General features: G+C 66.5%; 62 protein-coding genes (2 of these 62 only partly in view). 29 read left to right on the forward strand and 33 right to left on the reverse strand.

What is annotated here, in order from left to right:
- On the forward strand, positions 1 to 774 hold the 3' portion of the coding sequence (trpE, locus tag ASE70_RS14500; protein ID WP_056506205.1) for an anthranilate synthase component I. 723 nt of this gene lie to the left of the window's left edge; the window shows 774 of its 1,497 coding nt (coding positions 724-1,497); its start codon lies beyond the left edge, outside the window; the stop codon is at positions 772 to 774.
- 160 nt (positions 775 to 934) lie between these two features.
- Complete coding sequence (locus tag ASE70_RS14505; protein WP_056506208.1) at positions 935 to 1,372, forward strand: GNAT family N-acetyltransferase; 438 nt, start codon at positions 935 to 937, stop codon at positions 1,370 to 1,372.
- Positions 1,373 to 1,442: 70 nt separating this feature from the next.
- Here the strand turns inward: ASE70_RS14505 and ASE70_RS14510 are convergent, their stop codons facing one another.
- On the reverse strand, positions 1,443 to 1,778 hold the full coding sequence (locus tag ASE70_RS14510; protein WP_056506212.1) for a DUF423 domain-containing protein: 336 nt from the start codon (positions 1,776 to 1,778) through the stop codon (positions 1,443 to 1,445).
- A gap of 232 nt (positions 1,779 to 2,010) precedes the next feature.
- Complete coding sequence (locus ASE70_RS14515) at positions 2,011 to 3,153, reverse strand: glycosyltransferase family 4 protein (RefSeq protein ID WP_056506215.1); 1,143 nt, start codon at positions 3,151 to 3,153, stop codon at positions 2,011 to 2,013.
- 90 nt (positions 3,154 to 3,243) lie between these two features.
- Between ASE70_RS14515 and ASE70_RS14520 the strand changes: the two genes are divergently transcribed.
- Together ASE70_RS14520 and radA are read left to right on the forward strand one after the other, a co-directional pair.
- Positions 3,244 to 3,456: a DUF2945 domain-containing protein gene (locus ASE70_RS14520; RefSeq protein ID WP_056000044.1), complete on the forward strand. Its 213-nt coding sequence runs from the start codon at positions 3,244 to 3,246 to the stop codon at positions 3,454 to 3,456.
- Between the two features lie 102 nt (positions 3,457 to 3,558).
- On the forward strand, positions 3,559 to 4,929 hold the full coding sequence (gene radA / locus ASE70_RS14525; protein WP_056506218.1) for a DNA repair protein RadA: 1,371 nt from the start codon (positions 3,559 to 3,561) through the stop codon (positions 4,927 to 4,929).
- A 109-nt stretch (positions 4,930 to 5,038) separates the two neighbouring features.
- On the opposite strand, the gene ASE70_RS14530 is transcribed toward radA, so the two are convergent.
- Complete coding sequence (locus tag ASE70_RS14530; protein WP_056506221.1) at positions 5,039 to 6,343, reverse strand: tetratricopeptide repeat protein; 1,305 nt, start codon at positions 6,341 to 6,343, stop codon at positions 5,039 to 5,041.
- A gap of 189 nt (positions 6,344 to 6,532) precedes the next feature.
- Here ASE70_RS14530 and yaaA point away from each other — a divergent pair, with 189 nt between their 5' ends.
- Entirely contained in the window at positions 6,533 to 7,288 is a 756-nt protein-coding gene (yaaA, locus tag ASE70_RS14535) for a peroxide stress protein YaaA (RefSeq protein WP_056506224.1), read from the forward strand.
- Here yaaA and ASE70_RS14540 read toward each other — a convergent pair.
- The 3 genes from ASE70_RS14540 to ASE70_RS14545 all read right to left on the reverse strand — a co-directional run bounded on the left by ASE70_RS14540 (position 7,285) and on the right by ASE70_RS14545 (position 9,448).
- A complete protein-coding gene (locus ASE70_RS14540) occupies positions 7,285 to 7,473 on the reverse strand; it encodes a hypothetical protein (RefSeq protein WP_056401339.1) in 189 nt (62 codons plus the stop codon). The genes yaaA and ASE70_RS14540 overlap by 4 nt on opposite strands.
- A 12-nt stretch (positions 7,474 to 7,485) precedes the next feature.
- Complete coding sequence (locus tag ASE70_RS19980) at positions 7,486 to 7,647, reverse strand: hypothetical protein (protein ID WP_156347465.1); 162 nt, start codon at positions 7,645 to 7,647, stop codon at positions 7,486 to 7,488.
- Between the two features lie 193 nt (positions 7,648 to 7,840).
- Positions 7,841 to 9,448, reverse strand: coding sequence for a phosphoenolpyruvate carboxykinase (locus tag ASE70_RS14545; protein WP_056506225.1), 1,608 nt, complete (start codon positions 9,446 to 9,448; stop codon positions 7,841 to 7,843).
- A gap of 263 nt (positions 9,449 to 9,711) precedes the next feature.
- On the opposite strand from ASE70_RS14545, the gene ASE70_RS14550 reads away from it, so the two are divergent.
- The 7 genes from ASE70_RS14550 (at position 9,712) to ASE70_RS14580 (ending at position 15,025) form a co-directional block, all read left to right on the forward strand.
- On the forward strand, positions 9,712 to 10,419 hold the full coding sequence (locus ASE70_RS14550) for a response regulator transcription factor (RefSeq protein WP_056506228.1): 708 nt from the start codon (positions 9,712 to 9,714) through the stop codon (positions 10,417 to 10,419).
- 152 nt (positions 10,420 to 10,571) lie between these two features.
- Entirely contained in the window at positions 10,572 to 12,146 is a 1,575-nt protein-coding gene (locus tag ASE70_RS14555; protein WP_056506231.1) for a sensor histidine kinase, read from the forward strand.
- A complete protein-coding gene (locus ASE70_RS14560) occupies positions 12,143 to 12,556 on the forward strand; it encodes an HPr kinase/phosphorylase (protein ID WP_056506234.1) in 414 nt (137 codons plus the stop codon). Before ASE70_RS14555 ends, ASE70_RS14560 begins: the two co-directional genes overlap by 4 nt.
- Positions 12,553 to 13,446: an RNase adapter RapZ gene (gene rapZ, locus ASE70_RS14565; protein WP_443024555.1), complete on the forward strand. Its 894-nt coding sequence runs from the start codon at positions 12,553 to 12,555 to the stop codon at positions 13,444 to 13,446. Before ASE70_RS14560 ends, rapZ begins: the two co-directional genes overlap by 4 nt.
- Before the next feature lie 23 nt (positions 13,447 to 13,469).
- A complete protein-coding gene (locus tag ASE70_RS14570; protein ID WP_056000233.1) occupies positions 13,470 to 13,877 on the forward strand; it encodes a PTS sugar transporter subunit IIA in 408 nt (135 codons plus the stop codon).
- Positions 13,874 to 14,143, forward strand: coding sequence for an HPr family phosphocarrier protein (locus ASE70_RS14575; RefSeq protein WP_056000078.1), 270 nt, complete (start codon positions 13,874 to 13,876; stop codon positions 14,141 to 14,143). The genes ASE70_RS14570 and ASE70_RS14575 overlap by 4 nt, the downstream gene beginning before the upstream one ends.
- Before the next feature lie 126 nt (positions 14,144 to 14,269).
- Positions 14,270 to 15,025 carry a helix-turn-helix domain-containing protein gene (locus ASE70_RS14580; protein WP_056506237.1) on the forward strand — a complete coding sequence of 252 codons (756 nt, stop codon included), beginning with the start codon at positions 14,270 to 14,272 and terminating at the stop codon, positions 15,023 to 15,025.
- Between the two features lie 72 nt (positions 15,026 to 15,097).
- Here ASE70_RS14580 and ASE70_RS14585 read toward each other — a convergent pair whose 3' ends face one another.
- Entirely contained in the window at positions 15,098 to 16,321 is a 1,224-nt protein-coding gene (locus ASE70_RS14585) for an SAM-dependent methyltransferase (RefSeq protein WP_056506240.1), read from the reverse strand.
- A 228-nt stretch (positions 16,322 to 16,549) separates the two neighbouring features.
- Here ASE70_RS14585 and ASE70_RS14590 point away from each other — a divergent pair, with 228 nt between their 5' ends.
- Positions 16,550 to 17,782 (forward strand): phospholipid carrier-dependent glycosyltransferase, encoded by a 1,233-nt coding sequence (locus ASE70_RS14590; protein WP_056506245.1) that lies wholly within the window; start codon positions 16,550 to 16,552, stop codon positions 17,780 to 17,782.
- A 221-nt stretch (positions 17,783 to 18,003) separates the two neighbouring features.
- Here the strand turns inward: ASE70_RS14590 and ASE70_RS14595 are convergent, their stop codons facing one another.
- The 20 genes from ASE70_RS14595 to ASE70_RS14685 all read right to left on the reverse strand — a co-directional run bounded on the left by ASE70_RS14595 (position 18,004) and on the right by ASE70_RS14685 (position 36,483).
- Complete coding sequence (locus tag ASE70_RS14595) at positions 18,004 to 19,113, reverse strand: glycosyltransferase family 2 protein (RefSeq protein WP_056506248.1); 1,110 nt, start codon at positions 19,111 to 19,113, stop codon at positions 18,004 to 18,006.
- 105 nt (positions 19,114 to 19,218) lie between these two features.
- Positions 19,219 to 20,262, reverse strand: a complete 1,044-nt coding sequence (leuB, locus tag ASE70_RS14600) for a 3-isopropylmalate dehydrogenase (RefSeq protein WP_056506252.1) — start codon at positions 20,260 to 20,262, stop codon at positions 19,219 to 19,221.
- Positions 20,263 to 20,335: 73 nt separating this feature from the next.
- Positions 20,336 to 21,067, reverse strand: coding sequence for a DNA repair protein RecO (gene recO, locus ASE70_RS14605; protein WP_056506256.1), 732 nt, complete (start codon positions 21,065 to 21,067; stop codon positions 20,336 to 20,338).
- Between the two features lie 44 nt (positions 21,068 to 21,111).
- Positions 21,112 to 21,450, reverse strand: a complete 339-nt coding sequence (locus ASE70_RS19985; protein WP_156356286.1) for a hypothetical protein — start codon at positions 21,448 to 21,450, stop codon at positions 21,112 to 21,114.
- A gap of 370 nt (positions 21,451 to 21,820) precedes the next feature.
- Complete coding sequence (locus tag ASE70_RS14610; protein ID WP_156356287.1) at positions 21,821 to 22,732, reverse strand: GNAT family N-acetyltransferase; 912 nt, start codon at positions 22,730 to 22,732, stop codon at positions 21,821 to 21,823.
- The gene (locus tag ASE70_RS14615; protein ID WP_056506262.1) at positions 22,729 to 23,682 is read right to left on the reverse strand and encodes a polysaccharide deacetylase family protein; all 954 of its coding nucleotides are present in this window, start codon (positions 23,680 to 23,682) and stop codon (positions 22,729 to 22,731) included. Before ASE70_RS14615 ends, ASE70_RS14610 begins: the two co-directional genes overlap by 4 nt.
- Before the next feature lie 75 nt (positions 23,683 to 23,757).
- The gene (locus ASE70_RS14620) at positions 23,758 to 23,964 is read right to left on the reverse strand and encodes a type II toxin-antitoxin system CcdA family antitoxin (protein WP_056506265.1); all 207 of its coding nucleotides are present in this window, start codon (positions 23,962 to 23,964) and stop codon (positions 23,758 to 23,760) included.
- Positions 23,942 to 25,873 carry an excinuclease ABC subunit UvrC gene (gene uvrC, locus ASE70_RS14625; protein WP_056506268.1) on the reverse strand — a complete coding sequence of 644 codons (1,932 nt, stop codon included), beginning with the start codon at positions 25,871 to 25,873 and terminating at the stop codon, positions 23,942 to 23,944. Before uvrC ends, ASE70_RS14620 begins: the two co-directional genes overlap by 23 nt.
- Positions 25,874 to 26,007: 134 nt before the next feature.
- Positions 26,008 to 26,997 carry an oxidoreductase gene (locus ASE70_RS14630; protein WP_056506273.1) on the reverse strand — a complete coding sequence of 330 codons (990 nt, stop codon included), beginning with the start codon at positions 26,995 to 26,997 and terminating at the stop codon, positions 26,008 to 26,010.
- A 1-nt stretch (position 26,998) separates the two neighbouring features.
- Positions 26,999 to 27,310, reverse strand: coding sequence for a hypothetical protein (locus ASE70_RS14635; RefSeq protein ID WP_056506275.1), 312 nt, complete (start codon positions 27,308 to 27,310; stop codon positions 26,999 to 27,001).
- A 477-nt stretch (positions 27,311 to 27,787) separates the two neighbouring features.
- Positions 27,788 to 28,723 (reverse strand): alpha/beta hydrolase, encoded by a 936-nt coding sequence (locus ASE70_RS14640; RefSeq protein ID WP_235519991.1) that lies wholly within the window; start codon positions 28,721 to 28,723, stop codon positions 27,788 to 27,790.
- Positions 28,724 to 29,183: 460 nt separating this feature from the next.
- Positions 29,184 to 29,504: a DMT family transporter gene (locus ASE70_RS14645; protein ID WP_056506278.1), complete on the reverse strand. Its 321-nt coding sequence runs from the start codon at positions 29,502 to 29,504 to the stop codon at positions 29,184 to 29,186.
- Between the two features lie 128 nt (positions 29,505 to 29,632).
- Entirely contained in the window at positions 29,633 to 30,265 is a 633-nt protein-coding gene (locus ASE70_RS14650) for a F0F1 ATP synthase subunit B family protein (RefSeq protein WP_056506281.1), read from the reverse strand.
- The gene (locus ASE70_RS14655) at positions 30,258 to 30,749 is read right to left on the reverse strand and encodes a F0F1 ATP synthase subunit B family protein (protein ID WP_056395251.1); all 492 of its coding nucleotides are present in this window, start codon (positions 30,747 to 30,749) and stop codon (positions 30,258 to 30,260) included. The genes ASE70_RS14650 and ASE70_RS14655 overlap by 8 nt, the downstream gene beginning before the upstream one ends.
- Before the next feature lie 105 nt (positions 30,750 to 30,854).
- Positions 30,855 to 31,082 carry a F0F1 ATP synthase subunit C gene (locus ASE70_RS14660; protein ID WP_055998526.1) on the reverse strand — a complete coding sequence of 76 codons (228 nt, stop codon included), beginning with the start codon at positions 31,080 to 31,082 and terminating at the stop codon, positions 30,855 to 30,857.
- Positions 31,083 to 31,122: 40 nt separating this feature from the next.
- Positions 31,123 to 31,908, reverse strand: coding sequence for a F0F1 ATP synthase subunit A (locus ASE70_RS14665; RefSeq protein WP_056506284.1), 786 nt, complete (start codon positions 31,906 to 31,908; stop codon positions 31,123 to 31,125).
- Positions 31,909 to 31,945: 37 nt separating this feature from the next.
- Positions 31,946 to 32,266, reverse strand: coding sequence for an AtpZ/AtpI family protein (locus tag ASE70_RS14670; protein WP_056506286.1), 321 nt, complete (start codon positions 32,264 to 32,266; stop codon positions 31,946 to 31,948).
- Positions 32,267 to 32,735: 469 nt separating this feature from the next.
- Positions 32,736 to 33,119: a YdbL family protein gene (locus ASE70_RS14675; RefSeq protein ID WP_056395244.1), complete on the reverse strand. Its 384-nt coding sequence runs from the start codon at positions 33,117 to 33,119 to the stop codon at positions 32,736 to 32,738.
- 2 nt (positions 33,120 to 33,121) lie between these two features.
- On the reverse strand, positions 33,122 to 33,316 hold the full coding sequence (locus ASE70_RS14680) for a YnbE family lipoprotein (RefSeq protein ID WP_056395242.1): 195 nt from the start codon (positions 33,314 to 33,316) through the stop codon (positions 33,122 to 33,124).
- Positions 33,313 to 36,483 carry a YdbH domain-containing protein gene (locus tag ASE70_RS14685; protein ID WP_235519974.1) on the reverse strand — a complete coding sequence of 1,057 codons (3,171 nt, stop codon included), beginning with the start codon at positions 36,481 to 36,483 and terminating at the stop codon, positions 33,313 to 33,315. The genes ASE70_RS14680 and ASE70_RS14685 overlap by 4 nt, the downstream gene beginning before the upstream one ends.
- A 180-nt stretch (positions 36,484 to 36,663) precedes the next feature.
- Here ASE70_RS14685 and ASE70_RS14690 point away from each other — a divergent pair, with 180 nt between their 5' ends.
- The 4 genes from ASE70_RS14690 (at position 36,664) to ASE70_RS14705 (ending at position 39,025) form a co-directional block, all read left to right on the forward strand.
- Positions 36,664 to 36,870 (forward strand): ParD-like family protein, encoded by a 207-nt coding sequence (locus ASE70_RS14690; protein WP_056506289.1) that lies wholly within the window; start codon positions 36,664 to 36,666, stop codon positions 36,868 to 36,870.
- Position 36,871: 1 nt separating this feature from the next.
- Positions 36,872 to 37,636, forward strand: a complete 765-nt coding sequence (gene map, locus ASE70_RS14695; RefSeq protein ID WP_056506293.1) for a type I methionyl aminopeptidase — start codon at positions 36,872 to 36,874, stop codon at positions 37,634 to 37,636.
- Between the two features lie 157 nt (positions 37,637 to 37,793).
- Positions 37,794 to 38,480 carry a RadC family protein gene (gene radC, locus ASE70_RS14700; RefSeq protein ID WP_056395236.1) on the forward strand — a complete coding sequence of 229 codons (687 nt, stop codon included), beginning with the start codon at positions 37,794 to 37,796 and terminating at the stop codon, positions 38,478 to 38,480.
- Complete coding sequence (locus ASE70_RS14705; RefSeq protein WP_056506297.1) at positions 38,477 to 39,025, forward strand: sugar O-acetyltransferase; 549 nt, start codon at positions 38,477 to 38,479, stop codon at positions 39,023 to 39,025. The genes radC and ASE70_RS14705 overlap by 4 nt, the downstream gene beginning before the upstream one ends.
- A 344-nt stretch (positions 39,026 to 39,369) precedes the next feature.
- On the opposite strand, the gene ASE70_RS14710 is transcribed toward ASE70_RS14705, so the two are convergent.
- Positions 39,370 to 39,837 carry an EF-hand domain-containing protein gene (locus ASE70_RS14710; protein WP_235519975.1) on the reverse strand — a complete coding sequence of 156 codons (468 nt, stop codon included), beginning with the start codon at positions 39,835 to 39,837 and terminating at the stop codon, positions 39,370 to 39,372.
- A gap of 211 nt (positions 39,838 to 40,048) precedes the next feature.
- Here ASE70_RS14710 and purB point away from each other — a divergent pair, with 211 nt between their 5' ends.
- Positions 40,049 to 41,359, forward strand: coding sequence for an adenylosuccinate lyase (purB, locus tag ASE70_RS14715; protein ID WP_056506303.1), 1,311 nt, complete (start codon positions 40,049 to 40,051; stop codon positions 41,357 to 41,359).
- A gap of 100 nt (positions 41,360 to 41,459) precedes the next feature.
- On the opposite strand, the gene ASE70_RS14720 is transcribed toward purB, so the two are convergent.
- The 3 genes from ASE70_RS14720 to dnaK form a co-directional block, all read right to left on the reverse strand.
- Entirely contained in the window at positions 41,460 to 42,008 is a 549-nt protein-coding gene (locus tag ASE70_RS14720; RefSeq protein ID WP_056506306.1) for a GNAT family N-acetyltransferase, read from the reverse strand.
- A 159-nt stretch (positions 42,009 to 42,167) separates the two neighbouring features.
- Positions 42,168 to 43,292 (reverse strand): molecular chaperone DnaJ, encoded by a 1,125-nt coding sequence (gene dnaJ, locus ASE70_RS14725; RefSeq protein WP_056506310.1) that lies wholly within the window; start codon positions 43,290 to 43,292, stop codon positions 42,168 to 42,170.
- Positions 43,293 to 43,405: 113 nt separating this feature from the next.
- On the reverse strand, positions 43,406 to 45,316 hold the full coding sequence (gene dnaK, locus ASE70_RS14730) for a molecular chaperone DnaK (RefSeq protein ID WP_056004574.1): 1,911 nt from the start codon (positions 45,314 to 45,316) through the stop codon (positions 43,406 to 43,408).
- 154 nt (positions 45,317 to 45,470) lie between these two features.
- Here dnaK and ASE70_RS14735 point away from each other — a divergent pair, with 154 nt between their 5' ends.
- On the forward strand, positions 45,471 to 45,899 hold the full coding sequence (locus tag ASE70_RS14735; RefSeq protein WP_156356288.1) for a copper chaperone PCu(A)C: 429 nt from the start codon (positions 45,471 to 45,473) through the stop codon (positions 45,897 to 45,899).
- Positions 45,896 to 46,357, forward strand: a complete 462-nt coding sequence (locus ASE70_RS14740) for a vgr related protein (protein WP_156356289.1) — start codon at positions 45,896 to 45,898, stop codon at positions 46,355 to 46,357. Before ASE70_RS14735 ends, ASE70_RS14740 begins: the two co-directional genes overlap by 4 nt.
- A gap of 3 nt (positions 46,358 to 46,360) precedes the next feature.
- Here ASE70_RS14740 and ASE70_RS20775 read toward each other — a convergent pair whose 3' ends face one another.
- The gene (locus ASE70_RS20775) at positions 46,361 to 47,173 is read right to left on the reverse strand and encodes an energy transducer TonB (protein WP_235519976.1); all 813 of its coding nucleotides are present in this window, start codon (positions 47,171 to 47,173) and stop codon (positions 46,361 to 46,363) included.
- A gap of 128 nt (positions 47,174 to 47,301) precedes the next feature.
- Between ASE70_RS20775 and ASE70_RS14750 the strand changes: the two genes are divergently transcribed.
- The 9 genes from ASE70_RS14750 to ASE70_RS14790 all read left to right on the forward strand — a co-directional run bounded on the left by ASE70_RS14750 (position 47,302) and on the right by ASE70_RS14790 (position 53,713).
- Positions 47,302 to 48,108 carry a DUF1206 domain-containing protein gene (locus ASE70_RS14750; RefSeq protein ID WP_056506320.1) on the forward strand — a complete coding sequence of 269 codons (807 nt, stop codon included), beginning with the start codon at positions 47,302 to 47,304 and terminating at the stop codon, positions 48,106 to 48,108.
- Positions 48,105 to 48,473, forward strand: a complete 369-nt coding sequence (locus ASE70_RS14755) for a GCN5-related N-acetyltransferase (RefSeq protein WP_200925653.1) — start codon at positions 48,105 to 48,107, stop codon at positions 48,471 to 48,473. Before ASE70_RS14750 ends, ASE70_RS14755 begins: the two co-directional genes overlap by 4 nt.
- A complete protein-coding gene (uvrA, locus tag ASE70_RS14760; protein WP_056506325.1) occupies positions 48,470 to 51,433 on the forward strand; it encodes an excinuclease ABC subunit UvrA in 2,964 nt (987 codons plus the stop codon). Before ASE70_RS14755 ends, uvrA begins: the two co-directional genes overlap by 4 nt.
- A 227-nt stretch (positions 51,434 to 51,660) precedes the next feature.
- Entirely contained in the window at positions 51,661 to 51,975 is a 315-nt protein-coding gene (locus tag ASE70_RS21020; protein ID WP_327196838.1) for a hypothetical protein, read from the forward strand.
- On the forward strand, positions 51,959 to 52,153 hold the full coding sequence (locus tag ASE70_RS14770) for a hypothetical protein (RefSeq protein ID WP_443024896.1): 195 nt from the start codon (positions 51,959 to 51,961) through the stop codon (positions 52,151 to 52,153). The genes ASE70_RS21020 and ASE70_RS14770 overlap by 17 nt, the downstream gene beginning before the upstream one ends.
- A gap of 86 nt (positions 52,154 to 52,239) precedes the next feature.
- Positions 52,240 to 52,656: a glycine zipper 2TM domain-containing protein gene (locus tag ASE70_RS14775; RefSeq protein WP_056395205.1), complete on the forward strand. Its 417-nt coding sequence runs from the start codon at positions 52,240 to 52,242 to the stop codon at positions 52,654 to 52,656.
- Positions 52,657 to 52,841: 185 nt separating this feature from the next.
- Positions 52,842 to 53,054 carry a cold-shock protein gene (locus ASE70_RS14780; RefSeq protein WP_056395204.1) on the forward strand — a complete coding sequence of 71 codons (213 nt, stop codon included), beginning with the start codon at positions 52,842 to 52,844 and terminating at the stop codon, positions 53,052 to 53,054.
- A gap of 67 nt (positions 53,055 to 53,121) precedes the next feature.
- On the forward strand, positions 53,122 to 53,331 hold the full coding sequence (locus ASE70_RS14785) for a hypothetical protein (RefSeq protein WP_056004559.1): 210 nt from the start codon (positions 53,122 to 53,124) through the stop codon (positions 53,329 to 53,331).
- Positions 53,332 to 53,383: 52 nt separating this feature from the next.
- Complete coding sequence (locus ASE70_RS14790) at positions 53,384 to 53,713, forward strand: hypothetical protein (RefSeq protein ID WP_056395202.1); 330 nt, start codon at positions 53,384 to 53,386, stop codon at positions 53,711 to 53,713.
- 20 nt (positions 53,714 to 53,733) lie between these two features.
- Here the strand turns inward: ASE70_RS14790 and ASE70_RS14795 are convergent, their stop codons facing one another.
- Positions 53,734 to 54,119, reverse strand: partial view of a TonB-dependent receptor gene (locus tag ASE70_RS14795; protein ID WP_056506331.1) — the 3' end only. 1,645 nt of this gene lie beyond the right edge of the window; 386 of the gene's 2,031 nt are visible here — the last part of the coding sequence; its start codon lies beyond the right edge, outside the window — the gene reads right to left on this strand; it ends in the stop codon at positions 53,734 to 53,736.

Here is a 54,119-nt window from a genome sequence, read left to right on the forward strand (position 1 = left end):
ATCTTTCAGGTCGTGCTGGCGCAACGCTTCACCAGCCCGTTTCCGCTCGAGCCGTTCGAATTGTATCGGGCGCTCCGGCGGATCAACCCGTCGCCGTTCCTCTACCATCTCGACCTGCCGGGCTTCGCGCTGACCGGATCGAGCCCCGAAATCCTCGTCCGGCTGCGCGATGGCGAGGTTACGATCCGGCCGATCGCCGGCACGCGACCGCGCGGTGCGACGGCGGCGGAGGACGAAGCGAACCGGACCAGCCTGCTCGCCGATCCCAAGGAGCGGGCCGAACATCTGATGCTGCTCGACCTTGGCCGCAACGATGTCGGGCGGGTCGCATCGACCGGCAGCGTGCGGGTTACCGACAGCTATACCGTCGAATTCTACAGCCATGTCATGCACATCGTGTCGAACGTCGTGGGCAAGCTGCGCCACGACGCCGATGCGCTCGACGCGCTGTTCGCGGGCTTCCCGGCCGGCACGGTATCGGGCGCGCCCAAGGTGCGGGCGTGCCAGATCATCGCCGAGCTGGAACGTGAACGTCGCGGTGCCTATGCCGGCGGGGTCGGTTATTTCAGTCCCGACGGATCGATGGATTCGTGCATCGTGCTGCGGACCGCCGTGGTCAAGGACGGGGTCATGCACGTTCAGTCGGGCGCGGGCATCGTCGCCGACAGCGTGCCCGAATATGAACAGCGCGAGTGCGAGGCAAAGGCCGGCGCGCTGCTGGCGGCGGCGCGCGAGGCGGTGGCACAGGCCGCGAAGGCACGTTTCGGACAATAGGCACGAAACGGGCGGAGTTTGCGCTACGTTAAGGTTGCGCGACGTAGTCGTGCGACCGCAGGCGTCGTACAAGCCATTGGTATCGATCGATTCCCTGCACGAAATGTGATTCGGCGTATGCGCGGAAGTCGACACCGACGCGCGGTCAGCGAGGGAAGCCATGGGTACGATCCGCCGTGCGACGTTGCAGGATATCGATCGCATCGTCCCGTTGTTCGATGCGTATCGGCAGTTTTACGAGCAGGACAGCGACCCCGACGGCGCGCGTGCTTTCCTGATCGAACGGATCGAACGGGCGCAGTCGGTCCTTCTGCTTGCCGACGACGATGCCGGCTTCGCGCAACTATATCCGAGTTTCTCGTCGGTGCGGCTGCGGCCGACCATGATCCTGAACGACCTGTTCGTGCGGCCCGAGCTGCGCAGCCACGGGGTCGGCGCGGCGCTGCTGCATGCGGCATGTGACGTCGCGCGCGACTCCGGCGCGGCGCGGATGTCGCTGGCGACTGCGGTCGATAACAGCGCAGCACACGCGCTGTATGTGCGCGCCGGATGGACGCGCGACGCGCAGTTCCATACCTACGCGATCGCGACCGGCTGAGCGTCCGGTCGACAGAGCGGAGGCCGGGTCTGTCGGACACCCGCCTCGATGTTGCTCCCGCCGCGGCCCGTTACCGCCGCAAAGCGATCCAGCCGAGCCACAGCCAGCCGACGATCATCGCCAGCCCGCCCAGCGGCGTGATCGGTCCCAGCACCCCACGCGGTCCGCCCAGCGCCATCGCGTAGAGCGAACCACCGAACAGCAGCCCGCCCGCAACGAACAGCCAGCCCGGCCCGCGCGCGCCGAGGTTCAGCGCGACCAGTGCGGCGATGGCATGGGCGAGTTGATACTGGCCACCGGTCTTGAACCAGTCGACCGCCGGTCCCGACGCACCATGGGCACCGAACGCGCCGGCGGCGACCGCCATCGCACCCGACAGGGCGGCGGCAAGGAGGAGAAGGTTCATGGGCGGCTCCGGCGATGATCGTTGGCTTGTTTCGGTCGAGTGTAGCGGAAAAGCCATCGGGGGGCGGGCGTAGTTCCCTCGATCGGACAATTGCTCGCAACGCGCCGATCCGTGCGCGGGCGGCACCCCGGAACCGGTGGCGTGCGACGAAGCAGTTCACCGAATCTTCGCCGCCGCAACGGCTCCGGCTTGCTGTTACGGTGAAAGGGTCGGCGCGCGGCCGAACGCGCCCTTACCCGCGCACGATCCGCAGATAGGCATCCAGCACCGCCTGATTGGCGCGGCCCCATTCATATTCCTTGGCGTCCTCATGGCCCGCCAGTCCCATGCGCCAGCGCATATTGGCATCCTCGCACAGCCGGGCGATGGCATCGGCATAGGCCGGCACGTCGCGCGGCGGCACGAGAAAGCCGGTGCGCCGGTCGTCGACCAGCCCGACCGCACCCGACGCACGCGCGGCAACGACGGGGACCCCCGCCGCCATCGCCTCCAGCGTGACGTTGCCGAACGTCTCGGTGATCGACGGGTTGAAGAACACGTCCATCGACGCGACCGCCCGGCCGAGATCGTCGCCTGCCTGAAACCCCGCGAAGACCGCATGCGGCACGCGTTCGGCGAACCAGTCGCGTGCCGGCCCTTCGCCGATCACGAGGATGCGGTGCTTGACGCCGCGCCGCTGCAATTCGGTGGCGACGTCCGAGAAGACGTCGAGCCCCTTTTCCAGAACCAGCCGCCCGAGAAAGCTGACCGCGACCTCGTCGTCGCCGATGCCGATCGACCGCCGCCAGTCGAAATCGCGCATCGCCGGGTTGAAACGGTGATGATCCACCCCGCGCGACCAGATGCCGACCGGGCTGGTCACGCCCCATTCGTGCAGCAGTTCGGCCATGCCCCGACCGGGCACCATCACCTGATCGGCACGGTCGTAGAAGCGTTTCGACACGCCGCGCGCAACGGGTTCGAGGAAACCGATGCCGTAATATTGCGGGTAGGTTTCGAAGCGGGTGTGAAGCGACGCGAGCGTCGCGACCCCTTGTTTCCGGGACCAGCTGAGCGCGCGGTGACCAAGAATGTCGGGGGCGGAAACATGGACGATATTCGGCCGGAACCCTTCGAGGTCGGCGCGGGTCTTCATCGTCAGCCCACGCGCCAGCTTATATTCGCCGCGTCCGCCGGGCATGCCATAGGCCGGCACGCTGACCAGATCGCCGGTCGGCGGAAATGCCGGATTGGCGACGGTCGGCGAATAGACGCGAAGCGTGACGTCGCGGTCGAGCAGATGCCGGGCGAGCCGGTTGAGCGCCTGGTTCGCGCCGTCGCGGACATAATTATAGTTTCCGCTGAACATCGCCACGCGGAGTTGGGAAGCCTTCATCCGTGGCCCATAGCGCGCACGCGCGCATCACGCCACCGGAACGCATTGCGGCTGCGGACGGTTGACCGTGCCGACGACAGGAGTGGGCAGATGAGCGACAGCTACAAGACGGGTGCCAAGGTATCATGGTCGTGGGGCAACGGCACCGCCGAGGGCAAGGTCGAGGAACGGTTCGAACGGCGGGTGCAACGGACGATCAAGGGCACGAAGATCACGAAGAACGGGACGAAGGAAAACCCCGCCTATCTGATCGAGCAGGAAGACGGGGCCAAGGTGCTCAAACGCGGCAGCGAACTGGATTGAATGTTCCCCCCGGCGGGCGCGATGCGCGGCGTTCGCCCTGCCGGTGACGGGGATGATCGTTGCGATATTCCCCTTTCGTTCCGCTTCTGTTAGGGCGCTGTCATGGCAAAACCCCAGAAGCGCTATGTCTGTCAGCAATGCGGATCGGTCTCGTCCAAATGGGCGGGGCAATGTGCCGATTGCGGCGATTGGAACACGCTGGTCGAGGATGCCGGGGCGGTCGTCACTCCGTTTTCGGCGCGGCATAACCTGCAAAGCGGCGGCCGACCGATCCTGTTATCCGGCCTCGATACCGACATCGCGCTACCCGATCGGCTGACGACCGGGATCGCCGAACTCGATCGCGCGTTGGGCGGCGGCTTCGTCGAGGGGTCGGCGACGTTGATCGGCGGCGATCCCGGCATCGGCAAGTCGACCCTGTTGTTGCAGGCCGCGGCAAAGCTGGCGCTGGCGGGCAAGGGCGTCGCCTATGTCTCGGGCGAGGAAGCGGCCGATCAGGTGCGGTTGCGGGCGCGCCGCCTCGGCCTTGGCAACGCGCCGGTGCAACTGGCGGCGGCGACGTCGGTCCGCGATATCCTGACGACGTTCGGCGGGGCGGCGGCACCCGATCTGCTCATCATCGATTCGATCCAGACGATGCACAGCGACCTGATCGAAGGCGCGCCGGGCACCGTCAGCCAGGTGCGGGCATCGTCGGGCGAACTGATCCGGTTCGCCAAGGAACGCGGCACGGCGGTGGTGCTGGTCGGCCATGTGACCAAGGACGGATCGATCGCCGGCCCGCGCGTGCTCGAACATATGGTCGACACGGTGCTGGCGTTCGAAGGCGAACGCAGCCACCAGTATCGCATCCTGCGCGCGGTCAAGAACCGCTTCGGCGGTACCGACGAAATCGGCGTCTTCGCGATGGAAAGCGAAGGATTGTCCGAAATCTCGAACCCTTCGTCGCTGTTCCTGACCAGCCGTGACGAGAATGTCACCGGCACGGTGGTGTTCCCGGCGCTGGAGGGCACGCGGCCGGTACTGGTCGAGGTGCAGGCGCTGACCGTCCGACTGGCGTCCGGGGCCACGCCGCGCCGCGCGGTGGTCGGTTGGGATTCGGGTCGGCTGGCGATGATCCTCGCCGTGCTGGAGGCGCGGTGCGGCTTGGCGTTCGCGACCGCCGAAGTCTATCTGAACATCGCCGGCGGGTATCGGGTGACCGATCCCGCGGCTGATCTGGCGGTGGCGGCGGCGCTGGTCTCGGCCCTGTCCGAACGACCGGTGCCATCGGATGCGATCGTGTTCGGCGAAATCGCGCTGTCGGGCGAGGTACGGCCGGTGGCGCATGGCGCGCTGCGGTTGAAGGAGGCCGGAAAGCTCGGTTTCGGCCGGGCGCTGGTGCCGTCCTCGCAAAGCGCCGAAGGCGGCGCGGTGAAGCTGTCGGGCTTCAAGGATCTGCCGCGTTTCGTGGATCACATGCTGGGACGATAAACGGGCTTTCGCGCGGACGACGCACGCAGGCGTAGTTTGACCCGACCCCAATGAAAACGGCCCGGACAGTCGCCTGTCCGGGCCGAATTGTGCAACGCGTACGATGCGATCAGTTGTTGCCGACGACCGGGGTCGAGGCGACGATGCGCGGCTGATCGACGAACAGCGTCCAGAAGGTCGCGATTTCGCCGCGTGGGCCGGCGGTCACCTTGGCGAACGACGCCTTGGCTTCGGCGGCATTGCCCGAACGGGCCTGCGCGATGCCGATGCGGGTGTTCACTTCGTCGGCATCGACCCCGCCCTTTTGCAGCGCCAGCTGATACAGCTCGATCGCCTTGGCGTTGTTGCCGGTCGCCAGATAGACGTTGCCGGCCGCAGCCGCCGCGCGGCCATTGGCACCCGCCTTGGCACGGGTTTCGAGCACGGTGACCGAACCGTCGGCCTTGATCTGGGTCTGGGCGGTCGTCTTGATGCCGTTGAACACCGCTGCCGATGCCGGAATCTTGCCCAACGCGCGACCTTCGTCGATCAGCGCGACGGTTTCATAGGGCAGGCCGATGTCCTGCGTAACCTGCGTATATTCGCGATAGTCGTTCTGGTCGGCCAGCGACTTGGTATCGCGCATCAGGCGAAGCACGTCGACACGCGCCTGATTGCCGAGCGTCGCACCGTTATTGTCGGCGCGGTCGCGGAACAGGATCAGCACCTTGCGCCAATTCGCCTGCGTCGGATATTCGGTCAGCTGACGACGCGCCCACTGGCCGGCCTCGGCCGAACGCTTCGACTTGTACAGCTGCGAGATCATATAGTCGTACCACTGCGACGGCACCGGCTGACCGGCGGCCTTCTTCGCGGCGATGACCTTTTCCATGTTCTGGACGCCGGCATCGATATTGCCGCCCTGAATCTCGATCTGGGCAAGGCGCAGGTCGAGATCGGGGTCCTTGTAGCCGGCCTGCTGCGCGCGCTGGAAGAACTGCTTGGCAGCGTCACCCTGCTTGGCGTCGAGCGCGAGGACGCCGCGGTTATAATACAGGCCACCGCGCTCTTCGGGCTTCAGCTTGGGGCTGGCGAGCAGTTCGTCGATAGCCGCGGCGAGGGCCGGGCGGTCGTTCTTCGCCTGTGCGGCCTGCACCTTGATCTGCGCCAGGAAATAGGCCTCGTCCTGATTGCCGGCGGTCGCTGCGGCCTGTGCGGCGGCGATCTGGGTATCGGCGGTCGCGAAGTCCTTCGCCTTGATCGCGGCGTCGGCGGCGAGCGCGGCGGTGCGGAACGCTTCGCTGACCTGGATCTGCGGCGCGGCGGCGGCCGCCTCGTCCTTCTTGCGCTTCTGCGCGTCGGCCGGCGGGGCGACGACCAGGGTTGCACCCAGGCCGAGCATGGCGGCGAGGGCAGCCTTGGAAACGAACGTCATGCCGTGATCTCTCCCGAAAACTGGTACCGGAACAACGCCCGGCAGGCGCCGCCCCTGTATGTCCTATGACGCATCCGCACAAGCGGGCGCGCGCGTCGTCCGATGCCGGACACCGCGTGAACGCGCGTTGAACGGTTCGGCTCCCTTCCGCCCTTTGACGGCGGCTTTGCAGGCGGATAGGCGGCGGCGATGATCGCGATCCTTTCCCCCGCCAAGACGCTCGATTACGACAGTCCCCTGCCCGCCTTGCCGCAGCACAGCATGCCGCGCCTGCCTGATCAGACCGGACAGATCGCGCGCGGCGCGGCGCGGCTGGGGGCCGCGAAGCTGGCGAAGCTGATGAAGATTTCGCCGAAACTGGCCGAACTGAACGCCGGCCGCTATCGCGCCTTCGCCGATGCGCCCGAACGGCCGGCGATGCTGGCCTTTGCCGGCGACGTCTATACCGGCTTCGATGCGAAGTCGCTGGAGGAACCGGGCTTTGCGTTCGCGCAGGATCATGTGCGGATCCTGTCGGGGTTGTACGGGCTGTTGCGGCCGCTCGACGCCATTCGGCCGTATCGGCTGGAAATGGGCACCCGCTGGGCGCCGGGACGGTCGAGCGATCTCTACGGATTCTGGGGCACGCGGATCGCGGCGCTGCTGGCCGACGACGTCGCGGCAAGCGGCGATGCGGTGGTGCTGAACCTCGCCAGCCAGGAATATTGGCATGCGGTCGCAGGCAAGCTGCCCGACGGGATTCGCGTGATCGACGTCGACTTCCGCGAGGAAGGTCCGGACGGACCACGATTCGTCAGCTTCCATGCCAAAAAGGCGCGGGGAATGATGGCGCGGTGGATGTGCGAACACCGCGTGACCGACGTCGATGCGATGCAGGGATTCGACAGCGACGGCTATCGCTTTGTGGGTGCCGAGGGCAATCGCTGGACCTTCGTGCGCGGTTAGGTGAATAGCGACAGGATCGCGAGGACGACCGACGATCCGGCGAGCGGGCCGATGAACATTACCAGCAGGAAAACGGCGATCGTGCCGATCATCACCCGTTCCTGCGGCGGGCTGAGCCGTGCGGGGGGGCGGGGCGGTTCGTAACCGTCGGGCGGTGGTGGCCATGCGTTGGAGTCGTAGAACATCGCCCCTCCCCCTCAACGGCGCGCCGCGACGACGATCGCGGCACTCGACAACAGGATCGCCGAAACCAGCGCCCCGATCGACAACAGACCGATCGGCGTGACCGACACTTCCACCTTCAACCGCAGCTTGCGGCCGGCGCGCAGCGTCAGAGCGGCGTGATTCGGATCGGTCATCCGCCTCACAACGCCGAAGTCGCGATTGTTATCCCGGGGCATGGCGAGCGTTGGGGAGAAACCGGGTGTCCTTCCCGCGCATTCGGGGAAGACGTGCGGCAGCTGCGCCTGCCGGTCCCGGCCGGTGCGGGGACGACGTCACGAACGGAAAGGCGCCCCCGCTACGTGGCGGGGGCGCTCCCTCTCCTACCGCTTACGCCAGTTCGCGTGCCTTCGGTGCGGCATCGCGGACGCCGGCGTCGACCGCGTCGGCGAATTGCGCGAAATTGTGGTTGAACAGATCGACCAGCTTGGCAGCCGTGCGGTCATAGGCATCGCCATCCGCCCAGGTCGAGCGCGGGTCGAGGATCGCGGCGTCGACGCCCGGCACCGAAACCGGCACGTCGAACCCGAAATTCGGATCGGTGCGGAACTCGCCATCGGCCAGCGACCCGTCGAGCGCGGCGTTGAGCAGCGCACGCGTCGCCTTGATCGGCATGCGGCGGCCTTCGCCATATTGGCCGCCGGTCCAGCCGGTGTTGACCAGCCAGCACGCGACATTGCCCTTGGCGATGCGCTCCTTCAGCAGATTGCCATAGACCGACGGGTGGCGCGGCATGAACGGCGCCCCGAAGCAGGTAGAGAAGACCGGTTCCGGCTCGGTCACGCCGATTTCGGTGCCGGCGACCTTCGACGTATAGCCCGACAGGAAGTGATACATCGCCTGATCGGGGGTCAGTCGTGCGATCGGCGGCAGGATGCCGAAGGCGTCGGCGGTCAGCATCACCACGTTGCGCGGCGTCGGCCCCATATTGTCGGCCGACGCATTGGGAATGCAGTCGATCGGATAGGCCGCGCGCGAGTTTTCGGCGATGCTCGGATCGTCGAGGTCGAGCGTGCGGGTGTCGGCGTCCATGACCACGTTTTCGAGCACGGTGCCGAACCGCTTGGTCGTCGCGAAGATTTCCGGTTCGGCATCGGCCGACAGGCGGATCATCTTGGCATAGCAGCCGCCTTCGAAATTGAAGACCGCCGTGTCCGACCAGCCATGTTCGTCGTCGCCGATCAGCGTGCGGCTGGCATCGGCCGACAAGGTCGTCTTGCCGGTGCCCGACAGGCCGAAGAACACCGCGGTGTCGCCGTTCGGGCCGATATTGGCCGAACAGTGCATCGGCATCGTGCCGGTTTCGGGCAGCAGGAAGTTGAGCAGGCCGAACACCGACTTCTTCATCTCGCCGGCATATTGCGTGCCGCCGATCAGGATCAGCTTTTCGGTCATGCTGACCGCGATCACCGTCTCGCTGCGGCAACCGTGCCGTTCGGGATCGGCGCGGAAGGTCGGCAGGTCGATGATCGTGAAGTCGGGCACGAACCCGGCAAGGTCGGCGACGTCGGGACGCACCAGCATCGTGCGGATAAACAGGTTATGCCACGCCAGCGTGTTGATGACGCGAACCTTCACCCGGTGTTCGGGCTGCGATCCGCCGTACAGGTCCTGCACGAACAGCGTCGGTTCGGTGGTCAACTGTTCGAGGAAGTCCGCCTTCAGTGCCGCGAAATGTTCGGGCTGCATCGCACGGTTGGTCTTGCCCCACCACACCGTTTCCTCGGTGATGGCGTCGCGGACCATGAACTTGTCCTGCGGGCTGCGGCCGGTATGCCGACCGGTGGTGACGACCAGCGGGCCGTCCTTGGCCAGCCGCCCCTCGCCACGGGCCACCGCCTGTTCGACGAGCTGCGGCGTCTGCAGGTTCCAGTGCACATCGGCCCCGGTCTCGATTTCCATCGCAGCCAGTCCGTATTCCGGCGTCACGATCGCCATGCTGCCATTCTCCCTGTCGAATCACCGGCGGCGAACGCCCTGTACGTCGCCTCGCTATGTGTTCGCTATGCTTCCCCTATGCTTGCCGACGCCGCGCGTCAAACGCGTTAAACATCATTTTCGACGGTGCGTTGATTACCGGCGATCAAATCGGGACGCCCGCTGTTCTTTCCCAATTATATGACGATTTGAAAGCGCCGGGGGCATTGAGCCGAACGCCCCTTTCCCGTAACCCTGCCGATGATGCAGACGGACCCGAGGCAATGACCGCGACGATCGCCCTGGTCGATGACGACCGCAACATCCTGACCTCCGTTTCGATCGCGTTGCAGACCGAGGGATTCGTCACGCGCGTCTATTCGGATGGCGAGGTGGCGTTGAAGGCGTTCGCCGAGAACCCGCCCGACCTCGCGGTGCTCGACATCAAGATGCCGCGGATGGACGGCCTCGAACTGCTCCGCCGGTTGCGCGAGCGCAGCCGGTTGCCGGTCATCTTCCTGACCAGCAAGGACGACGAGCTGGACGAGGCGCTGGGCCTCGCCATGGGTGCCGACGATTACATCGCCAAGCCGTTTTCGCAGCGGCTGCTGATCGCGCGCATCCGTGCGATCCTGCGCCGTGCCGAACCGGCCCAGCCGGGCGAAGCCGGCAGCACCGAGGGCGCGCAACCGGTGCTTGAGCGCGGGCGGCTGGCGATGGACCCGGCGCGGCACAAGGTGACGTGGAACGGCGAGAACGTGACGTTGACCGTCACCGAATTCCTGATCCTCGAAACGCTCGCCAGCCGTCCGGGTATCGTCAAGACCCGCAACCAGTTGATGGACGCCGCCTATCAGGACGACATCTATGTCGACGACCGCACCATCGACAGCCACATCAAGCGGTTGCGCCGCAAGTTTCGGCAGGTGGACAAGGAATTCGACGCGATCGAGACGTTATATGGCGCAGGATACCGGTTCGCCGACGATTAGGACGGGGAGCACAGGCGCGCCGCGCCTGCCCAGCCACTCCGCCGCACCCCCGCGCAGGCGGGGGTCCAGAGCCAGGCGGAACAACGGTCGGCGGGTGGAACGCTGGACCCCCGCCTGCGCGGGGGTACGGCTGCGGCATGTAGGAATGCCGAATGCCCGACGCTGACCCCATCGACCGTCCGCCCAACGAAGGTGCCCTGTCGCTGCGCTGGTCGGGGCGGGTGTCGCTCACCCCGCGCATCCTGTTCGTCAACATCTTCGCGCTCGCGCTGCTGGCGGGCGGGTTCTTCTATCTCGACAGCTATCGTGCGCGCATCGTCGACGGCCGGGTGGCGCAGGCCGAACGCGAAGTGCGGCTGATCGCCGAGGCGCTGACATTGTTGTCGCCCGACGAGCGCACCGACGAAATGGTCAATTTCGCGCGCAAATCAGGGCTGCGGCTGCGCATTTACGACCGGCGGGGGCGGCTGGTCGCCGACAGCCGGCAACTGGGCGTGCGCAATTTCCAGCTGCGCGATCCCGACAAGGATGGCTGGCAGCAGGATGCGGCGCGCGCGCTCGACGCGGTGATCGATACCGTGGTCCGCAACGATCGCGACCCGCTCTACCGCGAACGCGCGCCGGGTCGCGGCCTGCGCTGGCCCGATGTGGTGACGGTCCGCACCACCGGCGGCACCGCCGCGACGGTGTGGCGCGCGCCCGACCGGACGCCGGTCGTCACCGCCGCCGCGCCCCTGCCCGAGGACCGGGTACTGATGGCGACGGTCAATGCCCGCGACATCACCCAGACGGTGCGGACCGAACGCGCGCGGCTGAGCATGGTTCTCGCGGTCGCGGTGCTGCTGTCGGTGCTGCTGTCGCTGTTCCTCGCGCGCACCATCGTCCGCCCGATGCGGATGCTGGCGCGCGCCGCGATCCGGGTGCGGCTGGGCCGCGACCGGGAGGTCGTGGTGCCGCGCCTGCCCAGCCGCCGCGACGAGATCGGCATGCTCGCCCGCTCGCTGTCCGACATGACCGCCGCGTTGCGCAGCCGGATCGATGCGACCGAAGCCTTTGCCGCCGACGTCACCCATGAGCTCAAGAATCCGCTCGCCTCGCTGCGGTCGGCGGTCGACGGGCTGGCGACGGTCAGGGATCCCGATCTGCGCGACCAGTTGCTGGCGATCGTGCAGGACGACGTCCACCGGCTCGACCGCCTCATCACCGATATCTCCGATGCCTCGCGGCTCGATGGGCAATTGGCGCGGGCGAAGTTCGAGGATGTCGATCTGGCGGCGCTGATCGCGGCGCTGGTCGCGTACCGTGTCGATCGCGGGATCGACCGCGACGTGACGCTCCACTTCGATCGTGGCGACGTCGGTCCGCTGGTCGTGCACGGCGAGGGTGCCCGGCTGGAACGGGTGTTCGCCAATCTGATCGACAACGCCATTTCCTTCTCCCCGCCCGGCGGCGCGGTGCGGATCGGCGGCGGAAACGACGGCGATCTGGTCGAGATCGAGATCGTCGACGACGGTCCCGGCGTGCCGCCCGAACAGCGCGAGGCGGTGTTCCGCCGGTTCCATTCGGTCCGCCCCGGCGGCGAGGCGTTCGGCCAGCATTCCGGCCTCGGCCTTGCCATCGCACGGACCATCGTCGAAGGGCATGGCGGTATGATCGCCGCCGAATCACGCCGGGACAGCCGCGACGGCGCGCGCTTCGTCGTACATCTGCCGATCGCCGGCGAATGACCGAACCGCCGATCCACGCCGGCTGCGTCGCGATCCGCGGCGTCGGCGTGCTGATCGCCGGCCCGTCGGGATCGGGCAAATCGGACCTCGCGCTCCGGCTGATCGAGCGCGGCGGGGTACTGGTCAGCGACGATTACACCCTGCTCCATGTCGAAGCCGGCACGCTCCACGCGACCGCGCCCGCCACCATCGCCGGCCGTATCGAGGTGCGTGGGCTGGGCATCGTCGATCGCCCGACCATCGCCAGCATCCCCGTCGCGCTGTTCGTCGAGGCCGGCACCCCCGATCGCCTGCCCGATCCCATGACGCGGACACTCGCCGGCATCGCCATCCCCGCCTACAGACTGGCGTTGCTCGAAGCCTCGGCACCCGCCAAGATCGACCTCATGCTCGACAGGATTCTCCGATGATGCGTCATGCCGATATCCTGCTCGTCACCGGCATGTCGGGTGCGGGCAAATCGACGGTGCTCAAGACGCTGGAGGACAGCGGCTGGGATATCGTCGACAATCTGCCGTTGCGCCTGCTCGGCAACCTGATCGCTGCCAGCCCCGCCGATGCCGAACGGCCGCTGGCGATCGGCATCGGCACCCGGACGCGGGGCTTCGACGCACAACAGATCGTCGACCGCATTCGCGACCGCCCCAATCTCGGCGTCAGCGTGTTGTTCCTCGACAGCAGCCAGGCCGAGCTGGAGCGCCGCTACAACGAAACGCGCCGCCGCCATCCCCTTGCCACCGATCGCACCGCCGCCGACGGGATCGAGTCCGAGCGCGCGGTGCTCGAACCGCTGCGCGCCTTTGCGAACCGGCTGCTCGACACCACCCATTTCTCGCGCAACGCGCTGGCGGAATGGGTGCGCGAGACGTTCGCCGCGCCGGGCAGCGCCGATCCGGTGTTGTCAGTATATTCGTTCGGCTTCGCGCGCGGTGCGCCACGCAACGCCGATATCGTGCTCGACATGCGCTTCCTGCGCAACCCGCACTGGGACCCGGTGCTGCGGCCCGGCACCGGCCTCGACGCCGATGTTGCCGCCTATGTGCAGGCCGATCCCGCCTATGACGCCGCCATCGCTTCGTTCGAAACGATGCTGGCGACGCTGCTGCCGCGCTACAAGGCGGAGGGCAAATCCTATGTCACCATCGCTTTCGGCTGTACCGGCGGGAGACACCGGTCGGTCCATGTCGCCGAACGCATGGGGGCATGGTTGCGCGAGCAGGGTTTTTCGCCCACGATAGAACATCGCGATCTCGGCACCGCGCCGCAGGACTCGCTGGAAGGCGCACGGCGCGCGCCATGACGGATGTAGGAACGACGACGAACATGATCGGGTTGGTTTTGGTGACGCATGGTCGTCTTGCCCAGGAGTTCGTCGTTGCGATGGAGCATGTCGTCGGCCCGCAGGAGCGGATCGAGACGGTGTGTATCGGTCCCGACGACGATATGGAGGAACGCCGCGCCGACATCGCGACCGCGATCGCCGCGGTCGATGCCGGGCAGGGCGTGATCGTGCTGACCGACCTGTTCGGTGGTACGCCCAGCAACCTTGCGATCTCGCTGATGGAAACCGGCCGGATCGAGGTGATCGCCGGCATCAACCTGCCGATGCTGATCCGGCTGGGTGGCGCGCGCAAGGCGATGAAGGTCGCCGAAGCGGTCGCCGCCGCGCGCGAAGCCGGCCGCAAATATATATCGGTCGCCAGCGAGGTTCTGGGGGAAGCAGCGGCATGACAACCTCGCGCACCGTGCAGATCACCAACCGTCGCGGCCTCCACGCCCGCGCCTCCGCCAAATTCGTGACGATGGCCGCCGCGCAACCGATCGAGGTCAGCGTCGAAAAGGACGGATCGAGCGTCACCGGCACCTCGATCATGGGCCTGATGATGCTGGGCGCCGCCAAGGGCGACCATATCACGATCAGCGCGAGCGGCGACGGTGCCGAGGCGGTGGTCGGACAACTCGCGCAACTGGTCGAGGATCGCTTCGGCGAGGATTGAGCCGCCGCTTTCCCTTCGTCGTTACCCCGGACTTGATCCGCGGCGACGACGTATTTGGGACCACCGTCCTGCTTCCCAAATTTTTAGGGGTGGTCCCACCCCAGCCCCGGCCATAGGTCCCGCCGCATGACAATGCCGGACCATCCGGGCCTCACCGCCCTGACCGACAAGGAAAAGCAGACGCTGCGCCTGATCGTGCGCGGCCATGATGCGAAATCGGTCGCGGTGACGCTCGGCCTGTCGGTCCACACCATCAACGAGCGGCTGCGCGACGCCCGGCGCAAGCTGGCGGTGTCGAGCAGTCGCGAGGCGGCGCGGATGCTGTTCGAGGCCGAGGGCGCGACCCCCGAAAATCTGGGGGACATGAGAAACGGGGACGACGCGAGCCGCCGCACCACCGATGTGGCTTCCACGCCGGACGACGGCGCGGGGCCGGCACGTCGCCTGCCCCGGTTTCTGATCGGAGCGATCGTCATGACCCTTGCCCTCGGCCTGCTGGCCTTCACCCTGTTGCCGACCACGATGCAGGCACCGCCACCTGCGACCACCGCCCCCGCGACCGCAGCACCCGATGCCGCGCGCGCCTTTCTCGAACTGGTCGATCAGGGGCGGTGGAGCGACAGCTATCGCCGGTTCGGCGTCGCGTTCCGCAAGCTCAACACCGAACAGGTCTGGACCGATGTGTCGAAAAAAGTGCGCGTGCCGCTCGGCGCGGTCGTGTCGCGGACGTTCATCGGGCAGGAGAACGTTCCCGCCCCGCCATCGGGTTATGAAATGCTCAAGTTCCGCACCCGCTTCGCCAATGGCGGCGAACTGGTCGAGACGGTGACGCTCGATCAGGAAGCGGCGGAGTGGAAGGTGGTCGGCATTACCGTCGGCTGATCCGTCTCCGGTGATCGGCCCGGAACCTGCGAAACGGCGTCGCCCCGGATTCGATCCGGGGCGGCGTCACCCTCACGCCCGCAGCCGCCGCTCGTCCTCCACCATATAATCCCGCGTCAGCGGCAATGCCCAGCGGTCGCGGGTCAGCTGCACCTGGTAGTTAACCATGCCGCCATGGCGGAACGCTGCCGCCGCGCCGGCGAGGTAGAAGGTCCACATGCGGTAGAACTTCTCGTCGTACAGCGCGACGATCTGATCCTTCGCCGCGACCGTGCGCGCATACCAGTGATCGATGGTCAGCGCATAATGGACCCGCAGCACCTCGATATCGCTCGCGATCAGCTTGGTGCCTTCATAGCCGCGCACGATCTCCGACAGCGCGGGGTTATAGCCGCCGGGGAAGACATATTTGGTCGTGAAGGTGTCGGTGACGCCCGGCACGCCCATCCGGCCGATGGTATGGACCAGCATGACGCCGTCATCGGTCAGCAATTCGCGGCATTTGCGGAAGAAGGTGCCATATTGCGGCGGGCCGACATGCTCGAACATGCCGACCGATACGATCCGGTCGAACCGGCCGGTGACGTCGCGATAATCGATCAGCTCGAACTTCACCTTGTCGGCGACGCCGGCAGCTTCGGCGCGACGGCGGGCGACCTTGATCTGCTCTTCGGACAGGGTCACGCCCAGTACTTCGGCCCCGGTCTTCTCGTGCAGATACAGCGCCATCCCGCCCCAGCCGCAGCCGATGTCGAGCACGCGCATCCCCGGCCGGATCGCCAGTTTCGCGGCGATATGCGCCTTCTTGTCGGCCTGCGCCTGTTCGAGGCCATTGTCGGCATCGGTGAAATAGGCACAGCTATATTGCAGGTCGGTGTCGAGGAAGAGCGCGTAGAGCCGGTCGGACAGGTCGTAATGGTGCGCGACGTTGCGTTTCGACCGGCGCGCCATGTTGACCCGGTCGATGCGGTGGCGGACGGCATCGAACAGACGGATCGGCAGCGATGGCCGCAACCCGCCGCCCCGGCCCCATGGCGTGTTGCCGGTCAGCAATTCGACCAGATCGCGAATATCGCCGCGATCGATGACCAGTTCGCCGTCCATGAACGCCTCCGCCGCACCCAATGCCGGATGGCGGACGATGCGGCCGGCGACGCCCGGCTTGGTGAAGCGGATCGCGACATCGGGAAAGGCCGGATCGGGTGTACCGAATTGGACGGTACGGCCATCGGCGTGGGTCAGGGAAAGCGTACCGCGACGAACCGTGCGGGCGAGAAACGTATCGATCAATGCCATGAACGGCCCGTTAGGGGCCGAATGTGGCAAGTCATGGGCGACATATCTGAATCTTGACTGCCTTGTTCGCATCCTCCCCGGCACGGGGAGGGGGACCATGCGCAGCATGGTGGAGGGGGATGTCGGCAACCGAAACCGTTGCGCCGCGCGGACACCCCCCTCCACCGTCCTACGGACGGTCCCCCTCCCCACATTGTGGGGAGGATTGGCTTGGGCTACACGCCCGCCATGCTCTCCCGCCTGCGCGATCGCCCATGGACCACCGCGCTGCTGATCGGCGTGGCGGCGCAATTGCTGTTCGCCTGGGCGCTGGGCCGGCCGGGCAAGCTGTCGTTCGACGAAGTCCATTACGTCCCCGCCGCGCGGACGCTGCTGACGCTTGCCTATCCCGCCAATCCCGAACATCCGCTGGTCGCCAAGGAACTGATCGCGGCCGGCATCCTGCTGCTCGGCGACAATCCGTGGGGCTGGCGGATCATGGGGACGCTGGCGGGCACCGCGACGGTGCTCGGCGTCTTCGCCATCCTGCAACTGCTGTTCCGGCGGACGCATGTCTCCGCGTTCGGCGCGGCGCTGGCGATGCTGAACCAGACGCTGCTGGTCGAGGCGCGGACGGCGATGCTGGAGGTGTATCTCGGCGCGTTCGTGACGCTCGCCATCGCCGCGCTGCTGTGGTCGATGCGCGGTCGGCCGGCGCTGCGGCTGACGCTGGCCGCCTTGCTGTTCGGGCTGGCGGTCGGGGTGAAATGGGCGGCGGTGCCCTATGTCGCGGGCGCGGGACTGCTGCTGATCTGGGGCAAGACCGGCAAGCGCGATTACTGGTCGGGCCTGCCGCTGATCGCGGCGCTGGCGATCCTCGGCGTGGTCAGCATCGCCACCTATTACGCGACCTTTGCCCCGGCCTTCTTCTACGCGTCCGAGCCGCTGACCCTCGCCCGGCTGCTGCCGTTCCAATGGGATATGTACGAACGCCAGACGCAGGTGCTGGCGGCGCATCCCTATCAATCGAGCTGGTGGACCTGGCCGCTGCTTGCCCGGCCGATCTGGTATTTTTACGAACCCGACGCGGGTGTGCAGCGCGGCGTGCTGCTGCTCGGCAATCCCGCGATCATGTGGGGCGGATTGCTGGCCGTCGCGGTGTGCCTGCGGACCGGGTGGAAGCGGCGGGCACCGGCGTTATTCGGCGTCGGGCTGCTGTGGGTCGGGTCGCTGGCGGTATGGGCGGTGATCCCCAAATCGCTCGGCTTCTATTATTACTATCACCTGTCGAGCATCTGGCTCTGCCTCGCGCTCGCCGCCGCCTTCCACGCCCATGCCAAAGGTCGCCTCGCCCGCGCCGACGAATGGTTCGCGCTGCCGGCGATCCTGCTGTTCGTCTATTTCTACCCGATCCTCTCCGCCGCCCCGCTGTCGGGACCGCAGGCGTTCAATCGCTGGATGTGGTTCGACAGCTGGCGTTAGGTTAGTTCACGCGAAGGCGCGGAGGCGCGAAGAAGAGTAAATTATTCGCGCAAAGGCGCAAAGGGCGCAGAGAGGTTGCGATCGGGAGACGTCACCTTCCTCCCCGAAAATGGAAAGCCGCTGCCGCGGCAACCACAACCGCTCTGCGCCCTCTGCGCCCTCTGCGCCCTCTGCGCCTTTGCGCGAAAACAACTCTTCTCCGCTCCTCCGCGTGAACCCGATCAGCTCAACCGCCGCCCATACCGCCCCCACGTAAAGCGCGACGACAGCGCGAAATTCCACACCGCCCCGACCGCGATCCCCGCCAGCGCCGGCAGCGCCCACGCGCCGCCGCGCACGTCGTACAGGAACGCCGCCAGCCCGACATTGGCCACCGCCCCCACCGAACACACCGCACAGAACGACACCCAGCCATCGACCAGCGCCCGCACCCCGCGCAGCCGCCGGTCGCGATAGGTCAGGTGGTTGTTCAGGAAGAAGTTGAACGTCATCGCGACCATCGTCGCAACGATCGTCGCCGTCACGAACCCGCCACCCAGTTCGAGCAGCAATCCCAGCGCCGCCAGATGCACGATCGCCCCCGCCGCGCCGATCGCGGAGAACATGACGAACCGCACCGGCACCACCCGCCCGAACATCCGGTCGTACAGCGCGATCAGATATTCGAGCGCGACGACATGGTCGAGCTTGCTTTCCCCCACCGCCCGCGTGCGGAACACATAGGGCAATTCGACGAAGCGCAGCGGCACCGGCGCGGCGGTCAATATGTCGAGCAGGATCTTGAACCCGATCCCCGACAGGCGCGGCGCGACGCCCCGCACCACATCGCTGCGGATCATGAAGAACCCGCTCATCGGATCGGACAGATCGGCCTTCAGCACCCGCCGCGACAGCCGGGTGGCCAGCGCCGATTTGGCGACGCGATCGGCATCCCACGCCCCCGTCCCGCCGCCGTCGACGAAACGCGATCCGATCACCAGATCGAGCGCCCGATCCCCCGCCAGCGCCGCCGCCATGCGCGGTAACAACGCCTCGTCATGCTGCAGGTCGCCATCGATCACCGCGACCAGCGGCGCGGCGGTGGCGCACATCCCCTCGATACAGGCGGTCGACAGTCCGCGCCGGCCGATCCGTTGCAACACGCGGATGCGCGGATCACGGCGGGCGATCGCCCGCACGACATCGGCGGTGCCGTCGGGGCTGTCGTCATCGACGAAGATCGCCTCCCACGCATACCCCGCCAGTGCCGTGTCGAGCGCCGCGACCAGCAACGGCACGTTGCCGCGTTCGTTGAAGACCGGCACGACGATGGCGAGGTCGAGCGGGGTCATATCCCCCTTACCGTACCCCCGCGCAGGCGGGGGTCCAGAGCCACCGGCGATGCCGCTCGTTACCCTGGATCCCCGCCTGCGCGGGGATACGATAGCCAGCATAATTCACAACGCCGCCAACACCACGTCCGTCATCTCCCTGGTCGTGGCACGCCCCCCCAGATCGGGGGTACGGTGCCCCGCGACCAGCGCCGCCGTCACCGCCGCCTCGATCCGGTCGGCGGCATCGGCCATATCTAGCGAATGGCGCAGCATCATCGCCGCCGACAGGATCGTCGCCAGCGGGTTCGCCTTGCCCTGCCCGGCGATATCGGGCGCGGAGCCGTGGATCGGTTCGTACAGCCCCTTGCTGTCCTGATTGATCGCCGCCGAGGGCAACATGCCAATCGACCCGGCGCACATGCTCGCCTGATCCGACAGGATATCGCCGAACAGGTTGCCGGTGACGATCACGTCGAACTGCCCCGGATTGCGCACCAGCTGCATCGCGGCATTGTCGACATACATATGGGTCAGCGCGACATCGGGATAGTCGGCCGACACCTCGATCACCACGTCGCGCCACAATTGCGAGGTTTCGAGGACGTTCGCCTTGTCGACCGAACACAGCCGGTGGTTGCGGGTCCGTGCGGTGTCGAAGGCGACGCGGGCGATGCGCGCGACTTCGGCTTCGTCATAGCGCATCAGGTCATGGCCTTCGCGCAGGCCCTCGGCGGTCGTGCCGCGCCCCTTCTGCCCAAAATAGACGTCGCCGGTCAGTTCGCGCACGATCACCATGTCGATCGCGGCGGCGACTTCGGGGCGGAGCGCAGAGGCATCCTCCAGCCCCGCAAACAGCTTGGCCGGACGCAGATTGGCGAACAACCCCAATGCCTTGCGCAGGCCGAGGATAGCCTGTTCGGGGCGATGCTCGCGCGCGACATTGTCGAATTCGGGATCGCCGACCGCCCCGAACAGCACCGCATCGGCACGCTTGGCCAGATCGAGCGTCGCGGGCGGCAGCGGATGGCCGAGCGCGCGATAGGCGGCACCGCCGACCGGTGCCTCCTCGAACGTCAGCCCCAGATCGAGCGCGTCGAGCACCCGCCGCGCCGCCGCCACCACTTCCGGTCCGATCCCGTCGCCGGGCAGTATCGCGATCAAGGCCATTGCGTCATTCCCGTTTCGCGCACGAACATTGCGCGGCTCCATCGGCAAAAGCCCCTGCCCCAAGCCGGGCGGGTCACGCAACCGTCCTTTTCAGTCGTTCGACCATCCGTTCCCGCGCGGCGAGGATGTCCTGCCCCCTGCCCCCCAGCAGGTCGCGGGTCAGGAAATGGCCCGACAGCGCCAGCCCCTCGAACGCCGCGTCCCAGTCCGCCGGCCCGCCCTCGGCCAGAAACGCGGGCAGTGCCAGCAACCGGTGCTCCAGCCCGACCGCCGCCCCGCGCGACACCGCCCCGCCGCTCCTCGGGCTGACATGGGTCAGGTCGTCGCGCGCGCCGGTCGCGACACATTCGTCGAGCGCCAGCCCGAACCCCAGTTCGGATAGGATCAGCAACTCGGTCCGCACCAGCGCGCCGATCCACGCCCGCGCCGCGGGTGCCGCCGCGATCGCCGCGAACAGGCCGTCGAGCGCGGCATGGATACGCGGATAGGCCTGCGCCTCGGGCAGGGCATAGGCGGTCAGCGCACACATCCAGTCGATCGCCGCCGCTGGCACCGGTTCGGCGAACAGCAGCGCGCGGCTCTCGACCAGTTCGACGGTCAGCGCCGCCAACTGCGTATCGGTCCGCGCCCGCCAGTCGCCGCGGATCAGATTGCCCGGCTGCAACACCGGCCGAATCCCCCGGCTCCGCCCGCCGCGCACATAGCCGGGCTGGACCCCCGCCTCGGCGGTCAGGGCACGAACGACCGCGCCATGCTCGCCATGCGGGCGCGACGAGAGCAGGATGGCGGTGGTGTTCAGGTGCATGGCGTTGGTTTAGCGGGAATTGGCAAATACACCGAGCCGCGCCCTCAATTTCCGTTCGTTGGTTCCAGCAGCGCATCCGCGCTATCGACCGGCGGCAGATTCTCGACGGTACGATCCCGCCGAACGCGAAATCGGCCGCTGCCATAGCCTGAACCACTGCCCGTAGTTTCTACTGTGTAAGTCATTCCGACGCGAAGCGGCTTCGCCGCCACTCCGGGCGGAAGAAACGGCTTTCCTGTCAGCGTCTGGCCATACAGGATCGGGAACTGGTTCCAGCACTCACCAACATCCGTATTTTTCGACCAAACGACACCATTTTCAACGAGTTGAAGATCATCCTCTTGGTTAGGAATGGCCGCCGGTCCGGTTTCGGCTGAAACCATGATACTCCTTATACAATCAGCGTTTCGCTGGGACGCCGGGTCGACGACGAACGCGAGCCTTCCGGCGATCACTACGGCTTGGAGATGATATGCGTAGGAACATCCCGTAAGCGATAGGAGCAGGGCAGAACAAACGCTCCACTGTCCATGACGGGTCAAAGCGGTCCGCTCCCCGCAGATTTGAACGAGGCACTCAATTCAAAACATTCCGTACAGCGTACACATCGCTCAGAGACTTTCCTACCGGGTCTGAAGCAGGATATCGTGCGCTGGTTCTTTTATATTGTCGATCCACACGCAGCGTTTGGCTCCGAAAGCCTGCACAACCAGCGAGTTGCGCGAGTGTGACTTTTGTGACCTTTGACCCGCGCTACCCCCGCCGAACCCTCGACAACATCGGCCCGACCAACGGCCAGTCCCGCGCCCGCTTCACCCGCGCAACCGCGCCATCGAACGCCTGCAACGCCCGCACCGTCGCGCGATTGGCCCGGCTGTCCCGCAACAACAACAAGTCCACGCACGCCATCCCGCCGGTCGCGAATTGCCGCTTATGCTGCCCTTCCCCCTCGGTAAAATCGAACCGCAGCGCCGCCGGCTCCGCAAACAACGTCCGGAACGCCTCCAGATGCAACACGCTGCCCGGCGACCATTCGCCCCACGACGGATCATGCCCGACATAGTCGTACCGCACGTCGCCGCCGGTCATCGGGCAATAGAGGTAGGCGATCGGCGTGCCGCCCACGAACAACAGCCAGCCGAACGCCTCGCCCCGCGCGCCCTTGCCCTGCATCACCGCACGAAACGGAATGTCACCGGGCAGCCCCGCGCCGAGCAGCTTTTCCTGATAGGTCCGCGCCGCGACCGTCCGCGCCAGCCCGTGAAACTCGGCCAGTTCCTGCGCGGTGCGATAGGTCCGCACGTCGAGCGTGCCTTCATTCGCCTCGGCCAGCTTCTTGCGCTTGCGCTTCAAACTCGACCGCGCATTGCCCGACAGCCCCGCGAACCATGCATCGAACCCGATCGTCAGGTCGGTGTGATAGCGGGTATAGTGCTGCCGGACGAACACGATCCCGGCATTCGGGACGACCGCCGGCATCAACGGTTCGGGCAGGGAGGTCACCGACCAGCCGTCCGCCCCCTTGGGCAGCGGCGGCAGCACCGGCACCGCCCCCGCCAGCACGTCGCGCAACTCCAGCGGCACCCGCACCAGCCGCCGCCGCACCCAAAACAGCGTTCGCGCCCCGATCTGGAACCTGATCGGCCAGGGCTGGACCTGCGTCACGCCGCACGTTCCTCGATCAGGTTCGACCATAGCTGTTCGACCTGCCGCCACCGCGTCCTGAACGCACTGGCCGGGAGCGGCCGGTCGTCCTGCCCCAGCCGCAGCGGTGGACGGTCGCGGAAATGGGTCGTCGGCAGGCGATCGGCATCGGCGGCCAGCGTGCGGCACAGCGCCTCGAACCGGCGGACATGGACGCGATTGGCACGCGTGCCCGCCCGATTGGCCAGTTCGAAGCCATGGCTGACGATCGTCACCGCCGCATGGCGCTCCGCGGCGGCATGGAGCAGCGCGGCGCGCATCTCCGCCGCCGACAGCGCGCAGATCTGGAAATGCCGCCGCCCGCCGCCGGGCACCCCGATCGTCGTCACCGGCACCTCGATCAGCCCGCGATGCTCGACCGGTGCGATTCGATCGGGCGACAGCGCGATCATGCTCGGCCACGGATGATGCGCGCCATTATGGCTGCTGTCATAGGTCAAGCCGAGCGCCGCCAGCGCATCCAGCGTCACGTCGTTGGCGCTATAGCTCCCGGCGCGGAACGCGACCGGATCGGGCGCACCGGCGGCCCGCAACAGGTCGCGCGCCTCGCCCAGCAAGTCCTCCTGCGCCTGTCGCGACAGATCGACCAGTTCGAACACATGCGCGCAGCGCCGGTCCGCCAGCGCCGCCCGCGCCCAATTGGGATGCAAATGCAGCTGCACTTCCTGCCCCGCCGACAGGATCGCCTCGACGGTCGGCGCGATCGCCGCCATGCCATACAGCCGCGCGGGCAGCGGATCGACGAAGAAGCACGCCTTCAACCCATGCACCCGCAGCCGTTCGAGCTGCCACGTCACCCCGACCCCGGCGGGTTCGAGCGAGCGCTGCACCACGGTGTCGGCCGGCAGATCGGCAGCATGGTGCCGCCACATCAATTCGGTATCGATCGTCAGGAAGACGGGGGTCGTCATGGTCCTGTCCTGCCCGCTGCGCGTAAACAACCGGTGAAACACCGGCCGCGTTCGACAAGGTCGGGACGTATCATACTAACCGGTCGGCGGCGAACCGGCCCAGTCGTTCCACTCGGCGATCGCCGCAGCACTTTCCGCCCGTTGCGCCGCCAGAGCCGCTTCTTCGATCGCGCGGACCAGCGCCCCGTGACAGGTGGCCGTCACATCGACCCCCGCCGCCCGCGCACAGGCCAGCAACGCCGCGTCGATCGCGATCGGTTCAGCGGGCGTGGAAATAGTCATAGACCCCCTGCGCCATTGCCTTGCTGACGCCGGGCGCCTTTTGCAGATCGGCGAGGCTGGCGTTGCGTACCGCCCGCGCCGTGCCAAAATGCATCAACAGTGCCTTTTTCCGCGCCGGTCCGATGCCCGGCACCTCGTCCAGTGGACTGGCCCCGATCGCCTTCGACCGCTTGTCGCGATGCGCGCCGATGACGAAGCGGTGGACCTCGTCGCGCAACCGCTGAAGATAGAACAGCACCGGCGAATTGACCGGCAGCGTCAGTTCGCGCCCGTCCATCAGGTGGAACACCTCACGCCCGTCGCGGCCATGATGCGGCCCCTTCGCCACGCCGACCATGCACACATCCTCGATGCCCAGATCCTCCAGCACCGCCTTCGCCGCACTCAACTGCCCCTTGCCGCCGTCGATCAGCACCAGATCGGGCCAGCCATTGCCGTCACGATCGGTCTCCCGGTCGGGATTCTCCTCCTGCGCGCGGGCGAAGCGGCGGGTCAGCACCTCCTTCATCATCGCGAAGTCGTCGTTGGTCTGCGCCTGCTTGATGTTGAACTTGCGATACTGGCCCTTGCGGAACCCCTCCGGCCCGGCGACGACCATTGCGCCCAGCGCATTCGTCCCCTGGATATGGCTGTTGTCATAGACCTCGATCCGGTCGGGCGGCCCTTCCAGTTCGAACAGTTCGGCGACCTCGCGCAGCAGCCGCGCCTGCGTCGTCGACTCCGCATTGCGCCGCTGCAACGCTTCGTCGGCATTGCGCTTCGCCTGATCGAGCAGCCGCCGCCGCACGCCGCGCTGCGGCACCGACAGCGCGACCTTGAACCCGGCACGCTCGGCCATCGCCTCGGCCAGCACCTCGCCCTCCGCCAGTTCGCGGTCGACGAACACGTTGCGCGGCGGGGGCACCTCTTCATAAAACTGCATCAGGAACGCCGACAGCACCTCGTCCTCGGGCACCTCGTTGGTATGCGCCGGGAAGAAGCTGCGATGGCCCCAATTCTGCCCGCCCCGGATAAAGAACGCCTGAATGCCGATCACCCCCTCCAGACACGCCATCGCGAACACATCGGCATCGCCGACGCCGTCCGCATTGATCGCCTGCGACCCCTGAATGAACGTCAGTGCCTTCAACCGGTCGCGCAGCACCGCGGCCAGCTCGAAATCCATCGCCTCCGCCGCCGCCTGCATCTGCACGCCCAGCTTCGCCTGCACCTTGGTCGACTTGCCGCCGAGAAAGTCCTTCGCATCGCCGATCAGTTCGGCATAGGCCGTCTGATCGATCCGCCCGACGCACGGGGCCGAACAACGCTTGATCTGGTACAGCAGGCACGGCCGGTCGCGCGTCTTGAAGAAACCGTCGGTACACGACCTGAGCAGGAACAGCTTCTGCAGCGCGTTCAGCGTCTGCGTCACCGAACCGGCGCTGGCAAAGGGGCCGTAATAATCGCCCTTCGCCCGCCGCGCTCCACGATGCTTGCTGATGCGCGGAAAGTCGTGATCGGCGCGCAACAGGATGAACGGGAACGACTTGTCGTCGCGCAGCAGCACATTGTACGGCGGACGATAGCGTTTGATGAGCTGCGCTTCGAGCAGCAGCGCCTCCGCCTCGTTGTTGGTCGTCACGATCGTCATCGACCGCGTCTGCGCGACCATCCGCTGCAACCGCTTTGTCAGCCGCGACACCTGCGTATAATTGGCGACGCGGTTCTTCAGCGCCCGCGCCTTGCCGACATACAGCACCTCACCGCGCGCATCCTGCATCCGGTACACGCCCGGCCGCACCGGCAGCGTCGCCAGCACGTTGCGGATCGCGGCGACGCCGGCATCGATATCCGGCGCGTCCGACCCGCGCACGGTGAAGCTGGCCTTGTCCTCGTTGAAGCGATTGGGGGCATTGGGCGTTTCCGACATCGTCCCCGATTTAGGGGGTGCGTGGCGGTTGCGCCAGACGGCGGCGAGCCGAACCGCTCCATTCGTCGTCGCCGCCGCGGGGGAAGGACGCAGGAGAACAAGGGCGCAAAAGTCCGTTGGGCCGGCGCTACGTCCTACCCCACCCACGCCGCCGCGATGATCCGCAATCCGCGCACCGCATCGGCCGGATCGACCGGCACCTCGCCCCCGCCGCGCACCGCATCGCGCATCCCCCGGTAAAAGCCGCGCCAGTCGCCCGCTTCCGACCGGACCGGCCGCGATAGGCCCTCACCATCGGTCAGCACGCCCCATTGCGCATCGGGTTCGATGCCATAGCCGCTGTCGGTCGGCATCCCGCCCGCGCGCAGCACCGCCTCCTGCGGATCGATGCCGTATTTGACGAAGCTGCCTCTGGTCCCGTGCAGCGCGAAGCGGGGGCGTGGTGCCGCGACCAGCGACGCCGACCCGATCGTCACCCGCCGCGCGCCATAGCGCAGGACGATCTCGAAATAATCGTCGACGCCGGCCTGCGCCCGCTGCGCCGTCACGTCGCCCGCCACCGCATCGGGCATGCCGAACAGGTGGATCGCGTGATCGATCATGTGCGGCCCCAGATCGTTGAGCAGCCCGCTGCCCGGCCCGCCTTCCTCGCGCCAACCCGGCTTGATCGCCGGGCGGAACCGGTCCCAGCGGAACTCGGCCAGCATCACCTCGCCCAGCGCATCCTCGCGCAGCAACCGCGCGACCGTCAGGAAATCGCTGTCCCAACGGCGATTGTGGAACACGCTCAGCAACCGCCCCGCCCCGCGCGCCAGCTGCGCCAGCGCCACCGCATCGGCATCGTCGGTGGCCAGCGGCTTGTCGACCACGACATGCCGCCCCGCCGCCAGCGCCGCCTGTGCCAGCGGCGCATGGCTGTCGTTCGGCGTGGCGATCACCACCAGGTCGAGGCTGTCATCCTCGATCAGCGCCTGCGGATCGTCATGGCGCGTCGCCGCAGGAAACCGGTCGGTCGGCCGCGAGGTGGAGATGGCGGCCAGTTCCATGCCCTCGACGGTCGAGATCAGCGGCGCATGGAACGACGCCCCGGCAAGGCCGAACCCGATCAGGCCGACGCGCACCATCTCAGCCCAGCTTCGTCAGATCGGCGGCGACCTTCGCCACCTGCGCATCGGTGATCGCGCCATTGGCATAGGGCTGGACCTGCTTCAGGCTCATGCCCTTGAACGACGCATAGGCTTCGTGCGCCAGCATCCCCGGAAAGGTCGCCTCGAGGATCGCCTTGCCCTTCGGATCGGCGGCGATCGTTTCGATGCTGCTGTCGATGGTCAGTTTGGCGGCGGCCGGCGCGGCAGGGCCGGGTGCAGCGGCCGGTACGGTCTGGGCGGTGGCGGCGATCGGCATCGCCAGCAATGCGGCGGTAAGGAGCAGTTTCATCGGCAATCTCTCCACGGGCCTGTTCGCCCGGACCGGAACGTAGCGCCCCACCCGCCCCGCGCCAAGCGGGATAGGTCGATGGATCCCGAGCCATGCCAAGGCGAGAGCCACGCCCATCGCCCACAACCCCTGACACCCCCTTACAACCCTGACACCCGGCACCCTGTCACCCCGTCACCCCGGGCTTGACCCGGGGTCCCGCTTCTTCTCCTTCGCCAGCAAAAAGACGGCATCCCCCGGATTGAGCAAAAAAACCCGCCCACCAGCCCAAACCATACCCCGGCGGAGGCCGGGACCCAGTTGGGGGGACGTAAACCGGTCCGCCGCAGCGCCTCCCCAACTGGACCCCGGCCTCCGCTGGGATACCGCCAGGCATCGGCCAGGTTCGAAACGCTCTCGACCCGCAGCCGCTGGTCAAAGTCCCGCTCGTCAAACCAACAGAACCGAGACCCCGCCCTCTACACCGCGGCAACAACCTCACCCCGCCCGCTTCATCCAGCCATGCATTTCCATCCACTTGGCGAACGCCTCGAACCAGCCGGTGCTGGTCGTCGCCTTCGGATACATGCCGAAACCGTGACCACCCTGTTCGTACAGGTGGAACTCGACCGGCCGCTTCGCCGCCTTCCACGAATCGATCAGCCCGAACCCGGCATTGGCGAAGAACGGATCGTCGGCGGCGAGCGCCACGAACAGCGGCGGGGCGTCGGCGGGCACGGTCGCGGCGGACAACGGGCCATAGATGTCGCCGATAAAGGCCGGCTTCGCCGCGTTCGACGACAGCGTCGTCGCCATCGTCAGCATCGCGCCGGCCGAAAAGCCGATCATCCCGATCCGGTTGGGATCGACCTTCCATTCGCCGGCGCGCGAACGGACCAGCGCGAACGCCGCATTGGCATCGGCGATCTGCGGTGCCAGCGCGTTCGCGGCGCTGGCCGGGTTCGGTCGGGGCGGACGCTGTGCGGTGGCGGAGAACATGGCGGTCATCGACTGTTCGAACCCGGCCATATCGGCCGGCGTCTGGTTCAGCCGGTATTTCAGCACGAACGCCGCCACGCCGCGCGCCGCCAGCGCCCTGGCGACGTCCCAGCCTTCGTTCTGCATCGACAGCGTGCGGAACCCGCCGCCCGGCGCGACGATCACTGCCGTGCCATTCGCCTTGGCCGGATCGGGCAGGAACGGCGTCAGCGTCGCGTCGGTGACGTTCCGCGCGAACACGCTGCCATATTGCTGGTGCCACGCCTCGCGCGCCTTCGCGTCGGGCAGCGTGCCGGTCTTCAGCGGGATCGCATCCGGTTGCGCCGGGATCGCGATCGGCTCCATCTTGTCGCTCTGCGCCAGCGCCGGTGCTGCCACCGTGATCAGCGCCCCGCCAATCGTCCACGCCAGCGCGCGCAGACGCGCGTGTTTCATACCTGTCATGACCATCCTCTCCCTTTATTATCAGGCGAGTATCGGCAGCCGCGCACCCATTGTCCAATGATTCTGTTAGCGTTAACGGCGATCTCGGAAGTAGGCGTGCCGGTCCGCCAAGGCAGCGGTGTTTTCGTCCCGCACCGGACCGTTGCCGGGGCGATCGAACCGTTCCGGAGCGCCCGGCGAACCGCTCGGATCACTGCGAAGAACCGCCAGTGTCCACTTCCACACCTAGGCGGCACGATCCGGCATTGCCCCACAGCCTCTCACGGCACCCCACCCCGCCGGCCACCAAAAACGGAATTGAGGCTATCGCATTGTTAAACGGCAACAGTTTTCACCGCTTTCCTACACGGAGTCGGCAAACTACACTCGATCCGTTCTTTGAAATGACCGTCCAGACCACCCCGCCAAAGGTCGCAACCGTGTAACCTTCGCAACCTTCCGCGGACGAGAATCACCCATGGGCGAACAGCTTGGTTCCCGCTACACCGACCACGATCAGGACCATGAACCCGGCCTGCAACGGGGCGATCCGTTCGCCGAACAGCAGCGCCCCACCGATGATGACGCCGATCGCGCCCAGCCCGGTCCACACCGCATAGGCGGTCCCCGCCGGAATGCCGCGCATCGCCAGCGCCAGCAGTGCCATGTTCACGAACGACAGGCCGATCGGCACCGACGACGCCAGCAGCGTCCCCTGCCCCGCCGCCCATTTCAGGCTGAGCGCCCAGATGACCTCACACACGATCGCAACCGCCAAGATGGCCCATGCCATGGCGTTTCTCCTTCAGCGGGCTCGGTAATGGGAGGGCGCGCCGGAAACCCGAAAGAGGCGCCACCCCAAAACGCGAAACGCCGCCCGGCCGGATCGGCAGGGCGGCGCACACGCGTCGGTACAGTCGATCAGTTCAGTCGATTGCCACCCAGGCCGGCGATGGTCCGGTCGATCAGCGCGCGATCGGCATCGCCCGACAGATGCGTCGAGATCAGCGCGGTCGCGGCCTTGGCGGCAGCATCGGCGGCGGTCGCGCGGACCTCGGCGATGGCGGCGCGCTCGGCGGCGGCGATCTTGTCGGTCGCCATTTTGGCCCGCCGCTGGGTCAGGTCGGCGGCATCGGTTTCGGCCTTGGCCAGCAGCCCCTGCGCTTCGGCCTCGGCATGAGCGACCATCTCAGCGGCTTGTGCCTCGATCCCGGCGATCTTCGCGGTATATTCGTCACGCAACGCCTCGGCTTCGGCACGCAGCTTGCGCGCTTCGTCGAGGCGCGTGCGGATCACCGCGATCTGCCCGTCGAGCAGCCGGCCGATCACGGCCGGTACGCCCTTCACGATCAGCACGATCAGGAACAGCAGCATCGCTGCGCTGACCCAACCGGTGCCGTCGAGGCCGAACGCGGTCGGATCGGGATGGTTGGCGGCGGTGGTGCTGCCATGCTCGCTCTCGACGGCGCTCACGCCGGTCTTGGTCAGACCTTCCTCGTGGATCGCTTCGTTCAGCGTCGGGCTGCCATGCACGGCCGGGGTCGGATTAGCCATGGAGCACCGCCTTTACCGCGCCTTGCGCGTCCTGTTCGCTGACATGAACGCCCGACACGCGGGCGACGATCGCCTGCGCCGCTTCGGCGGCGACCTGTTCGACTTCGGCCATGGCAGCGTTGCGCTGCGCGGCGATGTCGGCTTCGGCTTGGGCGACGCGGGCCTGCACATCGGCATTGGCAGCGGCCAGCCTTTCGGCGGCAGCGGCAGCGCCCGCGGCGCGTGCTTCGGCCAGCAGCTTCTGCGCAGCCTCGCGGCTCGCATTTTCACGGGTACGCCATGCGGCTTCGGTGGCATCGGCGGTGCTGCGCGCCTGATCGGCGGCGGCCAGATCGGCGGCGATGCCCTGATCGCGCTTGTCGACGGTGCCCTGAACCTTGGGCACCATGCCAAGGCCGACGACCAGAAACACGATGCCGAAGGTCAGCACCAGCCAGAAGACCTGCGACCCCCAGGTCGCGGCGAGCTGCTCGATTTGCGGCATGAAACGTCCCGTATTGTCTGGTCGACCGGACGCCATCGTCCGGCCGAAACCGGCCCATGGGGCCGGAGATCCGGCGCGGGCAACCCCGCGCCGGGCGTCACGCAGTTACGCGACGAAGATCAGCAGCACTGCAACGACGAACGCCAGCAGGCCGAGAAGTTCGGCGGCGGCGAAGCCGATGAACATGTTGCCCTGCTGGCTGGCAGCGGCCGACGGGTTGCGCAGTGCGCCCTGCAGGAACGCTGCGAAGACGTTGCCCACGCCGAGTGCCGCGAGGCCGGCACCGATGGCGGCCAGACCGGCGCCGAGGAACTTGATGGCGTCTGCTTCCATGTCGAAAACTCCCTTGGAAAAATCTATGTTTGGGTTGGGATCAGTGATGGTCGTGCAGGTGCACGGCATCGTTGATGTAGAGCGAGGTCAACAGCGCAAAGACATAGGCCTGCACGCCGGCGACCAGCATTTCGAGGGCCGACACGCCGACCATCAGCGCGAAGCTCGGCACGCTGACCAGCACGCCGATGCCTGCACCGGCGGCAGTCGAATTGATGATGAAACCCGCCAGCACCTTCAGCAGGATGTGGCCCGCGGTCATCGCGACGAACAGTCGCAGCGCGAGGCTGAACGGGCGGACCATGAACGACACGAATTCGATCGGCGCGACCAGCAGCAGCACCGGAACCGGCGTGCCCTTCGGCGCGAACAGGCTGAAGAAGCGCAGGCCGTGCTCGAACAGGCCGACGACCAGCACGATCGAGAAGCTGGCGATGGCGAGGACGCCGGTCACGGTGAAGTGGCTGGTGACGGTGAACGGGTGCAGCCCGATCAGACCGAACGGCAGCAGCCCGACGACGTTCGCGAACAGGATGAACATGAACAGCGAGAAGACATAGGGCAGATACTTGCGCCCCTCATGCCCGATATTCGCCGCCAGCAGCTTGTCGATGAAGCCGGTGAAGCCCTCGACCGCCATCTGCCAGCGACCGGGCACCTGCTGCTGCTTCATGCCGCCGATCATGAAAACGAACAACGCAACCGCCGCGACGATCATCCACAGCGCCGAATTGGTGAACGGCAGGACCGTATCGCCGAGCGGAATGTTGAAGATCGTCTGCACCTCGAACTGGTGCATCGGATCGATCTTGCCTGCCTGCGCCACGTCGCTTCGCCCCGATATGCCAAGGCGCCCAAAACGTTCAGTCCGGGCGCCGGTTCGAAATCCTGATGATGTTCCTGAACGCACTGACGATCCCGAGGGTCAGCAACACGAGCAGGAGCCAAGGCGAGGTGCCGAGCAGATAATCGAGCGTACCCCCGATCACCGCCCCCCCGACCATTCCGCCGATCAATTCGGCCAGCACGCGATTGCCGAGGCGGTAGTTCTTTTCCCCCGCTTCGTCACGCGCCTGACCGGTCCGGATCGCCTCATCCTTCTTCGCCCGATCCAGCCGCTCATCGAGCGAGGTGATCCGGGCGACTTCGGGCAAGGGGTCTAGTCCAGGCTCGTTCTCCGCCATGCTTCCTCCCTTGACCTTCAAAGGCCGGGCCGGAATCCGCCGGATGGCGAGCCCGCCAAGGCAGGCGCGCTTTAGGAAGGTGACGGTTTCGAGTCAACCACAGCGTTCGCGCCGAAACCTTTCGGGACGATGAACGGGAGGTGACGGACGCGATCCGTTTGTGAGGAGCTCGAGCGGATGCTAACCAACCGACGACCGACATGTCGGTCAGAAAGGGGGTGATTACTCTGACCCCTGAAGTCGCAACGATCATCATCGGCGCTGGCACGCTGATGGTGGCATTCACTACCCTGGTGCTTAAAATCATTGAGGTAGCCCGTTCGAAATAACGGGAGGGGGCCGGGTTCGCCCGGTCCCCGAATGCAAAGAACCCCGGTCACTGGCATGACCGGGGTTCAAGGAGGCGATACTCTGCTGAAGTCGCATGCCTGATATAACATGCGTACACTGCGGTATCAACACAGTGCTCTCACACACAGCGCGGATCACGCTCCGGCGCGCCGCTGCCGCGCGTTTCCCAGCCGCCGCCCGGCGTCTTGTACTTCTCGCCCGGCTTGGTCTGCGCGATCAGGTTGCAGCCCGAGACGAACGCGAATTGCTCGACCGTCGCGCCCGCCTGTGCGCCGCGCGTGTACGCCGCCTTGCGCTGGATATTGATGTTCGCGACCAGCGCGCGAAGCTCCGGCGTGCCGCCGCCGACCACGCCCAGATAGCCATCGGGTTGCTCGCCGACCTGACCGGCGGCACGAGCGGCCTGATAGGCGGGATCGCGCTGCGCCCATGCGGTGCCGGCAACCCCGGCGACCGCGACGATGGCGGCTGCGGCGAGACCGTATTTCACGAAAGCATGCATGGTCAGAATATCCCCGGATTGTCCTGGATCAGCGTCTTCGCTTCTCCGTCGAGACGATACACCACTTCCTGCGTGATGTTGATGTTCAAGTTGATGACGATCGGCTTGTCGGGCGCGGAGACGTTCACGCACCCGGCCGCCGCGCAGGAAGCGGCACCCATTGTCAGGAATCGCAGCATGGTCACGGTTCGCGTCATGGCACGGTCTCGCTTTCGGAAGGCTGAATGGTGGTGTCGAGCGGGGCCGGCGGCAAGCCCTGTTCGCGGCGGCGCTGTTCGGCTTGGAGCGCGGGCAGGTTGCGTTCGATCAGCCGCTTGGGATCGTAATAATTCTGCACCGAATCGATCAATTGGCGGAAGGGCGCCTTGATCCGGACGTTGAAGACGAAGGGCAGCCGCGCCAGCCGCCGAATCAGGAAATTGCTGTAGGTCCCCGTCCCCTGGCTGACCCCGGAGAAGCGGATCGCGGTCACCATCTCGCCGGCGATCGGCCCATCCATTTCGATCGTCAGGCCGCGATAGTTCATCGATTTCAGCGCCTGGAAGGCCAGATTGCCCCAGAAGCCGACATCCTCCTTCGATACTTCCCCGACATAGGACAGGTTGCCGGCACCCCGCGACTGCAGCTTACCCCCTTCGATCCGGCCGCCATTGGCATCGAAGATCATCGGCAGCACGCCGTCGAACGTGCCCGACGCGTTGAGATTGTCGAAGGCGAACTGTTGCAGGAACAGCCCGCCATCGACCCCCTTCACCCGGAACGTCATGCGCCGTTCACGATCCTCGGCGAAATCGAGGATGGTCGGTTCGAGGATCATCTCGCCACCGCCCAACGGCCAGCGTCCGCCCTCGATCTGGATCCGTTGCCCTTCGATCAGGCGATAGCGGACGACGCCGTCGGTCACGGCGATACCCGGATTGACCTCGGCGATCGTCGCCACCTGCCCAGGCGCGCTGACCAGCCCCAACAGGTCGGTGAAGCGAATCTCGCCCGACAGGCCGGTGACCGGGCCGAAGGCGGCGGCAAGGTCGGTTCCGGCGGTGCGGAACACGCCGGTGCTGGTGACACCCTCGGGACTCCACGCGATCTTGCCCCGTCCCGACACGCTGCCCTTCACGTCGGCGATGACGCCGAACGTCAGGCGCGTCAGTTCATTGGGCTGAAACGCGTCGCCAAAGGCGATGCCGGGCACATCGAGCACCGCATCGCCGCGCCCGGTGGCAAGGTCGTGGGCAATGGTCACGTCGCTGACCTTCACCCCCTTGGTCGGGTGCCTCAGCGTACCACCGGCGCGAATGGCGTTGCCGTTCAGCGTCAGTCGGAAATCGTCGCTGCGCAGCGGTTCGAACCGGGGGTCGGGTGCTGCGTCGCGGACGCCGACATCGCCGTTCAGCGACAGCACGCCACCCGCCAGTTTCCAGTCGCCCGACGCCTCCCGGATCAGCAGGGGGACGTTGCCGATCTGCCCCTCGCTCCCCTCGAAACCGCCGGCGACGACGCCATTGGCGCTGCGGCCGGTGAGCGTGCCGATATCGAAGACGCTGACCCGTTCCGGGCTGCCCAGGCGGGTCTTCACGCCGTCCAGTGCGAACGTCATGCCGGCCAATCCGAAGCGGCCACCACTCGCGGCGAGCACGAGCGGCGTGCCGCCGAGGGTGCCGCGCAATTGCGTCGCTCGGATGCCGATACCGCCGCCAACGCGACCATCGGCCAGCCTCAGCATTGCCCCGTCCTGTGGGCATAGCCGCAACCGCGTGGCATCGAGGGACAGTGCCGAAACGCGCAGCCGGTCGAAGGAGATCGGCACGCAATCGGCATTGACGGTCAGCCGTCCGCCCCCGTCCCAACGCGCATCGATCGGCACCGCCAGTCGTTCGACCCGACCATCGCCGATCGGTCCGCTCAGTTCGGCGCGTGTCTCGATCCGGGTCGCTCCGTTGCCTGCCGTGCGGAACCGGACGGGTGCAAGCGCCAGCCGGGCGTCGCCGGCCGCATAAGTCTGCACCATCGCTGTGCCGGTCACCGGCGCACCGGGTCCGGCATGCGACAGGCGGATGCTCGCGACCGGCAGCCCGCCCCCGCCCATCGCCAGCGTACCGTTCAGCGTCACGCCCTTGCCCGATACCCAGCGGACCGGCCCGTCGCGCAGCGTGACGCGGGCACCATTGGCGGCGATGAACGTCATCCGGTCGATCCGGGCGGCGAGCGGGCGGGCGGCGACGTGGGCGGACAGGTCGAAACGGCGCACCGCCTGCCCCGCCGCCCGGGACGCCGCGCGCAGCAGCGGCGCGACCGGAAGGCCGTCGGCGGCGGTACCCGATGCTTCGATTTGCGCGACCATCGGGTCGGCGAGCCTCGCGCCACGCGCGCCGATCCACCCTTCGAAGGCGGGAACGCCGCCGACCTGATAGCGGCCGGCGATCGACAGGCCGGCACCGTCCAGTTGCGGCAGGTCGAATGCGCCCGACGCCAGGTCGAGCGTCCCGTGCGTGCCCTGTGCCGTGCCGTCGAAGCCGACCTTGCCCGCAAGATCGGCGACGCGGGTCTGCGGCGCGGCGACCGCCGCCGCCGCGACGTCGGCCTGGCCCTGCCAGCGGTCGAGGGCCGGGGCGAGCTTCGCGTCGAGGCGGATGACCGGCGAATCCAGCCGGACATCGCCGCAGGCCGCCTGCCGCGCACGGACGGGGCCGGTCAGCGACGGTCCGGTCGCGGTGGTGCGGAGCGATACGTTCAGTGCCAGACGGTCGATGCCGCAGCCGTTCAGCGACAGGCGTTCGGACACCGCCGCCAACCGCCCGACAAAGCCGTTGGCGAGATTGCCGCGGCCGGCCAGCTTCGCACCGACGAGGCCATAGGGGGTGGCAAGACGGATGCGACCGTCATCGACCGCGACGTCAAAATCGGGGAGCGCGAAGGGTTTGCCCGAGGGCGGCGGGAGCAGGCGATCGATCTGTCCGAACGAGACCGTACCATCGGGCCGCAGCGTCGCGCGCAGGCGTGCCTGTCCGACCCGTGCGCCGGTGACCTGTGCGCCGTTCAGATCAACCCTGGTATCGATCTCCACCCAGTCGGCAACGAGGTCGGGTGCCTTGGGATCGCCAAGGACGACGTCGACCAGACGCTGCCGCCCGAAGCCGATTTCGGCGACGCGGTAGCGGGCGGTGACGCCGCGGCGTTCGAGTTCGCGACGGACGATATCGTCGGCGATCGAGCGCCGCTGCGTCCACAGCAGGGCCGCCAGCGCGAGGACGAGGAGGCAGACGACCAGCAGCACCCGCACGAAGCGACGCCGCCTGCGACCGGCGCGACGCGGCGACGCTTCGGCCTGCTCCGCCCGATCGTCGTCAACGCCCAGACCACCCACTCCGCTGTTTCGCCCCGTTCGTCGCGGTTCGGCCCGCCGGGGTCAAGCGCGAGAGGCGCGAAACGGTTCCGGCTGCGCAACGGAAGTTGGCGAAGGTTACACGTAGCGAATGCCCCGATTTGACCCTACAGCATATGGACCATATACGGTTCGTATCGCGCGTCAGGAGGATGGACAACCATGGGAATCGTGAAGATCGACGACGAATTGCACGCCGAAGTTCGCAGGGCGAGCGCGGTGATGTGCCGGTCGATCAATGCGCAGGCCGAATTCTGGATGAAGATCGGGATGTTGGCCGAAGCGAACCCGACGCTGCCTTTTACCGATATCGTCCGTGCCGAGCTGGCCGCCGTGCAGACCCTGCCGGTCGACGCGATCGCCGCCTGACATGGTCAAGACCCCGGACGAACTGGCGCTGATGCGGATTTCGGGCAAGCTGCTGGCCCGCGTGTTCGAAATGCTCGACGACACCGACCTTGCCGGCATGTCGACGCTGGCGATCAACGATCTGGTCGAGCGGTTCATCACCCACGACCTTGCCGCGCGCCCCGCGAGCAAGGGGCAGTACGGCTTCAAGTTCGTGCTGAACTGCTCGATCAATCAGGTCGTGTGCCACGGCGTGCCCGATGCCGACACGATCGTGCGCGACGGCGATATCATCAACCTCGACATCACGCTGGAAAAGAACGGGTACATCGCCGATTCGAGCAAGACCTATCTGGTCGGCACGGTCGCGCCCGCCGCGCGGCGGCTGGTGAAGGTCGCGCAGGAAGCGATGTGGCAGGGCATCCGGCAGGTGAAGCCCGGCGCGCATCTGGGCGATATCGGCTTTGCGATCGAACGCCATGCCAAGAAGAACGGATATTCGGTGGTCCGCGAATATTGCGGCCACGGCATCGGTCGCGAGATGCACGAAGCCCCAGAAGTGATGAATTTCGGCAAGCCGGGCAAGGGCGTGCGGCTGCGCGAGGGCATGACCTTCACCATCGAACCTATGGTCAATCAGGGCACGCGCCGGGTCGAAACCGGGGACGATGGCTGGACCGTCGTGACCGGCGACGGAAAACTGTCGGCGCAGTTCGAGCATACCGTCGCGGTGACCGCGGACGGGGTCGAGGTGCTGACGTTGCGGCAGGACGAGATGGGCGTTTGAAGCTTTCCGTTCGTGCTGAGTAGCCATTTCGACGTCGCTCAATGGCTACTCAGGACGAACGGGTCGGGGTCCAAACGAGACTTTCGTCATCCCCGCCGTGGCAAGGGGTGAGCGTTACCCCCTCGCCCGCCCCTGCCCGATCGGCTACGACGCCCGCATGAACACCCCGCCCGAAACCGATGGCACCGGACACCGCGCGCGGCTGCGCGGGCGGTTGCTGGAGCATGGCGGGGAAGCGCTGCTCGATCATGAACTGATCGAATATCTGCTGACGCTGGCCATTCCCCGGCGTGATACCAAGCCGCTGGCCAAGACGTTGTTGCACGAATTCGGCGGGATCGGCGGGTTGCTGTCGGCCGATCCGGCGGCGCTGGGCAAGGTCGCGGGCATGGGCGACACCGCCGTCGCCGCGATCCGCATCGCGCAGTGCGCGGCGACGCGGATGTTGCAGGCGCAGGTGTTGGCGCGCCCGGTGTTGTCGAACTGGCAGGCGCTGCTCGATTATCTCCATGCCGACATGGCGCATCAGGCGGTCGAGCGGATCCGGGTGCTGCACCTGAATACCCGTAACCTGTTGATCCGCGACGAACTGGTCGCCGAGGGGACGCTGGACGAAGCGCCCCTCTATACCCGCGAGGTGATCCACCGCGCGCTCGATCTGGGGTCGGCGGCGCTGATCCTCGTCCACAACCACCCGAGCGGCGATCATAGCCCCAGTCGCGCCGACATCGACCTGACGCGGCAGATCGCGGCGGCGGGCAAGCCGCTGGGCATCACCGTCCACGACCACCTCATCATCGGCGCGAAGGGGCATACCAGCCTGCGCGCACAGGGAATGTTATGACGCTATCTAACAAGCAGAAGATGATCGCCGGCGACCTGTATGACGCGGGCGATCCCGAACTGGTCGCCGATTGCGCGGCGGCGGGACGGTGGATGGAGCGGTATAACGCGACGCTGGCGATGGACCCGGCCGAGCGGCTGGCGATCCTGCGCGACGGGTTGGGAGCGGTCGGCGACGGCGTCAACATCCGCCCGCCCTTCCACATCGATTACGGGTACAACATCACCCTTGGCGACGGGGTGTTCCTGAACTTCGGCTGCGTCATCCTCGACGTATGTGCGGTGACGATCGGCGCGAAGACGCAGATCGGGCCGGGCGTGCAGATCCTGACCGCCGACCATCCGCGCGATCCGGCGGTGCGGGCGCAGATGCTGGAATATGGGCAGCCGATCGTGATCGGGGCGAATGTGTGGATCGGCGGCGGTGCGCTGTTGCTGCCGGGGATCACGGTCGGCGACGATGCGATCATCGGTGCCGGATCGGTGGTTACGCGCGATGTACCGGCCGGGGCGACGGTGGCGGGGAATCCGGCGCGGGTTCGGTAGCCGTCTGCATAGAAAGAAGAAGTTGGTTCGCACAGAGGCGCGGAGGCGCGGAGGGGTTGCGCACCGGGCGGACGGCCCGCATTCGGGAGACCTTATCGCGCGCTGCCGCGAAAGATGCAGCCGCTGACGCGGATACCGTCTTGACAGACGCAACCCCTCCGCGCCTCCGCGTGAACCATTTCTTTCTTCTTCCTGCCGGTGGCGGGGGTTGCCGCAGAAGAAGCGGGACCCCGGATCAAGTCCGGGGTGACGTTCGGGATTGGGAAGGCGGTGCGCCCGCCAACACGAAGAAAACCGCCGGGATCGCTCCCGGCGGTCGTATCGATATCGGCGTTGGCAGGACGTCAGGCGCTCTGGCTCAGGAAACTGGTCAGTTCGGCCTTGGATACCGCCTTCGACTTGTCCTTGTCGGCCTGTGCGAAAGCCTGTTTGACCCACGTCTTCACCGCCGGCTTTTCGGCAGTCACGCCGGGTTCGCTCGCCGAGCGCAGGGCGACCATCCATTCGCCGAACTGCTTTTCGGTCAACTGGCCCTTCCCGTCCTTGTCATATTTCGGGAATTCGGCCTCGACGATCTGCGCGATCTGCGCGCCGCTGGCGGGCTGTCCCGCTTCGGCGGTGGTCTGCGCGGTCTGCGTCGCCGGATCGGCCGGGGTCGCCTGCGTTGCCGATGCGGCGGGGTCGGCCGCAGTCGCGGCCGGATCAGCGGGTACCGTCTGCGCAGTCGGAGCAGTCGTTTGCGCCGGTGCTGCATCCTGTGCAAATGCCGGGGTCGACACCAGGACGGCGCTGGCGAGAAGAATACGCTTCATCATCGAATTTTTCCTTTCGGATTGCTTCGGCCTTTCATCCAGCTAGCTCGAACATCGTTCGAACGACTGTGCGATGATGAAACGTATCTAGGTCGTTTCGGGTTCGATTGAAGCCCCTTTTGTGGCTCGTCTATCGCAGGACAGGCTCGATTCATCCCCGACTTGTTGCTAGGGCGCGGCAAACCGTTCGCCCGTTTTGAAAGGCCCGCCGATGATTCCGCGCTATTCCCGCCCCGAAATGACCGCTTTGTGGGAGCCCCAGTCGCGATTCCGTATCTGGTTCGAGATCGAGGCGCATGCCACCGACGCGCTGGCCGAACTGGGCGTGGTGCCGAAACAGGCCGCCGAGAAGATCTGGGCGATGAACGACGCCGATTTCGACGTCGCGCGGATCGACGCGATCGAGGCGGAGACGAAGCACGACGTCATCGCGTTCCTGACGCATGTGTCGGAGCGGACCGGACCGGAAGCGCGCTTCCTGCATCAGGGCATGACCAGCTCGGACGTGCTCGACACCTGCCTCGCCGTCCAGTTGGCGCGGGCGTCGGACATCCTGCTCGCCGATCTCGACAAGCTGCTGGCGGTGATCGAGCGGCGCGCGCGCGAGCACAAGCTGACCCCGACGATCGGGCGCAGTCATGGCATCCATGCCGAGCCGGTGACGTTCGGGCTGAAGCTGGCACAGGCCTATGCCGAGTTCGATCGCTGCCGCACCCGGTTGCGCAATGCGCGGGCGGAAGTGGCGACCTGCGCGATTTCGGGCGCGGTCGGCACGTTCGCCAACATCGATCCGCGCGTCGAGGAACATGTCGCGCAGAAGATGGGGCTGAGCGTCGAGCCGGTATCGACGCAGGTCATCCCGCGCGACCGCCATGCGATGTATTTCGCGACGCTGGGCGTGATCGCCGGATCGATCGAGCGGCTGGCCACCGAAATCCGCCATTTGCAGCGTACCGAAGTGCTGGAGGCGGAGGAATATTTCTCGCCGGGGCAGAAGGGTTCGTCGGCGATGCCGCACAAGCGCAACCCGGTGCTGACCGAAAACCTGACCGGCCTGGCCCGCATGGTGCGCGGCTATGTGACGCCGGCGCTGGAGAATGTCGCGCTGTGGCATGAGCGCGACATCTCGCACTCGTCGGTCGAACGCTATATCGGCCCCGACGCGACGATCACGCTCGACTTCGCGCTCGCCCGCCTGACCGGCGTGATCGACAAGCTGGTCGTCTATCCAGCGCGGATGGAGAAGAACCTGAACAAGATGGGCGGCCTCGTCCATTCGCAGCGGGTGCTGCTGGCGCTGACGCAGGCGGGGGCCAGCCGCGAGGATTCGTATCGCTGGGTCCAGCGTAACGCGATGAAGGTGTGGGAATCGGACGGCGAATTGTCGCTGCTCGAACTGCTGAAGGCCGATCCCGACGTCGCTGCAGCGCTGTCGGTCGAGGAGATCGAGAGCCGGTTCGATCTCGGTTACCATTACAAGCATGTCGATACGATTTTTGCCCGGGTGTTCGGCGAGGCGTGATTGTGCGCGCCCCGCCGGGCATTGGTCCGGCGGGGTGGATGGGATCGCGCGGGTCGTTGCGAGCGAGATGATCCCGCCGCCGACGGATCGCGTGTTGCCGCTATAGCGTCGTCGGGTTCGGGTGCGCCGCGGCGATACCACCGGACATTCGCGCGCCCTCGGCGGAGCAGGCTACCGGTCGCTCCATATAGACGGCATCCGCGCCGAACCCCGCCGCGCCGCCGGGGGCGGCGATGAAGCCCTGTCGTGCCCAATAGGCGTCGGCCCCGCCGACCGCGATCAGCGCGAGCACCGGGATGGCGCGGCGCGTGGCAATGTCGTCGAGGATCGGGAGCAGGCGTTCGACCGCCCGGGTGCCGCGTGCGGCCGGGGCGACGACGACATCGTGCAGATACCAGCAATCGGCGCTGGGCGGCAGGTTGCCCAGCAGCGTGTGCATCGCCGGCGGCGCGAGGCGGTGCCACGGGTGGCTGATGCAGTGGCCGACGAGCGCGTCGTCGTCGGCAAGGACCCAGCAGCCCGCGGCGCTCAGCGCGATGCGTTCGGCGTAGAGGTCGGCCGCCTCGCCATAGTCGCCCAGTTCGGCACGGGCGAGCGCGGCGATGCGCGGCGCGTCGTCGGCGCGGGCGGGACGCCATTGGACGGTCATGGCAGCTTCATTCCTCGATAGCGATCGACATTCATCCCACGCGTCATCCCGGCGCGGGCCGGGACCGATGGACGGCGGAGCGCCCGCCTACCGGCCGCGAACACCCGGCACAATGGATTCCCGCCCGCGCCGGGGTGCCGAACCGGTCGGCGTTGCGCCCTACCCGCCGAGCGCGGTCTTCAGGCGGCTGAAGAAACCGCTCGATTCGGGGCATTCGTCGCCGGTCTCGGTCTCGCGGAAGGCCTCGAGCAGTTCCTTTTGCCGGTTCGACAGGCGGGTCGGGGTTTCCACCTCGATATGGATGACCATGTCGCCATGGCCGCGCCCCTGCAACACCGGCATGCCGGCACCCCGCTGGCGCAGTTCCTTGCCCGACTGGATGCCCGCCGGGATGCGGATGCTGTGCTTCTGCCCGTCGAGACCGGGAATCTCGATCGATCCGCCCAGTGCCGCCGTCGTGAAGCTGATCGGCGCGCGTGCGTGGAGCGCGGTCCCTTCGCGTTCGAACAGCGCGTGGCGCTTGACGTGAAGGAAGATGTAGAGATCGCCGGCCGGCGCACCGCGTGCCCCCGCCTCGCCCTCACCGGTCAGGCGGATGCGGGTGCCTTCATCGACGCCGGGGGGTACGTTGACCTCCAGCGTCTTGGTCTGGTCGACCCGCCCCTCGCCGTTACAGACCGGGCACGGATCGGCAATCACCTGTCCCGCGCCGTGGCAGGTCGGGCAGGCGCGCTCGACGACGAAAAAGCCCTGTTGCGCCCGCACCTTGCCATGGCCCGCACAGGTCTGGCACGCCCGCGCCTTGGTGCCCGGCGACGCGCCGCTGCCGCCGCACGGGGCGCAGCTGGTCGAGACGTCGACGGTGATCTGCGTGTTCTTGCCGTGGAACGCCTCTTCGAGCGTGACTTCCATGTCGTAGCGCAGGTCGGCACCGCGCCGGGGGCCGGCGCGACCGCCCTGCCGCCCGCCGCCCATGAATTCGCCGAACACGCTTTCGAAGATGTCGGAAAAGCCGTTGAAATCCTGCGCGCCGCCACCGGCACCGCCCGCCCCCTGGCGGAACGCGGCATGGCCGTAGCGGTCGTACGCCGCACGCTTCTGCGGGTCTTTCAGGCAGTCATAGGCTTCGTTGATCGCCTTGAACTTCGCCTCGGAATCCTTGCAGCCGGCATTCTTGTCCGGGTGATATTTGATCGCGAGCTTGCGGTAAGACGATTTGATCGTCTGCGCATCGGCGGTCCGCTCGCACTGGAGCAGTTCGTAGAAATCGACTTCGGTGGTCATTCGGGAACCCCAAAAGCCCTCTCCCCTTCAGGGGAGAGGGTTGGGAGAGGGGCCGTCACGACGAAGCCCCCTCTCCCCGGCCCTCTCCCCTGAAGGGGAGAGGGAGTAGTGGTTTACGCCTTGCGGCTGTCGTCGACTTCCGAGAATTCGGCGTCGACGACGTCGTCGTCGGCCTTCTTCTCCTGCGCGGTGTCGGCAGCGGGCGAGGCTTCGGCCTGCTGCTGCTTTTCGTAGATCGCCTGACCCAGCTTCATCGCAACCTGCGCCAGCGCCTGGCTCTTTTCGGTCATGCGGTCGCTGTCACCGCTTTCGACCGCTGCCTTGGTCTCGGCGACCGCGGCTTCGATCTCCGACTTCAGCGACGCGTCGACCTTGTCGCCGTTATCGGCCAGCTGACGCTCGGTGGTGTGGATCAGCGATTCCGCGTTGTTGCGGGCTTCGGCCGAGGCGCGACGCTTCTTGTCCTCTTCCGCGAACTGTTCGGCGTCCCGCACCATCTGGTCGATGTCGTTGTCCGACAGACCACCCGATGCCTGGATGCGGATCTGCTGTTCCTTGCCGGTGCCCTTGTCCTTGGCCGACACGTTGACGATGCCGTTGGCGTCGATGTCGAACGTGACCTCGATCTGCGGCACGCCGCGTGGCGCGGGCGGTATGCCGACCAGATCGAACTGGCCGAGCATCTTGTTGTCCTGCGCCATTTCGCGCTCGCCCTGGAACACGCGGATCGTCACCGCACCCTGATTGTCGTCGGCGGTCGAATAGACCTGCGACTTCTTGGTCGGGATGGTGGTGTTGCGGTCGATCATGCGGGTCATGATGCCGCCCAGCGTCTCGATGCCCAGCGACAGCGGGGTCACGTCGAGCAGCAGCACGTCCTTCACGTCGCCCTGCAGCACGCCCGCCTGAATCGCGGCACCGATCGCCACGACTTCGTCGGGGTTCACGCCGGTGTGCGGTTCCTTGCCGAAGAACTGCTTCACGACTTCGCGGACGCGCGGCATGCGCGTCATACCGCCGACCAGCACGACCTCATCGATCGCGCTCGCCTGCACGCCGGCATCGGCCAGCGCCTTCTTGCACGGCTCGAGCGTGCGCTTCACCAGATCCTCGACCAGACGTTCGAGGTCGGCACGGGTGATCGACTTGACGAGGTGCTTCGGACCAGTCGCGTCCGCCGTGATGAACGGCAGGTTGACTTCGGTCGTCTGCGCCGAGGACAGCTCGATCTTCGCCTTTTCAGCGGCTTCCTTGAGCCGCTGGAGCGCCAGCTTGTCCTTGGTCAGATCGATGCCTTCGATCTTCTTGAACTCGTCGGCGAGGAACTGCACGATCTTCGCGTCGAAATCTTCGCCGCCGAGGAAGGTGTCGCCGTTGGTCGCCTTCACCTCGAACACACCGTCGCCGATCTCGAGGACCGAGATGTCGAAGGTGCCGCCGCCAAGGTCATAGACCGCGATGGTCTTGTTATTGTCCTTGTCGAGGCCGTAGGCGAGCGCCGCCGCCGTCGGTTCGTTGATGATGCGCAGGACTTCAAGACCGGCGATCTTGCCGGCGTCCTTGGTCGCCTGACGCTGAGCATCGTTGAAGTAGGCCGGCACGGTGATGACCGCCTGCGTCACGGTTTCGCCGAGATACGACTCCGCCGTTTCCTTCATCTTCTGCAGGATGAACGCGCTGATCTGCGACGGCGAATATTCCTCGCCGCCCGCCTTCACCCACGCATCGCCGTTCGGCCCGCGCGCGATGGTGTAGGGAACCAGTTCGGTGTCCTTCTTGGTGACCGGATCGTCGAAGCGGCGGCCGATCAGGCGCTTCACCGCGAAGATCGTGTTGTCGCCGTTCGTCACTGCCTGACGCTTGGCCGGCTGGCCGATCAGACGCTCGCCATCCTTGGCGAAAGCGACGATCGACGGCGTGGTCCGTGCGCCTTCGGCGTTCTCGATGACCTTGGGGCTACCGCCCTCCATCACCGCGACGCAGCTGTTCGTCGTGCCCAGATCGATACCGATAACTTTAGCCATGGTCCCTCATTGGCCCCCGGGTTGAAATAATGTCTGGCCCGACCGGCACGGGGAGGTGCCAAGCGGGTCGTTCCGGAGGCGGATATAGGCAGGGTTCGGCTTGCCGCAAGATTATGCGCGGCATAGGGAACCGCAACGGGACAGGAGCGTGGACGTGAAGACACAGTGGGCGGGGACGTTGGTCGCGGCGTTGATGCTGTCGGGGTGTCAGAAGGGTCCGAGCGTCGACGACGCCTGGGTGCGCCTGCCCGCGGTCCCGGGACGGCCGGCGGCAGGCTATGCGACGGTGCGTGGCGGGTCCGGGAACGACGTGCTGACCAGCGTCGCCAGCCCGGCGGTCCAGCGGGCCGAACTGCACGAGAGCATGGCGAGCCATGGCGGCATGATGGCGATGCGTGCGCTCGACAAGGTCAAGGTCGAAGGGTCCATCGGCTTCAGCCCCGGCGGGAAGCATATCATGCTGTTCGGCCTGTCGCCCGATCTGCGCGCGGGGGGCACCATCCCGATGACCTTCGGGTTCGAGGATGGTTCGAAGGTGACGGTCGATGTAAAACTGGTGGCCGCGGGCGATCCAGAGCCGTGATGAAACGCCCCCTCACCGCTTTCGAAATCGAGCTTGCCCGTACGATGTTCGGCGAGGAGATCGCCTATGATCGGGCGCGGGTGGCGAATGCCAAATGGGCGTTCTTTCAGCCGAAACAGGTCGCGATGGCGCCGACCGGCTGCATCCATTTCCATCCGGGCGGCACGCTCTACCGCAACGATTTCGCAAGCGCCGGTCGCGATCTGGCGGCATTGTTCCTGCACGAGATGATGCATATTCATCAGACCCAGCATCGCGGGCGATACTGGCTGCCGCTGATGCGGCATCCGCTGTGCACCTATCGCTATGCCATCGTGCCGGGAAAGCCGTTCGCGGCATACGGGATCGAGCAGCAGGCGGAGATCGTCCGCCACGCCTTTCTGCTCCGGCAGGGGATGGCGGTGAAGGACAAGCCGCCGCTGGAGGTATATGAGGCGCTGTTGCCGTTCGGGCGGTGATGGCTATCCGTGCGGCAACAGCCACATGACGCGCCGGGTCGAATAGGACTCCACCGGATTGCCCGCGGCGTCGAGCGCGGGGCGGCTGTAGCGACCGCGCCGGAGAATGGCACCGCAGGCAGCCTTGTCAAGATCGTTCGATCCAGAAGATTGCAGGATTTTGCAGTCGGTCACGCGGCCGGCGGTCGAAATCGTCCATGCGATGACCACCATGCCCTGTTCGTGCTTCATCAGCGCCGATGCAGGATAATCGTCCTGCGTGATCCATTCGGCCGGACTATTGCTCGTGGCCCGGGTAACGACGGCTGCCAGATTCTTGGGATCATAGCCCAGCTGCACCATCAAATTGACCTCGCACTTCTCCAGCGCGGCCAGCAGCGGCTTGTTCAGGGCCAGCGCCACGGAGATGACCGGCCCGCTTTTCGGACGCACGGTAAAGGTCGGGGCATCGACCAGACCTTCGAATGCGGCGCGGCTGATATAATAGGTCAGCACGGCTCTGTCGCCGTCCGGAAAATAGACGCGGGTTCCGGGCTGCTTCTTGTCGAAGGTACGTCCGGGTGCCTCCAATGCCAGATTGAGCGATCCTTCCTTGCCCAGTTGCGCGCGGGTGCCGAGGATCACCGATTGCAGTTCATCGCTGAAAGGCGTTGGCTTGAACGCGACGATCACCGGATGCGCGGGGTCGCCATATCCGCGACTGACGACACACATCTTCTCGGCATATTCGACGGTCCAGCGGCTGGCCGGTGCCAGTGGCGGCCGCGTCGCGCTTCCCGTTCCAATCAACAGCGCAGCCGCCAACAACAGTCGCATCGCATCCTCCCACATCCCCGTCGCGAGGCTGACAGCGCCACCGCCAATTCGCAAGCATCGGTGCGTTCGGAACCGCATCCCTCCGCAAATGGTTGGCTGCGCGAAACGATTCGAAAGGCTTGCGTGCGATGACCACCCGCTACGGCGCCACGATCCTTGCCCGGCTGGGCTTTGCGGCGCGGGGCATCGTCTATTGTCTCGTCGGGTGGTTCGCGGTCGATGCGGCGCTGCGCGGCGGCAAGGTCGGCGACAATCAGGGCGCGATCGCCAGTCTGGCCGACGAGCCGTTCGGCGAATGGATCTTGGCGGTGATGGCGGCGGGGCTTGCCGGCTATGCGCTGTGGCGGCTGGCCGAGGCGATCACCGATCCCGAGGCGCAGGGCACGACCGCCAAGGGCGCGTTCAAGCGCGCCGGCCATGCCGTCAGCGGCATCGCCCATCTCATCCTCGCCTGGACCGCCGCGAAACTGGCGGTCCAGGCCAGCGATGCCGGTGGCCGGGTCGGGAGCGAGGAAAGCACCCACGACTGGACCGCATGGCTGCTCGACCAGCCGATGGGGCGGGTGCTGGTGGCGCTGGTAGCCGCCGGGCTGCTCGGCGCGGCGTTGCAGCAGGCGAAGAAGGCGTGGGACGGCAGCTTCGCGCGCGAGTTGGGGCGCGATACGCCGGTGCCCGGCCATGTCTGCACCATCGGCCGCATCGGCTATGGCGCGCGCGGATTGGTCTTCGCGCTGATCGCCCTGTTTTTCGTCACCGCGGCATGGGCCGCCGATGCCGACGAGGCCGGCGGCATGGCCCATGCGCTGGCGACGCTGCAAGGCCAGACCGGCGGGCGGTGGCTGCTGACCGCGACCGGTCTCGGCTTCGTCGCCTTCGGGATCTACAGCTTCGTGGAAGCGCGCTGGCGGCGGATTTCGGTCGATCTGCCGGCATGACCGGGGATGAGATGCAGGCGCGGTGGCTCGCCCTGACGCGGCGGGAACTGCCGGGGCTGGCGGCAACACGCGGCTGGCCGGTGCAGGCCGATCATTGTTTCCAGCGCATCCTGCTCGACAATGCGTTCGGCGGCGTGTGGTATGATCATGTCTACGCGCGTCCGGCCTATATCCATGCCGATCCGGCGGCGCTGGCGCGCGCGGTCGCGCTGGGCGAGGCGGCGATCGCCGGCACGGTCGATCTGGCCGAGCTGAACCGCCGCTCGCTCGACTGGCGTGGCAAGGCCCCCTCGAAACCGGCCAGCGGCACCCCCATGTCATCCGCTGGCAATTCCACAAGAACGAAGATAGAACGGACCGCATGAGCCTGACCCATATCTCCGTCCGCGGTGCGCGGGAGCATAACCTCAAGGGTGTCGATATCGACATTCCGCGCGATACGCTGACGGTCATCACCGGCCTGTCGGGTTCGGGCAAATCGTCGCTCGCCTTCGACACGATCTATGCCGAGGGGCAGCGGCGGTACGTTGAGTCGCTGTCGGCCTATGCGCGCCAGTTCCTCGAACTGATGCAGAAGCCCAACGTCGAACATATCGAGGGGCTATCGCCGGCGATTTCGATCGAGCAGAAGACGACCAGCCGCAATCCGCGATCGACGGTCGCGACGGTCACCGAAATCTACGATTACATGCGGTTGCTGTGGGCGCGGGTCGGCGTGCCCTATTCCCCTGCCACCGGCCTGCCGATCAGTGCGCAGACGGTCAGCCAGATGGTCGACCGGGTGCTGGCGCTGCGCGAAGGCACGCGGCTGCTGCTGCTTGCGCCGGTCGTGCGCGGGCGCAAGGGCGAGTATCGCAAGGAACTGGCCGAATGGCAGAAGGCCGGGTTCCAGCGGGTGCGGGTCAATGGCGAGGTCCATCTGATCGAGGATGCGCCTGCGCTCGACAAGAAGTTCAAGCATGACATCGAGGTCGTGGTCGACCGGCTGGTCGTGAACCCTGATGCGGCGACCCGGCTGGCCGAGAGTTTCGAGACCGCGTTGAAGCTGGCCGATGGCCTCGCCTATGTCGATCTGCTGGAAACGACGGTGGCGGAGGCGCAGCCGGGCAACCCGCCGATCGCCAGCGAACAGGGCGACCGCGCGACCGAGGCCGCACCGCAGACCGGCAAGCTGAAAGGCGCCGGCATCCCCGACAACCGCATCGTCTTTTCCGAGAAATTCGCCTGTCCGGTCAGCGGCTTCACGATCAGCGAGATCGAGCCGCGCCTGTTCAGCTTCAACGCGCCACAAGGGGCCTGCCCGGCGTGCGACGGCCTTGGCGAGCGGCTGGAGTTCGACGAGGACCTGATCGTCCCGAACCACGAACTGTCGATCAAGAAGGGCGCGGTGGTGCCGTGGGCGAAGTCCAACCCGCCCTCCCCCTATTATATGCAGGTGCTGGGGTCGCTGGCGAAGGCGTACGACTTCTCGCTCGACACCGGGTGGAAGGATCTGCCCGAGGAAGCGCAGCGCGTGATCCTGCACGGCACCGCCGGCAAGCCGGTGACGCTGACCTTCATCGACGGCAAGAAGGCGTATGACGTCAAGAAGCCGTTCGAAGGCGTGCTCGGCAACCTCAACCGGCGGATGCTGTCGACCGAAAGCGCGTGGATGCGCGAGGAACTGGCCAAATATCAGGCGTCGCAGCCGTGCGAGACCTGCCACGGCGCGCGCTTGAAGCCCGAGGCACTGGCGGTGAAGATCGCGATGCAGGACATCGCCTATGCCACGCATTTGTCGGTGGTCGATGCGCTGTGGTTCTTCCAGTCGCTGCCGGAGCATTTCAACGACCAGCAAAAGGCGATCGCTCAGTCGATCCTGAAGGAGATCGTCGAGCGGCTCGGCTTCCTCAACAATGTCGGGCTGGATTATCTGAACCTCGACCGGACCAGTGGCACGCTGTCGGGTGGCGAGAGCCAGCGGATCCGGCTGGCGTCGCAGATCGGCAGCGGGCTGTCGGGCGTGCTGTATGTGCTCGACGAACCGTCGATCGGGCTGCACCAGCGCGACAACGACATGCTGCTGGCGACGCTGCGCCGGCTGCGCGACCTCGGCAACACCGTGCTGGTGGTCGAGCATGACGAGGATGCGATCCGCACCGCCGATTACGTCATCGACATGGGGCCGGGCGCGGGCGTTCATGGTGGCGAGGTCGTCGCCAAGGGGACGCTGAAACAGCTGCTGAAGTCGAAGGGGTCGATCACCGCCGATTACCTGAACGGTACCCGCGCGGTGCCGCTGCCGGAAAAGCGGCGCAAGGGCAACGGCAAGAAGCTGACGGTGCACAACGCCACCGCCAACAACCTGACCGGCGTCACCGCGTCGCTGCCGCTCGGCACCTTCACCTGCATCACCGGCGTGTCGGGATCGGGCAAGTCGAGCTTTACCATCGACACGCTCTATGCCGCCGCCGCGCGCACGCTGAACGGGGCGCGGATCGTGCAGGGCAAGCATGACAAGATCACCGGGCTGCAACATCTCGACAAGGTGATCGACATCGACCAGTCGCCGATCGGCCGCACCCCGCGGTCGAACCCGGCGACCTACACCGGGGCGTTCACGCAGATCCGCGACTGGTTCGCGGGGCTGCCCGAGGCGCAGGCGCGGGGCTACAAGCCCGGCAGGTTCAGCTTCAACGTGAAAGGCGGCCGGTGCGAGGCGTGCCAGGGCGACGGCGTGCTGAAGATCGAGATGCACTTCCTGCCCGACGTTTATGTGACGTGCGACGTGTGCCATGGCGCACGTTATAATCGCGAGACGCTGGAGGTGAAGTTCAAGGGGATGAGCATCGCCGACGTGCTCGACATGACGGTCGAGGACGCGGTCGAGTTCTTCAAGGCAGTGCCGCCGATCCGCGACAAGATGGCGATGCTGGCCGAGGTCGGCCTTGGGTACGTCAAGGTCGGGCAGCAGGCGACGACGCTGTCGGGCGGCGAGGCGCAGCGGGTGAAGCTGGCCAAGGAACTGGCACGCCGCGCGACGGGCAATACGCTGTATATCCTCGACGAACCGACCACCGGCCTGCATTTCGAGGACGTCCGCAAGCTGCTGGAAGTGCTGCATCAGCTGGTCGAGCAGGGCAATACGGTCGTGGTGATCGAGCATAATCTCGACGTCATCAAGACCGCCGACTGGATTTTAGACATGGGCCCCGAAGGCGGCGTCAAGGGCGGCCGCGTGGTCGCCGAAGGCACGCCGGAAAAGGTCGCAGCGGTCGAGGGCAGCTTCACGGGCAAGTATCTCAAGCCGTTGCTCGATCCGGCACGGGCACAGGCGGCGGAGTGACCCTGTGGCGCGCCCCGTTTGAGGCGGCGCTACGGATGTTTGCCGCCGTCAGTGAAGCGTTGTGGGGAACGGGCCGGCCCCGCCCGATCCTGGTCGGCAGGGCGGCCGTCGAATATTGGTCGGGCAGCGCGGTTTCGACCGGCGATTTCGACGTTTGTTCGCGGGTGCAGCCCGAATTTGAAGCGGTCTTGCGTGACCATGGTTTCGTGCGTCCCAGCGGTGCGGGCATGGCGACGCGCGGATGGATGCACCCGGGGCTGAGCCTGGGGTTCGAAGTCGTCGGCAGTACGCCCCTTGACGGTCTGGTGGATCGTGATCGCATCCACCTGATCGAAAATCTCACGCCGGGAGCTAACTTTGCCATTCTCGGTATCGAGGACCTGATCGCCGATCGCATGGGCCAATATGCGTCCGGCACTGCCGCCAACCGTATCGATCAGGCGCGGTTGCTGTTCGGCCTTCATTCGGGCCTCGATCTCGATTATCTTGAGCGACGGATACGCGAAGAAAGCTCGGGCGATTATGGTGTCGACGATTTGTGATCCCGAACGGGAAGCATGGCCTAGCCCTCGTATCGATCATGCGGCTTTTGCGGCGCGCCTGATCGAGCGCCGTGCCGCGCTCGGCAATCCCGAACTGCCGCGCAATGCCGGTGACAACCGGACCGAAAGCAAGCGCGCGTTGCTGGCCGCGATCGAAGCGGCGGGCGGGCGCTGGTAAAGCCTTCGGTACAGAGAAAACGTACGGAACAACCTTTCCCGCACGGCATTCGGACTTGATCGATATCAAGCGAAGGACCTGTCGACATGCGTGCGCTTACCCTCGGCCTCGTCGCCGCTGCCACCCTTGTTTCCGGATGTTCCGATTATGGCATGGGCGGCGGTGGTCCGCGCTATGCCGATGCCGGCTATGGCCGTTATGATTATGACCGGCCCGATCCGTCGTACAACGGATATGATGCGGCGCGTTATTATCGCGACGACCGGCGGTATCGCGAGCGCCGCCTGTCGCGCAACGACCGGGTCTATGTCGGGCAGGACGGCCGTTATTATTGCCGCCGCACCGATGGTACGACCGGCCTGATCGTCGGCGGTATCGCAGGCGGCGTACTGGGTTCGGCACTGCGTCCCGGCGGTTCGGGGCTGCTGGGTGCGCTGCTCGGCGGCGCGGCCGGGGCGGCCGGCGGTCAGGCGATCGACCGCAACAACGTACGCTGCCGCTAACCTCGTTCAGCCATTTCGACGTTCGATTGGCCCGCTCCCTTGCAAGGGGGCGGGTCGATCCCCATTTCCGCTTCGCTACAGTCGCAAATCGATGGTGTCCTGCTTTGCGGCATGTTCCTTCTTTCCCTGCTGTCTACGGCGCGGGTGATGGGCGTTCCGTCGCCTGCAAATCGAAAGGAACCTGCATGGCCACGCTTGGCACCGTAAAATTTTTCAACATGGACAAGGGCTATGGCTTCATCGCGCCGGATAATGGCGGCGAAGACGCTTTCGTCCATATCTCGGCCGTGGAACGCGCCGGGATGGTGACGCTGAACCAGAACCAGCGCGTCGGATACGAGCTGGAAGAGGATCGCCGCGGTCGCGTGAGCGCGGTGAACCTGACCGCCGCCGACTGATCGGTTCGTGGGTGCGGGCGGATCGTCCGCCCGCACCTTCCTCCAGCAAGTAAAAGGTCCCGCCCCCTTGGCTGACACCTCCGAAGCCTACCGCGCCCGTGCCGCCGTCGAACGCGCCAATGCCGATGCCGCGACGCTGGACAATGTCCGCGACCGTTGCCGCCGTGCCGAGCATGCGTGGACCGAAATGGCCGAGCGCGCCGAACGCACCACCGAGCAGCGCCTGATCCGCGAAGCCGCGACCGTTCGCCGGTCGGAAACGCTCGCCCACGATTGAACCTGCGCGTGGCCCGGTCGTTGGACCGGGTGATACACGAAAGGTACAATTGATGGCCAAGCATAAGAAACCAAAGCCCAAATCCCGCAAGGCAGGCGTATCGACGCTGCGGACCGTGGCGCTGGGTGTCGCAGGGATCGCCGTCGGCCTGTTCGGTGTGCTGCTTGCGCGGCGCAAGGCACCGGGCGAGGGTCATGCCGCACCCGATCTGGCACTGGACAAGCCGCGCGCTGCCGCAGGTGATCGTGCGCCCGAAGCCTTTCGTCCAGACCCGACTGCACCGGTACCGGCGTCTGAGCGCGAGGCGCTGCGCCCTGCGACGGGTCCTGCACCTTCGATCGTCGCGCCGCGCGGCAGCATGGCGTCGCAAACGGGGACCTGATGCCGCGAGCGGCGGTTCGATCAGCCGCCGAACCGTATTCCCAGCCAAAACGTCCGCGGCGATGCGCGTTCCACTACGCCATCGCCGCCGACCGCTGCTTCGATGCGGGCGTCGGTCACGTTTTCGGCCCGCCCCTGCACCGACAGTCCACGCGACAGCGGTACCGATAGGACCGCGTCAAGCGTGGTCGCATCGGCAAGACGGCGCTGGTTCGCATCGTCCTCATACTGGTCCGACACGTAGCGGAGCGTTGCCGCCGCTTGCCAGCCGGCGCGCCGCCAGCCGATCGTTGCCGAGCCGCTATGGGTCGGCGTCTGGGCCGGGCGCAAGCCATCGAGCACGCCGCCGTCGACGACCCGCGCATCGGTATAGGCGTAGGACAGGCGCGCTTCCCATTCCAGCCAGC

The sequence above is a fragment of the Sphingomonas sp. Leaf22 genome (assembly GCF_001421715.1).
Classification (GTDB): Bacteria; Pseudomonadota; Alphaproteobacteria; order Sphingomonadales; family Sphingomonadaceae; genus Sphingomonas.

What these genes read in the sequence shown, in the direction of transcription:
- map (WP_056506293.1), top strand. Translation starts at nt 36,872, where the DNA reads ATGGTCAAGACCCCGGACGAACTGGCGCTGATGCGGATTTCGGGCAAG.
- ASE70_RS14630 (WP_056506273.1), bottom strand. Translation starts at nt 26,997, where the DNA reads ATGGTGCGCGTCGGCCTGATCGGGTTCGGCCTTGCCGGGGCGTCGTTC.
- ASE70_RS14615 (WP_056506262.1), bottom strand. Translation starts at nt 23,682, where the DNA reads ATGACGACCCCCGTCTTCCTGACGATCGATACCGAATTGATGTGGCGG.
- uvrC (WP_056506268.1), bottom strand. Translation starts at nt 25,873, where the DNA reads ATGTCGGAAACGCCCAATGCCCCCAATCGCTTCAACGAGGACAAGGCC.
- ASE70_RS14580 (WP_056506237.1), top strand. Translation starts at nt 14,270, where the DNA reads ATGACAATGCCGGACCATCCGGGCCTCACCGCCCTGACCGACAAGGAA.
- ASE70_RS14645 (WP_056506278.1), bottom strand. Translation starts at nt 29,504, where the DNA reads ATGGCATGGGCCATCTTGGCGGTTGCGATCGTGTGTGAGGTCATCTGG.
- ASE70_RS14720 (WP_056506306.1), bottom strand. Translation starts at nt 42,008, where the DNA reads ATGACCGTCCAATGGCGTCCCGCCCGCGCCGACGACGCGCCGCGCATC.
- purB (WP_056506303.1), top strand. Translation starts at nt 40,049, where the DNA reads ATGATTCCGCGCTATTCCCGCCCCGAAATGACCGCTTTGTGGGAGCCC.
- ASE70_RS14560 (WP_056506234.1), top strand. Translation starts at nt 12,143, where the DNA reads ATGACCGAACCGCCGATCCACGCCGGCTGCGTCGCGATCCGCGGCGTC.
- uvrA (WP_056506325.1), top strand. Translation starts at nt 48,470, where the DNA reads ATGAGCCTGACCCATATCTCCGTCCGCGGTGCGCGGGAGCATAACCTC.
- ASE70_RS14515 (WP_056506215.1), bottom strand. Translation starts at nt 3,153, where the DNA reads ATGAAGGCTTCCCAACTCCGCGTGGCGATGTTCAGCGGAAACTATAAT.
- ASE70_RS14540 (WP_056401339.1), bottom strand. Translation starts at nt 7,473, where the DNA reads ATGTTCTACGACTCCAACGCATGGCCACCACCGCCCGACGGTTACGAA.
- ASE70_RS14590 (WP_056506245.1), top strand. Translation starts at nt 16,550, where the DNA reads ATGCTCTCCCGCCTGCGCGATCGCCCATGGACCACCGCGCTGCTGATC.
- ASE70_RS14705 (WP_056506297.1), top strand. Translation starts at nt 38,477, where the DNA reads ATGACGCTATCTAACAAGCAGAAGATGATCGCCGGCGACCTGTATGAC.
- ASE70_RS14640 (WP_235519991.1), bottom strand. Translation starts at nt 28,723, where the DNA reads ATGAAACACGCGCGTCTGCGCGCGCTGGCGTGGACGATTGGCGGGGCG.
- ASE70_RS14660 (WP_055998526.1), bottom strand. Translation starts at nt 31,082, where the DNA reads ATGGAAGCAGACGCCATCAAGTTCCTCGGCGCCGGTCTGGCCGCCATC.
- ASE70_RS14680 (WP_056395242.1), bottom strand. Translation starts at nt 33,316, where the DNA reads ATGACGCGAACCGTGACCATGCTGCGATTCCTGACAATGGGTGCCGCT.
- ASE70_RS14575 (WP_056000078.1), top strand. Translation starts at nt 13,874, where the DNA reads ATGACAACCTCGCGCACCGTGCAGATCACCAACCGTCGCGGCCTCCAC.
- dnaJ (WP_056506310.1), bottom strand. Translation starts at nt 43,292, where the DNA reads ATGACCACCGAAGTCGATTTCTACGAACTGCTCCAGTGCGAGCGGACC.
- ASE70_RS14675 (WP_056395244.1), bottom strand. Translation starts at nt 33,119, where the DNA reads ATGCATGCTTTCGTGAAATACGGTCTCGCCGCAGCCGCCATCGTCGCG.
- ASE70_RS19980 (WP_156347465.1), bottom strand. Translation starts at nt 7,647, where the DNA reads ATGACCGATCCGAATCACGCCGCTCTGACGCTGCGCGCCGGCCGCAAG.
- ASE70_RS14710 (WP_235519975.1), bottom strand. Translation starts at nt 39,837, where the DNA reads ATGAAGCGTATTCTTCTCGCCAGCGCCGTCCTGGTGTCGACCCCGGCA.
- ASE70_RS14635 (WP_056506275.1), bottom strand. Translation starts at nt 27,310, where the DNA reads ATGAAACTGCTCCTTACCGCCGCATTGCTGGCGATGCCGATCGCCGCC.
- ASE70_RS14520 (WP_056000044.1), top strand. Translation starts at nt 3,244, where the DNA reads ATGAGCGACAGCTACAAGACGGGTGCCAAGGTATCATGGTCGTGGGGC.
- ASE70_RS14775 (WP_056395205.1), top strand. Translation starts at nt 52,240, where the DNA reads ATGCGTGCGCTTACCCTCGGCCTCGTCGCCGCTGCCACCCTTGTTTCC.
- ASE70_RS20775 (WP_235519976.1), bottom strand. Translation starts at nt 47,173, where the DNA reads ATGCGACTGTTGTTGGCGGCTGCGCTGTTGATTGGAACGGGAAGCGCG.
- ASE70_RS14670 (WP_056506286.1), bottom strand. Translation starts at nt 32,266, where the DNA reads ATGGCGGAGAACGAGCCTGGACTAGACCCCTTGCCCGAAGTCGCCCGG.
- ASE70_RS14505 (WP_056506208.1), top strand. Translation starts at nt 935, where the DNA reads ATGGGTACGATCCGCCGTGCGACGTTGCAGGATATCGATCGCATCGTC.
- ASE70_RS14790 (WP_056395202.1), top strand. Translation starts at nt 53,384, where the DNA reads ATGGCCAAGCATAAGAAACCAAAGCCCAAATCCCGCAAGGCAGGCGTA.
- ASE70_RS21020 (WP_327196838.1), top strand. Translation starts at nt 51,661, where the DNA reads ATGGCGACGCGCGGATGGATGCACCCGGGGCTGAGCCTGGGGTTCGAA.
- ASE70_RS14690 (WP_056506289.1), top strand. Translation starts at nt 36,664, where the DNA reads ATGGGAATCGTGAAGATCGACGACGAATTGCACGCCGAAGTTCGCAGG.
- ASE70_RS14655 (WP_056395251.1), bottom strand. Translation starts at nt 30,749, where the DNA reads ATGCCGCAAATCGAGCAGCTCGCCGCGACCTGGGGGTCGCAGGTCTTC.
- ASE70_RS14585 (WP_056506240.1), bottom strand. Translation starts at nt 16,321, where the DNA reads ATGGCATTGATCGATACGTTTCTCGCCCGCACGGTTCGTCGCGGTACG.
- radA (WP_056506218.1), top strand. Translation starts at nt 3,559, where the DNA reads ATGGCAAAACCCCAGAAGCGCTATGTCTGTCAGCAATGCGGATCGGTC.
- ASE70_RS14510 (WP_056506212.1), bottom strand. Translation starts at nt 1,778, where the DNA reads ATGAACCTTCTCCTCCTTGCCGCCGCCCTGTCGGGTGCGATGGCGGTC.
- recO (WP_056506256.1), bottom strand. Translation starts at nt 21,067, where the DNA reads ATGCACCTGAACACCACCGCCATCCTGCTCTCGTCGCGCCCGCATGGC.
- ASE70_RS14570 (WP_056000233.1), top strand. Translation starts at nt 13,470, where the DNA reads ATGATCGGGTTGGTTTTGGTGACGCATGGTCGTCTTGCCCAGGAGTTC.
- ASE70_RS14650 (WP_056506281.1), bottom strand. Translation starts at nt 30,265, where the DNA reads ATGGCTAATCCGACCCCGGCCGTGCATGGCAGCCCGACGCTGAACGAA.
- dnaK (WP_056004574.1), bottom strand. Translation starts at nt 45,316, where the DNA reads ATGGCTAAAGTTATCGGTATCGATCTGGGCACGACGAACAGCTGCGTC.
- ASE70_RS14550 (WP_056506228.1), top strand. Translation starts at nt 9,712, where the DNA reads ATGACCGCGACGATCGCCCTGGTCGATGACGACCGCAACATCCTGACC.
- ASE70_RS14750 (WP_056506320.1), top strand. Translation starts at nt 47,302, where the DNA reads ATGACCACCCGCTACGGCGCCACGATCCTTGCCCGGCTGGGCTTTGCG.
- rapZ (WP_443024555.1), top strand. Translation starts at nt 12,553, where the DNA reads ATGATGCGTCATGCCGATATCCTGCTCGTCACCGGCATGTCGGGTGCG.
- yaaA (WP_056506224.1), top strand. Translation starts at nt 6,533, where the DNA reads ATGATCGCGATCCTTTCCCCCGCCAAGACGCTCGATTACGACAGTCCC.
- ASE70_RS14545 (WP_056506225.1), bottom strand. Translation starts at nt 9,448, where the DNA reads ATGGCGATCGTGACGCCGGAATACGGACTGGCTGCGATGGAAATCGAG.
- radC (WP_056395236.1), top strand. Translation starts at nt 37,794, where the DNA reads ATGAACACCCCGCCCGAAACCGATGGCACCGGACACCGCGCGCGGCTG.
- ASE70_RS14530 (WP_056506221.1), bottom strand. Translation starts at nt 6,343, where the DNA reads ATGACGTTCGTTTCCAAGGCTGCCCTCGCCGCCATGCTCGGCCTGGGT.
- ASE70_RS19985 (WP_156356286.1), bottom strand. Translation starts at nt 21,450, where the DNA reads ATGGTTTCAGCCGAAACCGGACCGGCGGCCATTCCTAACCAAGAGGAT.
- leuB (WP_056506252.1), bottom strand. Translation starts at nt 20,262, where the DNA reads ATGGCCTTGATCGCGATACTGCCCGGCGACGGGATCGGACCGGAAGTG.
- ASE70_RS14555 (WP_056506231.1), top strand. Translation starts at nt 10,572, where the DNA reads ATGCCCGACGCTGACCCCATCGACCGTCCGCCCAACGAAGGTGCCCTG.
- ASE70_RS14755 (WP_200925653.1), top strand. Translation starts at nt 48,105, where the DNA reads ATGACCGGGGATGAGATGCAGGCGCGGTGGCTCGCCCTGACGCGGCGG.
- ASE70_RS14620 (WP_056506265.1), bottom strand. Translation starts at nt 23,964, where the DNA reads ATGACTATTTCCACGCCCGCTGAACCGATCGCGATCGACGCGGCGTTG.
- ASE70_RS14595 (WP_056506248.1), bottom strand. Translation starts at nt 19,113, where the DNA reads ATGACCCCGCTCGACCTCGCCATCGTCGTGCCGGTCTTCAACGAACGC.
- ASE70_RS14780 (WP_056395204.1), top strand. Translation starts at nt 52,842, where the DNA reads ATGGCCACGCTTGGCACCGTAAAATTTTTCAACATGGACAAGGGCTAT.